This window comes from Psychrobacter urativorans, assembly GCF_904846695.1.
GTDB lineage: Bacteria > Pseudomonadota > Gammaproteobacteria > Pseudomonadales > Moraxellaceae > Psychrobacter > Psychrobacter urativorans.
Map to the genome: position 1 here is coordinate 1 of NZ_CAJHBR010000014.1, position 57671 is coordinate 57671.

A 57671-nucleotide genomic window follows, 5' to 3' on the forward strand; every position below is an offset into this window, starting at 1 on the left:
AGGTCATACCCTCATCTAAGCTTTTCAGGACTTGTTTGCGATAATCTAGGGAGTAAGTCATGGTCATTTATAGTAATAATCGTTTAGTTGACTCATTCTATAACATTTTTGAAGTCAGGTGACTATAACTCTTCTACGGGTTCTAATAAGCGAAATGGCACTTCTTTATGGTGCTTTTCTACTGCTTCTTTACCAATCCAATTGAGTGTTGGCATTTATATCCCTTTAGTCGTCTAAGATTGTTTCTATTTGATATGGTTAGTATATGTCTCAGAACATTTTAATACTATCTTTGTCTAATTGCAGGAGTACTTTAGAGTTTTGAATAATCGCAAGCGAACGCAAATTTAATCTCCCAAAACTAGAAAAAAGCAGCACCCCAAAAGAAGTACTGCCATAGTCTAAAAACCGTCTAAAAACCTAACTTTAAACTAAACCCTACCCCCGTAAATTGACCACATAACGCCCAACCGTCTTACTCGCTATAAATCGATCTAAGTATTCAGGCGTTTGCTCAAGCGTAATCTCTTCACCATAATTCTCTAAATTAGGCAGTTTCATATCGGTGGCCACGCGCTGCCAGATAGCTTTTTTATCCGCCAGTGGGATATAGACCGAATCGATACCGAGTAGGGACACTGCGCGTGTGATAAAAGGCAATACCGTCATCGAGAACTCAGCGCCGCTCGCCAAGCCGCAAGAGGTAACTGCGCCGCCAGCTTTGGTTTGCTTAAGTAAATTGGCTAGATAATCACCGCCAATCGTATCAATGGCATTGGCCCATAGCTCGCGACCAGCAGGTTTATTACCGACCTCATTGATGGTATCACGATGACGGACTTCACTCGCACCCAGCTCTTTGAGATAATCACTTTGCTCAGGCTTACCAGAGAAGGCGATAACCTCATAACCGAGCTGACTCAAAATTGCGATACTGATACTACCGACGCCGCCTGTTGCACCCGTTACCGCCACTGGACCGTCTTCAGGTTTTGCGCCCATTTTCTCTAACTTTTGGATACTTAATGCTGCGGTTAAGCCGCCAGTACCGTAAATCATCGCTTCTTTTATCGTCAATGAAGACGGACATTCGACCGCCCAGTCCGCTGGGATAGAGATCATCTGACCCAAACCCCCATCCGTATCCATGCCAAGATCATAACCGAATACCACCACCTCTTGCCCTGCTTTAAAAGTGCCAGACTTGTCACTGACCACTATGCCTGCCGCATCAATACCGGGGGTGTGCGGATAGTGCTTGGTGATTCTTTTATTGCCTGCTGCTGACATAGCATCTTTATAGTTTAGCGAAGAGTAATGCACCTCTATCAATAAGTCATTCTCAGGCAAGTCACTGACGTTGCGTTCGCGAATGCTTTTTTTAAATTCACCGTCGTCAGTTTCTTCGACTACTAAAGCTTTGAAAGTTTTATGGTTAGACATAATCATATTCCTAGTTTGCGGTGTTTTTTAGCTACTGCCAGTAACAGCTGGTTATAGAAATAAAAAAGCCCATGCAATCATGAGCTTTTTTATTCAATGGCAACAACTAAGGCTTTAACAATATTTTGCCTTTTTTATCTGATTGTATTTTTCCATCAACCGCTTTGGTAATATCTGCCAAATCAAAAACCGCTTCAACAGGCAGTTGTAGCTTACCGCCAACCGCTCTATCAATCAGCTCATCGACTAAGCGCTGCTTGTTGTCTACGCTCATCTCTTGGCTAATTTTGCTACCCCAGAAGCCTTTTAGCGTCGCCTGCTTAAAGATTATATCAGTAGGGTTGAGCATCATCGGCTTACCTGACATCGCGCCAAATACCGCAAATGTACCGCCATGACCCAGTAGTGATAATAAAGCACCGCTGTCTTCGCCACCAACGGAATCAACTGCTGCGCTGATTTTATCCTCAGCAATCATTGATTTTACTTGGTCTTTCCAGTCTTCATCTTCACTATTGATATTATTCTCTATCCCAATGGCCTGTAGCTCTGCCACCGCCTCACTACTGCGTACTATATTGATGGTTTTTACCCCACGAGCTGCCGCTAGCATAGCTAGGGATTTACCGACCGCACCATTAGCAGCGTTATGGATCAGCCACTGACCACGCTCTACTTCTAGGAACTCAAGCAGCATCAAGGCACTGAGTGGCATAGCGATCAATTGCGCCGCCATTTCATCGTTTAAGCTCTCCGGTACCGGAAATACCATGTCTTCTGAGGCCACAAAATATTCTGCCCAAGTCGCTTGCACACTAGCGGCGGCAACGCGTTGACCGACTTTTAGATTTTTAACATCGCTACCTACAGCATCGATAATGCCAACCGCCTCAGAACCACCAATAGCTGGCATTTCAGGTTTAAAGCCATATTTGCCACGAATAGTTAGTAAGTCATGATTATGGATAGAAGCCAAGATAGTCTTCACTCGTACTTCGTTAGCTTTTGGCTCTGGAGTAGGGCGATCGCCTAGACTGAGGACTTCAGTAGGTCTGCCAAAATGATCATAAGTTGCGCTACGCATAGTATATTCCTTGAGTTATTATTAAATAATTATCACGGTTTACAGTAGCAAGTCGCGCCTAACTAGCGCAATATCAGTTTAGTTAAGTATTTTGTCAGTATGGTTAATGATGGTTCAATACCCCTTAGCATAAAAACAGCGCTTTGATATCCTCAGAGCACTGTTTTTAGGGGTTTGGCCCATAGCCTAGAATCAGCCAAAGCTTATAAAATGCGCACAATTTTATTCTTACTAATCTAAGGCAATAACTTTATAATTTTTGTCCACCATATCCGTTAATAAGGGTTCGCCCTTATCGTTAACTCGGAATAACCCATACTCTGCTGCCTCAAAGGCTTTGGCCTGACCTTCTTGAAAGAAGAAGGCATTGGTTGCTAGTTGGACGCTACCACGGCGGATACGGTAATGAATAGACCGCTCATTGGCTGCTAAGTCATGCTGATTATTACCATCAGCTAAGCGCACAAAATGCCCAACGTTATGCTTATCTACTGCGACAATTACATAACCTTGCATAGGGTCATATATACGAAAATCTGACCTTGATTCATTTGGCGCAGATTCCTGTAGCTCAGAACCTTCTAATTCAGAACCTTCTAATTCAGAATCTAGGGCTGGTGTTGGCGGCTGTAAGCTCTCGTATTGTGGTCGTAGGGCATCAAAGATATCACGCTCTATAGTATAACTGAGCGCCATATAATCACCTTGCATAAAGCCGCGCGGATCGACAGGGGCCAGCTGCAACAGTATTGGTTTACCAGTAGCTAGATGGTTTTCATGTTCAATCACTTTTATAGTGATCGCGACTAATACTGCTAGCAATCCTAGTAGCGCCATGGCGATAGTCACTGAGCGTTTCTGCCACCAAGGCAACTTTGAAAGTGTTGGTTTGCGCTGATGGCTTAAAGTATCACCCTCAGCAGAGTGGGGGTTATTAATAGGCTGAGTCATGAGGGAAGCTCCTGATCATCACTACCGCTGTCTTGGTTAGCCATGGTGCCAACAGAGGTTTTAGGAGGTAGCTTAGCAGTGGTTGTACGCAAGACTGTCAAAGGTAAGTCGCTAGCAATATAACGACTCACCAGCAGCCAACGTATCAGCAATATACTGATAGCGATAAGAAGCATTGAGCCTGACTTTATTAATAAAGAGCTATCAAGCTGATAGTAATACCAAAATATATAGCTCACTAAGGCAAGCAAGCCAACCCCCAATAGCAGCCTTTGGCTATTAGCAATGCCAATAATAATCACTATGCTGGCAGACAATAGCCCTGAAACATAGACCGATATGATGCCGATGATAATGATGACGCAGACGATAATAATGTCAGGTTGTGAGGGCGATTTAAAACACAGTAGCTTCATCTGGTAGCGCTGAAGAATAAGGTGAGCGCCATATAAGCTGACCATTACCAACAGCCCTTGCGCCATATAGTAATTATAGCTAAATTTATTACTGATAAATTGGACGTTGTAGTCGCCAGCGAAAATATAGATAGAAAAGATAAGTAGCACAAAGGCAGAAGCATAGCTCAGCGCTTTACTGATATCAAAAGCCCCTGCACGCCATCGAATCGGTAGGTAACTTATTAACCAATAGCGTTGCAAATTTGCCATAATAGTGACTAGAGCTAATAGTGCTAAGCTCAGTTCAGGCAGTTGGTAAAAGCTAAGCAAATAGACTATTACGCCCAATACCGCCGCACTACTGAGCAGTCGATAAATAAAATTAGGCATAACAAGAGTCATGATGACTTGGATCAGTAAAAACAGCCAAAGGATCAGCGGTTGGATTATCTCACTGCCAAATAAGGCAAACATCAAATATAGCTGTCCTGCGCCACTCAAAGCAAAGGCCAAACTGTTCCAAAAAGTATTATCCGCAGATTTTTTATTTTTAAATAAAGTAAAAGCTATAGCACTCAGTATTATGCCGACCAGCCATTGTAGTAGTGAGCTGTCAAAGACCTCTGCTTGATACAGTATCAGGGATAAAAACCCAACCAAAAATATGCTCGATAACACCCCACTAAAGCCAAAAAATAAGTGGATAAACCAAGGCGTACTGTCATTATCATCAGCTGGGTTAGCAAGGTTATCAGCCAAAACAGTGGCATCGCTATCCCTAGGGTTACGGCTATCTACAATAGGGTTAGGCGCAATCAGGCCTAGCTGTTGCAACTGCGCAAACGTCTGATCATAGTTATTCATAGTCACCTCGCATAGTCACTTTATATTGTCACTTTACATCCTCACTTTGCATTTGTGCCAGCAGCTCAGACTGCTGACCCCTCTTATCTAAGCGGGCAAGGCGTCGTAGCCAAACTACCATCGCTGAACTCATTACAATCAATAATAGCGCTAGCAATAAAAAGCCACCAGCTTCCCAATCATCGAGCAGCAACTTGCCCGTCCAGAACATAACTACTGTAATCACAGAGCCGCATAGATAAGTCAGCATTAATAAGTCACTGCGCTGCCGATAAAAACGCCAAAGCATAAAGCCACACCAGCTTGCCCATAGCGACAAAGTAAAGAGCAACGGTAGCGTTTTGATATCGTCAAAGATAGTGATAATGGCTAGATGAGTAATGAAATAAGTGCTTAGCAAGCCCACCACATAAGTACTCCAGTGCAAACTGGACTTAGTGGGCAGCGCTGTTTGAGAAATAGCAGCTTTAGTAGCAGCGGTTGTTAATAGCGTTGGTTTATATAAGCTTAAATGAGAACTGGGTTTATTCTCTACAGTAGACAGCCATAGAATTAGGGCTACTAAATTGAAGATAGCTAGGATACTCAGCTGCAAGATATCTTGATAAATATAATCTGCAAATACAATAGCTGCCACGTCCATATAGAGTATCAGGCTGGCATTTATGAGCCCAAGCCATAACAGCCAAAGTGCAGGCAGGCGAGCAATGAGCACCCAAGGAATAATCAATAGCGCCCAATTAAAGAACAGCTGCCAAGTATCAGCGCCAGTTTGGTAAACCTGACCAAATAACGCCAATAAACTACCAGTGATGATACTAGCTATAAGCAGCAGTAATTGCCGTACGAGCTGAAATCGTTGTTTAAAACAGAGAATTATGTAGAGCGCTATAGTGACAACTAAAGCTCCTTCGACTAAAGCGAATTTGCCAGTATGGCTCATATTTTGCCAGTTATAGGCGATAAAGAATACTAGAGCTAATACTAGCGCTACTGAGCCAATAATCAATGCCGCTTTATCAAAGAACGCAAGCCAAGTGTGTTTAGGAGGATAAACTTCCAACTTTAGAGCTGCTGTATCAGCATGAGATAAGGGTAAGCTACCTTGCTTAAGCAGTTGCTCGATGCTACGCCGTGGTTGACTCATAGCGCTCTCTAAATAAAAGATTATTTAGCTTATCTTAGCTGTTTTTTATATTAATAGCATACTAAAGTTTATAAAGCCCTAGTTAATAGTGCAGTAGCATTTTGCAGTAGCGCTGATGATAATCTACCGCCAGAAGCTACAGCAATAAATACTACCAGTAGTAATAAATACTATTTGATTAATAGGGGTGCCATTGAGGTATTGAACAATACTATTAGCTCTTTTAGAGCGCTAAAAATGAGTCGACAGCGCTTTTAGGCGCTATGATTGTTACAGATAGAATTTTCTATGCTTAATTTTTCAAATTTGTACAAAAATAAATAAGTTGAAAATAAGCAATAGGCTAACTTTTTGTGAGAGTGGATAACAGCTGTTTTTTACATTATAAAAGTATGATTATTAGAAGATGATATTGGCTCAAATTTTATAGTAGACGACACTGTTTTAATTCTATTTTCTACTTTAATATCTAGTGCCTTGTCGAAAGTATTAACTTAATAGTCTTTATTTTCAATAGCTTATATAGTAATTTATTGTATTTACTATCAAGCTAATAGCATAAGGGTAAGCTTTTTCTCAAAGAGAAAGGGGCTGTGTTACGAGCGGATAAAGGGGAGCGATGACTACTTTATTAATAGAGTTGTAGATGGTTTTTATCTGTTAATTGTGCGGCGCTTATAAGCTAATTTTAGGAGTGGCTAGCACAACAATATTAAAATCTGTTGACATTTGCTTCGTTTTTTATTACTAATAGTTGTCCTATTTGTTACTAATAGTTACCTAAGATTATCTCAATTAGAATGGCTAACTTTTAATTATCAGCTTATTACTGATAGTTATAAATTAAGGCTTCAACACAGAACGGTAGCGCTGCCAGCTATACTGATGATACTTAGTTAATAAAGGCAATATACGGATATATTAAACTTAAGAGGTTGACTACAACTTAGTCGATCTGCCCCAGCCACCTGCTAGCTAGGTCATTACATGATGCAAAATCCTAACCGCCTATTCAATACTTTTTTTCTGCCTACTGCTCTTGTGCTCGCCATGTCTATGACTGGCTGTAGCGATAAGTCTGCAACTGATAATAACGCCAGTAAATCAGCTGCTGTTGATCCTAGTGTACTTGCTGATACTCAAGAGCTAGTGGTTAACAATGCTGCGGAGCCAGAATCACTGGATCCACACAAGGTATCTGGGGTTCCTGAAGCCAATATTGACCGTCAGATATTTGAAGGCTTGACTAATACTGACGCTGAAGGCAAAACCATTCCCGGCATAGCGACCAGTTGGGAGAGCGAGGATAATAAAGTATGGACGTTTAAGCTACGTGATGCTAAATGGTCGAATGGGGATCCAGTAACGGCAGAGGACTTTGCCTATAGTATGCGCCGCTTAGTCGATCCTAATACTGCCTCACCGTATGCAAGTTATTTAGTCGATGCCAAAGTAGTCGGTGCCGATCAGATCGTAGATGGCAAAGCCGCACTTGATACCCTTGGAGTAAAGGCTATCGACGATAAGACTTTGCAGATTACTTTGTCACAGCCAGTACCTTATTTCCCAGACATGCTGATCCACAATTCGGTCAAGCCGGTTCATAAAAAGACGGTTGAGGCCTTTGGTGATAAATGGACAGATCCTGCAAATATCGTAGTGAATGGTCCTTATAAGCCTAGCCAGTGGCAAGTCAATGACAAGATCGTCTTAACCCGTAACCCCTCTTATTACGACGATGCCAACACTACTATTAATAAGATCACTATGCTAGCGATTCCTTCTAGCACCACGGATGTTGCACGCTATCAGGCCGGCGAGATCGACATTACTTACAATGACGTGCCGACTGAGCAATTTGCGTCTCTCAAAGAGCAGCTCGGCGATCAGCTTAGAGTAGCGCCTTATCTTTGTACTTATTATTATGAGTTTAATACCGTTAAGCCACCGTTTAATGATCCTAAAGTGCGCCGCGCCTTAGCTTTGGCGTTGGATCGTGACACTATTGTAGATAAGGTAATCGGTCAAGGCCAGACTGCGGCGTATCAATTGACACCGCCTGCCACTAATGGTGATGTTAAAAACGCGCCAGAGTGGTCGACTTGGGATAAAGAAAAACGTATTGCTGAAGCCAAAAAACTGCTCAACGAAGCAGGCTACAGCGACAGCAAGCCGCTTAAATTCGAGCTGCTATATAATACTAACGATAACCACAAAAAGACTGCGGTGGCCGCTACGTCATTATGGAAGCAAGCACTTGGTTTCGTTGATGTGACTTTGACTAATAAAGAATGGAAGACTTATTTGGATACCCGTCGTAATGGTGATTACCAAATTGCACGTGCGGGCTGGTGTGGCGATTATAATGAGCCGTCAGCATTCTTAAATATTCTCAAATCCGATAACAGTGGTAACTATGGTAAATACAATAGCGCTAACTTTGATAGCTTAATGGCGAAAACCTTGCAAGCGGGTGTCACCCCTGAGCAGCGTGGCGGTATATACAAACAGGCCGAAGTGCAGCTTGATCAAGATATGCCTCTGTTGAACATGTACCATTATGTCAGCCCACGTTTAATTAAGCCTTATGTCGTTGGCTTCCCAAGCCAAGATATCTTAGGTAACTGGCAAGGCAAAGATCTATCCATCGCCAAACACTGATCTCTTTAGGTATAGCAGTCATATGCCGATAGTAGCTAGGGGCTATGAAGAAGATTAAACCTGATTCATAGCCCTATCAGCGACTGCGAGTTGCAGCTGTTTATAGTTTTATAGTGCAAGATAGGCCATTGGATAGCTTATAAACAGTCACTGAATATTTTTAGTATTATTTCCTATTTCTCATTAGTTTCATTCTTCATTGCCGTTTTTTTTAGGCTTGATGGATGAAATTTTTGCAGTTTAAAAAGCTCTGATTTCAGGTAGTACAAGTAAGTTGAGTCCCTTGAAGTTGACTATTTGATAGCTAACTGGGCATTGGCTTTGCTGTCGTTATTTGTCTGCCGCTAAGCTTAGGAATGAGCACTATGATCATGATAAAAGAGGCCTTATGCTAAAACTAATTTTCCGACGCATCTTAGAGGCAATCCCGACCTTATTTGTGCTGATAACCGTGTCCTTCTTTATGATGCGTTTAGCACCAGGCAGCCCTTTCACTGGTGAGCGTAATTTGCCGCCAGCGGTTATGGCTAATATTGAAGCGAAGTATCACCTCAACGATCCCATGTGGTTACAGTATATTAATTACCTAAAGCAGTTGGCAGTGGGCGATTTTGGACCATCTTTTAAGTATAAAGACCATACCGTCAATGAGCTACTGTCGCAGTCGTTTCCAGTATCTATGGAGCTAGGCTTATATGCTTTTATACTAGCATTAGTATTGGGGTTGGCCTTTGGCATTATTGCGGCACTAAAACAAAACTCTTGGCTAGACTACGTGCTCATGGCCTTTGCAATGACTGGGGTGGTGATTCCAAGCTTTGTAAAAGCGCCATTACTAGTACTTATTTTTGCCATTCTTTTGCAATGGTTACCAGCAGGGGGCTGGAATGATGGGGCGCTTCCTAATCTAGTATTACCAGTCACCGCTTTGGCGCTGGCTTACGTTGCCAGTATCGCCCGCATCATGAGGGGCTCGATGATTGAGGTGATGAACAGTCAATATATTCGCACCGCAAAATCAAAAGGCCTACCGATGCGCCAAATCGTGATGAAGCATGCATTACGACCCGCTATGCTGCCGGTTATCTCCTATTTAGGCCCAGCCTTTGTCGGTATTATCACGGGCTCTATCGTGATTGAGACTATTTTTGGTCTGCCAGGTATCGGACAGTTATTCGTCAATGGTGCGCTTAATCGAGATTATGGTGTGGTGCTTAGTTTGACTATCTTGGTGGGCGTGTTGACTATTACTTTTAACGCTATCGTCGATATTCTGTACGCGGTAATTGATCCAAAAATTCAATACTAAGTGTGATATTGGACTAGGGCATGCAACAGTATGGCTAGTACTTCATTGCCGTTTTACACATTCTATTCATTGCTATGTTAAATAAATGATTACAAGGACGACTATGAGCCTTACAGCAGATAAGCCAACCGCTCTACTAGACGAGCCGGCCAAGGAAATTAAAGGCCGCAGTCTTTTGCAAGATGCCAAGCGCCGTTTTTATCGTAATAAGGCCGCAGTCGCCAGCCTATTTATATTATTACTGATTGGGGCTTTTGTTATATTCGTGCCGATGCTAGCGCCTTTTGGCTATGCTGAGACCGACTGGAACTTTATGCAAGCTGCCCCTGCTATCGATAATAAGCATTACTTCGGTACCGATACACTCGGTCGCGACTTATTAGTGCGAACCGCGGTCGGTGGTCGTATCTCGTTATTAGTTGGGATAGCTGGCGCTACAGTGGCAGTGATTTTTGGGACCATATATGGAGCGACCTCAGGGTACTTAGGGGGCAAGGTTGACTCGGTGATGATGCGAGTATTAGAGATTCTAAGCGCCTTTCCTTTTATGTTCTTTGTGATCTTATTGGTTACCATCTTTGGACGTAACCTTATCTTAATCTTTGTGGCAATTGGGCTAGTCTCTTGGTTAGATGTTGCCCGTATCGTCCGTGGACAGACCCTTAGTTTGAAGAGTAAAGAGTTTATTGAAGCGGCGCATGTCGGCGGGGTTTCAGGCTTCAATATTATCCTGCGTCATATCGTACCTAATGTACTGGGTGTGGTAGTGGTCTATGCCTCTTTATTAGTACCAACGATGATTTTGTTTGAGTCATTTTTAAGCTTCTTAGGTCTAGGGGTGCAAGAGCCGATGACCAGTTGGGGCGCGCTGTTGCAAGAAGGCTCTAAAACTATGCAAGTAGCGCCTTGGCAGATTTTGATTCCTTCAGTTTTTTTGGTTATTACTTTATTTTGCTTTAACTTTATTGGCGATGGGCTGCGTGATGCGTTTGATCCCAAAGACCGTTAGGAGGCTGACATCATGGCAACTCACAATGTTAATAGTACACCTATAAAAATAGACTCTACTATTATTAATACAGGCGCTGATTCGGTCTTTCACCATCAGCGTAACCCTGCAGATAGTCTATTAGCCGTTAAAGATTTATCGGTTCAGTTCACTACTGAAGATGGACTAGTAACGGCCGTTAATGGCTTAAATTTCAACCTGCACCAAGGCGAGACCTTAGGTATCGTTGGTGAGTCCGGCTCAGGTAAATCGCAGACTGCGTTTGCCATTATGGGACTGCTTGCCAATAATGGTCACGCAAAAGGTTCGGTACTCTTTGAAGGCAATGAGCTGCTTGGCTTGTCACAAAAAGCACTGAATAAAATTCGCGCTGAACAAATCGCTATGATTTTTCAAGATCCAATGACTTCCTTGAATCCTTATATGAAGATAGGCAATCAGCTTGCTGAAGTATTGACCTTGCATAAAGGCATGAGCAAAAAAGAAGCGTGGGCTGAGTCAGTACGAATGTTGGATGCAGTTAAGATCCCAGAGGCCAAAAAGCGTATTAACATGTATCCGCATGAGTTCTCAGGTGGTATGCGCCAGCGAGTTATGATTGCGATGGCGCTGCTATGTCGGCCCAAGTTATTGGTTGCCGATGAGCCAACGACCGCCCTTGATGTCACAGTGCAAGCGCAGATTATGGTGCTGTTAAACGAGCTAAAACGTGATTTTGGCACGACCATTATTATGATTACCCATGATTTAGGAGTGGTCGCTGGCATTTGTGATCGAGTGCTAGTGATGTATGCAGGTCGCACGATGGCCTATGGGCAAACCGATGAGATTTTTTATACGCCCACTCACCCTTATACTATAGGGCTGCTGAAGGCTATTCCACGTTTGGATGATAAAGGGGGCAAGCTTGAGACTATTCCGGGCAGTCCACCAAACCTGTTAGACTTACCTGCCGGTTGTCCTTTTTATGAGCGCTGTGGGCATGCGATGGATATTTGCCGTGATACGCCGCCGCCGCTGGAGTTTTTACCACATGAGCGTCAGCGCGCCTGTCACTGGCAACCTGAAATCCAAATTGACGACTCAGCGACTAGCACCACTAACACTGCTTCAGGGATAGAGGGGTAAGGTATGACTATCACCACACAAGATTCAATTAGCACTAATAGCACTCATCAAATCCCGTTGCTAAAAGTAAAGGACGTACATACGACTTTTAATATTAAACAGCAAGGGGCTTACTTTTGGCAAAAGCCTGCCACTCTAAAAGCAGTCAATGGCGTATCGTTTGAGTTGTTTGCTGGCGAGACCTTAGGCGTAGTAGGAGAGTCGGGCTGTGGTAAATCAACGCTTGCTCGGACTATTATCGGCTTGATCCAAGCTGATTCTGGCAGTATTAAGTTCTATGATGAAGAGATGGTCGGTGCTTCTAAAAAGACCATGAGAATCAAGCGTAAAGACATTCAAATGATCTTTCAAGACCCGTTAGCGTCGCTTAATCCGCGCATGACGGTAGGTGATATTATCGCTGAGCCACTACGCACTTATTATCCAAAAATGAAAAAGCCTGAAGTGCAAAGTGAAGTACGCGCTATTATGAAAAAGGTTGGTCTGCTATCTAATCAGATCAACCGCTATCCGCATGAGTTTTCAGGCGGTCAGTGTCAGCGTATTGGTATTGCGCGCGCCCTGATATTGAAACCCAAAATCATCATCTGTGATGAGCCAGTTTCCGCTTTGGATGTCTCCATTCAAGCGCAGGTCATTAACTTATTACAAGAAGTACAACAAGAGATGGGGCTGGCACTGATCTTTATCGCTCACGATTTATCAGTGGTCAAGCATATTGCTGATCGTGTACTAGTCATGTATTTAGGCCATGCAGTTGAGCTCGGCGTGGACAAAGCCGTGTATGGCAACCCAACCCATCCTTATACCCAAGCGCTGATGTCGGCTGTGCCGTTACCTGATCCTATTGCTGAGCGTAATAAAACTATTCAGTTGTTAGAAGGTGATTTACCAAGTCCGATTAATCCACCGTCAGGTTGTGTTTTTCGTACCCGCTGTCCAATAGCTGATGCAGAATGTGCTCAGATTAAACCGGTGTTAGAAGGCACTTTAGAACATCGTGTGGCTTGTTTAAAGAACAAGGTTGTAGCAGCTTAATCGGTTGATCCTAGTCCCTTAAACTTAGCCACTTAAACTTAACCACTTAAGCTCAATCAGTTGAGCTCAATCGGTTGAGCTTAGTCATATGAGACCATTGAGTGCTTTGCAACAGCGAGAGTATGGCGGGTAGATTAATAGATTAGTGGTTTTGTTTTAATTATATAGGGTGTATCGACTGCAGCCTATATGATTATTCACTCATAACAATAATTAAAATCAACAATCAACAATCAACAATCAACAATCAAACATCAGCAATCAACATCAATAAATCTGTCTCACCAATATCAATACCAGCTTGATTTAGTAGCGTCGTTACTTGCCCACGATGATGAGTTTGGTGGTTAAAAAAGTGCTGAAGTAGCATCGAAAAGGGTTTGTTATACACTAAGTTTTTAGTATTAATATAAGTTAATACTTTTGCATAATCTCTTTCTAGGGTTTGTTCAATGAACTCAATGATGAGCTTATCTAGCGCTTGTCTATTATTAATAAACTCTGATTTACTAAGATATAAGGTTTGGGTAAGTGTGGTTATGGAAGGGAAGTCTGCTAAAGATTGCGAGGTTTGAGTGGAGTGACTGACATCGATATCTACAAGGTTAGCATCGGCAGTAAAACGTCTTAACCACAGTAAGTCGCCAGCCATTAGATGGTTTAGCGTCCCTAATATGGAGTGAAAAAATGCCTGGTTATCCTTCCATAGAGCATCCTCAGAAAGGTCAGCAAGACTATCATTGATCTTTTGATTCATAACGGCATTGTAATTTGCCAGTAGTGAAAAGTGTAATTTCATCACCGTTGCTTCCTAAAGTTTCTGCTTAGTATGGAACCCATTCAATAAAACTCAATCCGACTCAGGACGTGCTCCTGCACAAAGTAGGCGCAGACATAAGCGCTTGGCCAAGCAAAGACAAAGGCCAATCCCCACGACTGCAATAAGATCATAAAAAACCCATCATGAATGCCCGTTTTTACGGTAATAAGGGCCGCTGAGATAATCAGTGACATCATCATTGCCATCAGGCCAGTGAAGATTAGTCGATAATACTTACGGCGGGTACGTATTCTAAAGGTAGGGGATGCGGACATAATTGCGCTCAATTTGATATTTTGATAGTTAGTTACCATGGTTTTAATCTACTAAAGATTAAGATTATAGTGCTATTGGATACTTAGTTCACTATGACTGAGATGCATCGTATTATCTATGCAAAACTATGCCAAGAGCAAATATTAGCTAACTCACATGACTGTTATATTGCGGCTACATTGCAGCGCTTAAGCAGCGGGCTACGCAAGTTGCTGAGGGCGTAATATTAGGCTGCACTGAGATTGGACTGCTAATCAAACCAGCAGACCGCCCAATCCCCATATTTGATACTACTGCTATCCATGCGCCAGCAGTAGAATTTTTATTGAAAAGTACCAATATGGACTACGCTACTAGCGTTTAGATTTATTGAGTTGATGGATTCTATGAATTCTATGAATTCTGCGATGCAAGTTCACCACACGACGTAGAGGGGAGCGCTTCCACGAAGTGGTCGGTAAAATATCGCGACACGACGCGCTAGTGCCGGTATTAGCACGAAACGCTTCAGACCTTTGCGCCGCTTCTTCTGCAGATAGATTTTTGCCTTGGCGCCAGCCACCGTGCATATATAGTCCTAACCCCATTAGGGCAGTGGCTACCATACCTGCTGGAAACGACCACCAAAGCGCATCCGTTCCCAGTAGGGGAGAAAGCCCGAAAGCGAATCCAAGACGCACGGGGTACATTGAAATGACCATAACGATCAGCGGCCAAATCACGTAGCCGTTCGCCCGCATGGTACCGAACAGCACCTGTGCTACGCCAAAGAACAGATAGCCCCATGTCGCCACTATTTGGATATGGCGCCCGATCGGTATGGCTTTACTGTCACTGCCAAGAAAAAACCCAAGAAGGTTTTCATCAAAAATAGTCAGCAGCACAATAATAAAACCTGTCAGTACTAAGTTAAAAATAAGCCCCCAGCGGGTGATGCCCGAAATCCTATTCCATTGATTAGCACCGATGTTCTGGGCAGCCATGGCACTAGCCGCGGCACTTAACGCCATAGCGGGCATCTGCACGTAGGTCCAAAGCTGTTGGGTGGCGCTATAAGCGGCTGTCGTCTGTACACCTTCACGGTTTATCAACGACAGCATAGTCAACGCCGCTGAAGAGATGACGATCATCTGCAGGCCCATTGGCAAGCCTTTTGACACCATTGATTTCATGATGTTTCGGTTAGCGCGCAAAAAGCGAAGCTCCGGCATCTTAAGTGCCAGTATAGAGCCACGAAAGTACATGGTGATGACCATGCCAATAAGCGCTAGGGTGTTTGCGACAGCGGTGGCAAAGGCTGCGCCAAATATGCCCCATTCGGGAAAGGGGCCTAATCCCAAAATGAGCGTTGGGGTCAAAATCAGGTCAATAATGACCGATATAATGATAAACCAAAGCGGCGTCGTGGAATCGCCAGTACCACGCAATGCCATCATTATTAACGTAAACGTTAAAGTAGTAGGCATCGCAATAAAGATCATCCGCATATAAGTCAGAGCAAGATCTACAGCACTAGGAGGCGTACCCAGCAGATCAAGTAGCATCGGCGCAAATATCCAGCCGCCAGCCGCCACTATTATACTTATTGGAATAATACTACCTAGCGCTGTCCCCATGGTTCTCTTGACCATAGTATCGTCGCGGCTGCCCATTGCTTGACCAATCAAGATAGTGGATGCCATACCGAAACCAAAAACGAAGGAGATCAGTATAAACATCAATATATTGCCATTCGCCGTTGCCGCCAACGCTTCTTCACCTAAAAATCGACCTACCCAAATGGCATTGATCGATCCGTTTAACGACTGTAGGGCCGACGATCCCAGTGTTGGCAGTGCGAACAACAGCATGGTTTTAGGGATTGATCCTTTGGTAAGGTCACGCCGTTTGTCAGTGGGAGTACTAGGGTTACTCAAGGTGCATCCTTTTATGCCATTCCAGTTGTTTTCGGTTGGCTTTTCAATTTACGATAAAAACGCTTATTATAAATGACATCATTCATTCTATCTTGATTAAAAAGGTAATCAGTTCAGCGGTAGTGTTGTTTATTAATACAGAGGAATAATGTTTTGACTACGAAGTTATAAATTAAAAAGTCTAAGCAGGAGTTTACCTTTAAGATTGTCATTAAAATTCATTTGTAGGAAGATTTTTAATGCTATTAACACGTTTAGCTCTCGCCACTATCTTTAGTGTGTCAGTCGTAGGTTGTACGACTGCTCCTAATACCCTCGCTGTTTCTACTACTCAAAAGCTCGTGCAGTACGAACGTAATAAATCAGATCTTGATATAAAGACCTTTACTTTAGCCTCAGGTGATAAATTAACTTACGCTGAGAATGTCAATGTGACTGGCGAGCCTTTACTACTGATTCATGGCTTTGGCGGTAATAAAGACAACTTTACGCGCATAGCGAATCAATTAGACAGCTATCACCTTATTATTCCTGATTTACTCGGTTTTGGTAATTCTAGTAAGCCAATGGCGGCCGATTATCGCGCTGATGCTCAAGCTGAGCGTTTGCATGAGCTGTTGCAAGCCAAAGGTGTGGCTTCTAACATTCACGTCGCTGGTAACTCGATGGGCGGCGCGATCAGTGTGGCTTATGCTGCCAAGTATCCGCAAGATGTCAAGAGTCTATGGCTGATAGACAGCGCAGGGTTTTGGTCAGCAGGATTGCCAAAATCGCTTGAGGGCGCGACGCTTGAGAATAATCCGCTACTGATCACTAAGACAGAAGATATTTATGGCTTATATAATTTTGTTATGTATAAGCCGCCCTATATACCAAAGTCGGTAAAAGCGGTGTTTGCACAAGAGAGAATCGCTAATAAAGAGCTAGATGCCAAAATCCTTGAGCAAATCGTCATGGATAATGTAGAGGAGCGCGCCAAAGTCATCGCTGAGTATGATATTCCAACGTTGGTGGTTTGGGGAGATAAGGATCGGGTTATCAAGCCTGAAACGACTGAGCTCATTAAAGATATTATCCCGCAAGCAGAGGTTATCATGATGCCAAATATTGGTCATGTGCCGATGATTGAGGCGGTAAAACAGACAGCTAGTGATTATAAGAAGTTTCGGACGGGGTTAAATGAGTAGCTATTCCCGCTTTACGCTACTATCTTAGCTGCCACTGTGGCGGTGACTAATAGGCAGTCGTGCTCCTGTTGCCTCGATATCCCGCCTGCCTAAGTCCCCGCAACACAGTGTCGAGCTAAGTATATCCGCTACAATCAGGGCTAAACCGCATCCCAAGTAACCCTTTGCTGTTTTCAACAGAGTTAACTACAGATTTGTAGTTAAAAGTTTTGACTATGGATTTGTAGTTAAGTATTATGACTATAACTTTGTAGTCAACTAGGAATAGGAAGATGAGCGCAGGGAATATAGCATATGGAAAGAATTATTTTCCTAGATTAGATGACGAAAGAAAAATTTGGCGAAAAATCGTTCAGGGTGACAACCTCCTACTGCTTGCTCCAAGACGTGTTGGTAAGTCCTCGCTTCTACATCATTTAAAGGATAATCCTATAGAGGGCTATGCCCTCATATATAACTATGCTCAGACAAGCACAAGCGAAATAGAGTTTTATCAGAACTTACTGAAAGATGTTGTTGAATCAGATTTTGTTAAAAGATCTGCTAAATTATCTGCTAAATTTAAATCGTGGCTTCATAAACTTAAGTTAAATTTCTCTTTTGAGGCAAAGGGAGCCAAAGTAGAAGCTGGCATTAAAGAAGTTGAAATTAGTCATTCTGTAGAAAATGAAATAATAAGAAAAGTACTGCTTGATGGTCTAAGTGAAACTAATACAACACTAATTATTGCGATTGATGAGTTTCCTGATGCCTTGATTAATATCAATAAAATACATGGTGAGATAGCAGCGACTCAATTTTTATCAGGCATTAGGAGACTTTGCCAAAATGCTGAGCTTAACAAAAAGGTAAGATTTATTTTCACGGGTTCAATCGGTTTAGATACGGTGGTGAAAAAGCTTCAATTAAGTAATTTAATTAATGATCTAGTACATACGACTATAGAACCTTTATCAGATATAGAAGCTCAAAAGTTTATTGATTTTTACTTTGAGCAAAGCTCAAGTAGAGTCATAGACGTCTCATTAAAAAATATTATCATTGAGCAAGTAGGATGGAATATGCCTTATTATCTTGCTTTAGTATGTGAAGAAATACTTGATAATTACGATGATGATCAATCGATAGTAGCTTCTGATGTTCTTAAGTGTATTGATCAGTTGTTTGCGCATGAAGCCAAAACAAATTTTTCTCATTGGCGAGAGCGATTAAAGAGACTGGAAAAAGAAGAAAGAAACTATGCAGAAGCTCTACTAACCTTAGTCTGTGATAATGAGGAACCTTTATCTTATTCGAAAATAATGAACCTGAGTCAAAAAGAAGAGTATAGAGAGCTTGTGAATACAAACTATGTCTTGGACTGTCTTAAACATGAAGGTTATCTATTTCATATAAGACCAGATGATACTTACTGGTTTACCTCTCCATTTTTAAAGCGTTGGTGGAATCTCTATGGACGATAATAAACACAATACATCAGATAATTCAGTACTACTCTACAACACTCAGAATATAGATGCTGAAGTGCTTAAATCAGGATTCAGCATTCGTAAGAGAGAGTACGATCGCATTTGGAAAGATATTCAGAATAGTGATATGACTCATCCAGAAACTCACTATCTTATTCAAGGTGTGCGCGGAGCAGGAAAGACCACCTTATTATCTCGCCTTGCTTACGAAGTGGCAGCAGATGAAAAGCTAAGTGAATGGTTAGTACCTATTCTACTTAATGAAGAAGAGTATGGCATATTATCACTATTTACTTTTTGGTTGCGTATTGCTGAAAAGTTAGCAGAGCAGAATCCTAATCTATACGCAGATCTATTTGAGCAAATCTCTAACTTAGACGATAGTGCTGAGGCAGCATGGGATTTGATACAAAATAGTTTAGACGAGAACAAGCAGAAAATTATTGTCTTCGTTGATAATTTAGGAGAGTTATTCAAAGATTTTGACGAGATTGAACATGCACAATTAAGAAAAGTATTAAGTCTACATTCTCAGATTCGTTTGGTTGGCGGTTCCAGTCAATTGCTTGAAGCGCATTTCGATGTTTCAGAACCTTTCTATCAATTCTTTAAATTGGTTAATTTAAGACCAATTAATGAAATGGAAATGCATGAGCTATTACGCTCTTTAGCAAAGCAAACTAGTGAAGACGCCGTAAATACTATAGAAGAGGTTATTACTGAGCATCCTGAACGTATTGAAGCGGTTAGACGGCTCACTGATGGCGTACCTCGTACTATAGTATTACTTTTTCAGATTATTATAGAAGGCGCGAAAGAGAGTAGCTATGCTTATCTAGAAGAAACTATTGATAAAACTACGCCTTTGTATAAACATCGAATGGATGATTTATCACGCCAACAAAAAGCTATCGTACATGTGATAGCGATGAACTGGGATGCGATGAGTACTAAAGAAATCGCGGAACAAACTCGCTTGCCAAGTAAGACGGTATCAGCGCAGTTGGTTAAGCTACAACAGCAATGGATAGTGGATAAAATAGAAACCAATACCAAAAATCATCTGTATATTGTCAAAGAAAGGTTTTTTAATATTTGGTATCTCATGCGCTATGGTAATCAAAAGGATAAGCGTCGTGTTTTGTGGCTGACAAGGTTTTTAGAGAGTTGGTATGATTATTACGAAATAAATAGCAACTTTTTTGAGCTAATGAAATCTATTGTTTTAAAGAAAAATATTCCACTCGACTATATTAATGCTCATTTAAGTAGCAGAAATATACCTAATTCTAGCAAAGACATGATTGTTAGTCTGCTAAAAGAAGAGGATATAGAAGAAGAAAATATTATAAAAGACTATTTAAGTATTTATCAAGAAGATAATCTAACGAAAGATTTTTTTGAGCTTTATGAAAACAAAAGAATTTTTCATTATATAGATTTACTAATGTCACAGAAAAAAAGTGAAAACATAAATAGTATTGTGATGGCTGCTCGTTTAAGCAAAGAGTTCAATATAGATAGTGCATTATACAACGACCTAATAATGCGAGCTAAAATTTTATCAGAAAAAGAAGATAGGCTTGTAGAATTGGGCTTTTTACTTTTCGTAAACGAAATTAACGATAAAAAATATATAATAGAAGATATTATTTCTCACTACGGAACAGAGGATAGTATAGAAAGTGTATTTGAAAAGTCTATATTGAAATTATTGCTACTTTGGTGTAACAAATTTGAGAAAGCTAAATTAAAAGAAGCTGATTTGTCTAGTTTAAAGCATATGGGTTTAATACAAGACTATGTAATTTTACTTTTAGCTAAAGGACAAGTGGAAACAGCATATAATATTTTTTCAAATAGTGATTTCAGAAAAGAGTTCAAACCTATCTACTACGCTACTGTATCTCTATTAAAAGACGAACGACAACAAGAGTATCTACGCATGGGATCAGAGCTACAAGGCACAGTAGATGAAATACTTCAGAAAGTTGAAGAATATCGTATTAAATATGATTAAGACGAACTTAGAGCCACACTTCAGCATAACTATATTGTGGCTCTAATCCTAACCCATAGGCGGCCAACGATGAGTCTTATCGCCATCTATCCAATCTTGTACCCACGGCTCAGGTTGTTTATCCCAATCTGATCTACCTAAAGCTGCCAGCACACGCTCAGTGGCAATTACCTTACCGCCTTCTGTAACACCCGTTCGTAATAGCGCCGATGAGCAAGGTTGGCCCTTGACCCACATAGACTGCTCTACATAGATCCAACGCGCATCGAAGCCAACGATTTTGGTCTTCATAGTTACCTTTTGAAAGGCACGGATGCGCTTACGATATTGGATAGTACTGCCAGCCACTACTAAACCCCAACGCTGCTTGAGCAGCTGCTTACCAAGTCCAGTACGTACCGCAAAGTCAGTACGGCCCAGGTCATAAAGGGTCAACACTCGGCCGTTATTCATCTCTAAAAAATTATCGATATCGGTCAAACGACAGCGTAGAGTAATCTCGCTAACGTCATCGAAGCTTAGGGTATTGCCTTTTTTGACTTGTACTATAGCGTTGATGATAGTGGAGGTATAACGAATAAAAGGATACATAACAGATCTCAACAAACATAAAGGTATTAGATTTTTGGGAGTAGAGCGGTAGCAAGTAGGCGTCTATTGCCTATTACTTGCTACTTAATAGAGGCCACGCCAATATAATTAAAATAAGCACTGACGGTTTCGGGTACCCAATTGATATCGAATCTTGATTTTTTATAGAGGTGAGGGGACTTGTCTTTATCAGAGCGATAACGCAAATAACCGATATGGCCGCCGTGCGCAGTTTCGATAATAGTGACGCTGTCAGAGACATCATTTGCGGTAGCCGTAAAGCCAATAAAGGGATCGTCTTTGGCGCTGATAAGCAGTAAGGGACGAGTCACATTCCGCAAGTGAGGCAGGGCAGAGGATGAATAATAATAGTCATTATTAGAGCGATAGCCATGCCTAGGGGCGGTGAAGATATCGTCAAAGTCACTAATGCGATTGACGGCTTTTATAGAAGCTATCTCTTCTGCGCTAATTTCATTTGCTAGTGCTTTTTTGATAATAGGATTGAGCAGATAAGGCGTATAAATGCGGTGACTCAAGAAGCTATGCATAGTGATAGCCGCTGATGACATATCTACCGGAGCGGAGATTACTGCTGCACCTAAGCACAAAGCCTTATCGCCATACTCTCCCATATATTTAGCCAGCGCATTACCGCCTAGCGAGACGCCAACGGCATAGATGTTGCCATAATTTTGAGCTAAGCTCTGTAAGGTGTGATGCACTTCGGCAGTATCGCCAGCATTATAAAATACTCGACCGCTGGCAGGAATACCACCACAGCTACGAAAGTGGGCGACTACGAAATGCCAGCCTTGGGCATGCATCTGATGAGCCAATGCGCGCGCATAATGGCTGTCGCTACTGCCTTCCATACCGTGGAACAATACGATCAGAGGCGTCTGCTCAAGTATTTCACTAGTGCTGCTAGCTACTGGATGAGCATCATAAAAATCATAAGCAATATCGCTCTCAGCCAGCGAGTCTTTTTTGACAATACGTCTGTAGGTCGGCGTTTTTGGCGCAAAAAACTTAGGCAAAATGCTTTGTAGATGTGGATTAGTTAGCCAAAACGGGGGCTTGAATTCATTGTAGATAAAGTTATTCATAGAAGGGCATCGAAAATGGTGGAGTGAAAATAAGAGGGAGCGAGCTGATTACTATATGAATTTATTCAAATGGATTTATATATAAGGTTTCACGTGAAACAATAATAGCGAATCAATTAAATTTTAAAATAAACAACATCAAGGTGCTAGCGCTTTTGTTACTCACTATCATACTAATCTATGAGCAAGGTTCCAATATTTTTTGGTGAACGCCCTACTCAGCACTTGTTAAAACCTGCCCATCCATAGCAAGGCGTTGTTTAAGGGCTTCAATATCAGCCTCAGCGATGGTTACTGATAACCGTACCTCTTTACTATAATCCACCGAGTCGATAGTGCCGTTTAAGCTCTCAACTATATAACGACATTGGCCTTCAGTAGCGAACTGCGCTAGGATTTGTAGTTGCGTCATAGGCACATAGGGACAGAGTTGCATAGCATCGACTGCCGCTTGTGCAGAGCCAGCATAGGCTCGCGTCAGTCCGCCTGCGCCTAACTTGATACCACCGAAATAGCGCACCACAATGACAATAATATTACCAATAGACTTATGCTGTAGAACATTGAGTATCGGTCGCCCAGCAGTACCACTCGGTTCGCCATCATCATCGAAGCCAGCACTAGTAGTATTATCAGGATCACCAATAATATAAGCCCAGCAGTGATGACGCGCATCAGCATATTGCTCACGCAGCTGTTCCACGTGAAACATAGCTTGCTCACGTGAAGTCACTGGATAAGCATAAGTGATGAATTCAGATTTTTTGATTTCAAGGCGAGCAGTAACCGCGCTTTGTAAGGTTTGATAACTCATAGTTCAATAACTTAGTGTTTTATAACTAGTAATCTTTTAGGTGATATACCTAGGTTTAGGTTGAATATGCTAAACTTGTTTTATTATCGCTGTTGCCAATATTCGGCGCGGGATCAATTTATTCTCCACTATAACAAAACATTATGATATCCAAGGTAGCAAATAGCATGCGTTTAGATAAATTTATTAGTAAAGCCACTGAGCTGTCACGCAAAGAATCAAAAAGAATCTTGCACGCCGGCGAAGTCACTGTCAATGACCAAGTCATCAAAGATGTCGGCTTGCATGTCGATATTGTCAATGACGAAATCATGTGGGCCAATGAGCCACTATCAGTAGCTACTGGCAATCGCTACATTCTATTGCATAAGCCTGAAGGCTTTGAATGTACCCTAAAAGTGAAAGATCATCCTATCGTGACTGAGTTGATTGCAGTGCCAGAAAGCGGCAGCTTGCGCATGGCTGGTCGTCTAGATGTGGATACTACTGGGGCGTTGCTAATTAGTGATGACGGTAAATGGTTACACCGTGTCACTAGTCCAAAACGTGAACATGCCAAGGTCTATGAGCTTACGTTAGCCGATGCTATGGACAGTGAAGCGCAAGCGAATGCAGTAGCTGAGGTTGCCGAAGGTATCTTACTAGAGGGTGATCATGAAGAGACTAAGCCAGCTGTACTTGAATTCATCGATGAGACTCATGCCCGTCTGACGTTAGAGCAAGGTAAGTATCATCAAGTCAAACGCATGATGGGCTACTTTGGCAACAGAGTAGTGGCGCTACATCGCTCTAGTGTCGGTCATATCACTTTAGACGGTCTAGAAAAAGGCGATAGTCGCTTTTTGACAGCAGAAGAAGTTGCTAAATTTTAATAAGTTTTACTAGATTTCTCTAAAACTAACGGCAGCCGTTCTCTAATGATGTGAACGAGCTGCCGTTATTGTTTGTCAGTCACTATTAGCTAGGAACGATTAGCCAAAGATTATTAAACATAAACTACTATTAGTTGTACATCATCAGCCGTTAGTTATCCTAAATTCTTAGCATCTGTTACTTGTCTCTTAAGCTCAAGTAGCATATTTGCAAACTAAGCCATCTATCCTAGGCTCAGCCCTTATAAAAATAAACTACTGTGCTACAGTCTTATCATCTATTTATTCTACTTTTTTATATACTATTTATAGCTGTTAATAGTTGACGCTTATCTCAATGCTGATTAAAAAAGTTGTTATTTATTAAAATTTGATAGGACCTTTTCTGTGAAACTACCTGCATTCAAATCCCTCGCCATTGTTAGCGCTATACTATTATCAACTAGTGCTTGTGCTCAACCCACACCGACTAGCAGCAGTAGCCAAAACTTGCAAACTGCGTCTAAGGTAATTACTAGTGTGAGCAGTACTGTTGATGCGCATTTGCGTAAAGTACTGACTGAAGTCGGTATCAAAACCCAGATTATGGCTATCACTCCCTCAAAGTTACCGAATATGTATCAAATCGATTTAGTAGGGCAGCCCCCACTGCACCTTACTGCTGATGGCAAATACGTGATCCAAGGCGAGCTACAAAAAAATCCTAGCAAGCGTCTGGTTAATACTATCCCTGTGCGTAGCAATAGTACCCAAACAGGTAAGCCTATTAGCGCTGCTACTAAAAATTCTATGCTGGCTAATATGAGTGCGCTGAAGAATATGAGTGCCAAGACGCCATTCTTCTACACCGCAGTACCTGGTGTGATTTGGGGTGCAACGCTAGAGGGTGTGCCGTTTTTAATATCGGATGATGGACAATATGTGACTGATGGTGAGATATCGGTGATAGATAAAGGTCAGTTCACTGGCTTAGATGATAATTTTGAAAAGTTAAAAAACCAGTCGGTGTTTAGCAGCTTAGATCAAGCGCAACTGATTACTTATCCAGCTACTAGCGCTGAAAAAGCCGTAATCTACGTAGCCACTGATGTCAATTGTCCGTACTGCCGTTTGCTCCACAAGCAGATGCAGAGTCTCAATAAAAAAGGGGTGACGGTAAAAACTATTGGCTATCCTATCTATGAGCAGTCGCCTAAGCAAATGCGTGGAATTTGGTGTCAGGCAGATGATAGCAGTCGCCGCATTGCCTTAGATAAAGCTATGTTAACCGGAAAAATGACCCCAGCACCAGCCAGCTGTAGTACTGATTATGTCAGCCCTAATCGTGAAAAAGCTGCTGGCTTAGCTGTGATCGCGACCCCAGCTATCTATCGTGATGATGGGGTATTATTCCAAGCTAGCTTTGAGAGTCCGGAGTTCTTAGAATTCTTGGGTGTAGACTGATCAGCTGATCTTCTAGCTACCTCAATAAGCGACAGCGCCGCATAAACCTTTATTTATGCGGCGCTGTTTTTATAGTGTTGCTAATACCAATGAATAGCTGTTAACCAGCATTAATCAATTAGCAGTGATGAATAGGTTTTTACCAGCAATTTACGGCAATACTACATTAACGATTTTCCAATTAATAAAGCCTTCACGTTGCATCTCAATGGTGAGTGGATAACCTTTGACTTGACCACTAATAGTAAAACAATTGATACCACAATAGCTTAAGCTTGGCTTATTACTATCTTCGCCTTGCGCCACTTGTTGCTCAAGCTCGTCCGCTTGCTTTTCCATGATCTGCTGCATTTGATTCTTAACTACAGCATCAACATCACCACGTTGGATAATCAAATCACGAATTAGGTTCTTTAAATCAACCTGATTACTAGCAATGGCCCAAGCAGCGGCAAGCTCCTTAGTAGCAGTATTGGCTTGGCCCTGAGTATTAATAAGTTTTTCTATATTTTCTGCGTTGATAGCCCCGTCTACTGCTTGAGTAATAAAGGTATTACCAGCTTGAGTAAGAGGCTCGCCACCCAGCTCTGCAACTAGCGGATAATAAGTCATAGTATTAGCAAACTTGCTAGTCAACTGCGTTTGCATACTAGGGCGCAGTTGCTCATAATCAATCGCCGCAGCGATAGTGGCACCGTCTTTAGCATCGTAAGCTTTTTTTAATTGATAAGCGCTATAGTAAGGTGATCCCGCATATACAGCTACAACGATGACTATCAGTAACATAATCAATGCAATCAGCTTTTTCATAAATAGTGCTCTCTTATACAGGTGTCTATAGTTTTTTGTGCAGCAATAGGGCGATAAATATTAGCACGACTAGAGGTGTTACAGCTACGAATAGCTGAGGTGAGCTGGCAATTATAAAGATGCCTGTCATGTTAATTATCACAATGCCTTTCATGTCAACTATCACGATGCCCATCATGTTGACTGTCAGGAACTATTGTTTTTTAAGTTTGATACAGTTAAGCCTGAATAAAAACAGTATCCTGACAAAAATGTTTTCTACATCGATGAGAATAGTAAAGATATACCTCGCTCACTTAGGCCTATCTTTAGGAGGTTTTTGATAGATTTGAATGGCTACTAATGAGGTTATAGCGGTTTAATATAAAAATTCATCAGCCGAGCGCTTGATAAATCAGTGCAGCATCTCCATTAAGAGCGCAAACTTTTATTAATTGATTTGATTAATCATTATCCCATCAATCAGCTATCAGCATTCATAAAACAAACCCTATTTTATACTGTAATTAAAGTATCAACAGTTATAGCCTCTATAACTACGTTTCATGTGAAACATTAGTGAGCATAGTGCTGTATAAATAGGGACGTTGATGACATGACTGAGGTTATGGTCAATAAATAGGCCAGTCGGTGGCTCGATAATGACAAGAGGAGAACCCATGAGTAAGCGCGATTTTTATGAGGTATTAGGCGTCAGCAAGACTGCAGACAGTAAAGAGATCAAACGCTCTTATCGTAAACTGGCGATGAAATATCATCCAGATCGCAACTCTGATGACCCTGATGCAGAAGAAAAATTTAAAGAAGCCTCTATGGCTTATGAAGTCCTGAGTGATAGCGATAAGCGCTCAGCATATGATCGTATGGGCCATGCTGCTTTTGAAAACGGTATGGGTGGTGGCGGATTTGGCGGTGCAGGTGCCGGCAACTTCCAAGACATCTTTGGTGATATCTTTGGGAACTTTGGCGATATCTTTGGCCAATCTCGTGGCGGCGGCGGTAGTCGTTCACGCCGAGGTTCGGACTTGCGCTATGTGCTTGAGCTGACTCTTGAAGAAGCGGTACGTGGCTGCAAAAAAGAAGTTAGCTTTACGGCACCAGCGCCTTGTGGCACTTGTGATGGTAAAGGCGCTAAAAATGCCTCAGATGTAGTCACTTGCCAAACTTGTCATGGCCAAGGTCAAGTCCGTATGCAACAGGGCTTTTTTGCGGTACAGCAAGCTTGCCCTCAGTGTGGCGGCTCTGGTAAACAAATCAAAAACCCATGCCCTGACTGTCATGGTAATGGTGTTAAAGACAAGTCTCGCAATCTAGAAGTTTCTATTCCAGCAGGCGTAGATGATGGTGATCGCGTCCGTCTAGCAGGCGAAGGCGAAGCAGGCGGTGCAGGAGTACAAAACGGTGATCTATACGTTGAAGTACGGGTTAAGCCGCACAATGTATTCACTCGCCAAGGCGCCGATCTATATATGGATGTGCCAGTGAGTATCACTGATGCCGCACTTGGCAAAGAAGTCGAAATTCCTACCTTAGATGGCAAAGTAAATATCAAAATCGCTGAAGGTACTCAAAGTGGCAAATTGCTGCGGGTTCGTGGCAAAGGCGTAACGCCAGTGCGTACGACTATGAAAGGCGACTTGATCTGCCGAGTAATCATTGAGACCCCAGTTAATCTAAATCGCGAGCAAAAAGATTTACTGCGTCAGTTCCAAGATACTTTAGATGGCGATAGTCATCATAAGCAGTCACCGCACAAGAAGTCTTTCTTTAAAAAGATTGGTGACTTGTTCGACTAGCCAGCAGACTGCAAAAAGCTCTTATCTTAAGCCCCATGGTTTCACGTGAAACTATGGGGCTTTCTGTTTTCACTGAGATAAAAACAGACGACTGATAGGCTTATAAGCCAAGTTCTTCTAATAAGCATTTTTGCTAAAGGCAGTAAAATCAATTCATGCTATGATATTCAGCAATATTATCAACAATAATTATTTTCCAAAATTAGAATTTAAGGAATAAAAATGAGTAAAAAATTAAATAAAAGAATGGCTGGCGAGCTCATAAATATCGGTGTTATCGGAGCTGGGGGCCGTATGGGTCGCATGTTGATTGAGGCAGTACAAGACAATCCGCACACCACTCTTAGCGCTGCTATAGAACGCCAAGGCTCAAGTCTGGTTGGTGCTGATGCTGGTGAAGTGGCATCGATAGGTCGCATTGAAGTAAAAATTGTTGATGACTTAGTCGCTGTCATTAATGACATTGACGTGTTGATTGATTTTAGCTTGCCGGAAGCTACCGAGCAAAATATGCAGATTTGTGCTGAGCATAAAGTCGCTATGGTGATTGGTACTACTGGCTTTAACGAGCAGCAAGAGCAAGTATTGACCGAGGCTAGTAAGCATATCGCTATTGTTTATGCTGGTAACTATTCTACTGGCGTTAACTTATCGCTAAAGCTACTAGGATTAGCCGCTAAAGCGTTTGGTACTAATGCTGATGTAGAAATCATCGAAGCCCATCACAAGCATAAGATTGATGCGCCATCCGGTACAGCATATATGATGGCCGAAGCTGTGGCTGAAGCACGTGGTCAGGATTTAAAAGAAGTGGCGGTGTACGGACGAGAAGGGCAGACAGGCGCACGCAAACCAGGAACTATTGGTATCCATGCTATTCGTGGTGGCGAAATCATCGGCGATCATACGGTGATGTTTATCGCTGATGGCGAAGTGGTGGAAATCACTCACCGAGCACGAGCACGCATGACTTTTGCTGCTGGTGCTGTTCGGGCTACTACTTGGATCGTTCAACAAAAAGCCGGTCAATATAACATGCAAGATGTGTTGGGTCTTAATGACTAGTGCTTGACTTAATACTGCTAAATTTTTCAAATAAAAAAGCGCGATGCTATTAAGAACAGCACCGCGCTTTTTATCGACCACGATTTATCAGAGATTAATCAACGTAGACTACTTCTAATGGCGGAAAGCCATTAAACTCAATAGAAGAATAAGAGTTAGTATAAGCACCAGTAGTAAGCCAGTAGATCTTATCGCCAATCTCTAGCTCTTGCGGCAATTGATAGCCAGTTTCTTCATACATAATATCAGCAGAATCACAAGTTGGACCTGCTAATACCACAGTGCCTACATTAGTAGAAGTTTCCATTTTAGGCGTATAGAGCGGATATTTGATCGCTTCGCCTAAAGTCTCAATCAAGCCTTGGAACAGACCGACATCGGTATAGACCCAACGCACCAAATCGGTATGTGACTTGCGAGATATCAGTACCACATCACTCACTAATACCCCTGAACCGCCCACTAATGAGCGACCAGGCTCAAGAATGATTTCTGGCATATCTTGCTCATTATAATCATCAGTCAGATAGCGCTTTACTTCTTGCGCATAAACTTGGATCGGATTGACTTCACTTAGATAGTTAGCAGGAAAACCGCCACCCAGATTAATCATCTGTAGCTTGATGCCTTCTTCGTTGCTCATCCAGTCAAACATATATTTAACTTTAGCAAGCGCATCATCCCATGCGGCGACGTCTTTTTGCTGACTGCCGACATGGAAAGAAATACCATAAGGTACTAAACCAAGATCACGTGCTTGAATCAGTAAATCAATTGCCATATCAGGGTGACAGCCGAATTTACGTGATAGTGGCCATTCAGCAGTATCTGAACCTTGTACTAGAATACGTACGAATACCTTGGAGCCTGGGGCATATTCAGCGATGTTTTTTAGGTCAGCCTCAGAGTCAGTGGCATACAAGCGTACCCCTTTTTCATAGGAGTATTTGACATCTTTAGCTTTTTTGATAGTGTTGCCATAAGAAATTCGGCTGGCATCAACATCACAATTAAGTACCCGATCCAGCTCATAAACAGAAGCACAGTCAAAGTTCGAGCCTAAATCAGCAAGTAGATTAATCACTTCAACCGCAGGGCTAGCTTTCATCGCATAATGAATCTTAGCTTTCGGAAATAGCCCAACCATCTCATTGTATTGAGTTTTGATACGGCTTAAATCAACCACCAAAAACGGAGTTTCACGGCCTTGAGCAGCTTTAGTGAATTTTTGCCAACTGGCAGGGTCAAAATATTGGTCAATTTTGATCATATAGCAAGACCTTTAATAAAAGATGAAATTACGCAGATAGTCAATGAAGTGCATGGCTGGCCAGCGCTATTTTTTGACAACCCTAAGCCGCATTAGGCACCAGACGTAAGCCTTAAATACAGCTGCTAGACTCATTGTCAGAAACAAACGCTAATTTTACTAAAGATAAATAACCTTACAGGTCGTTAGACATTGCTAGGCTGTGCCTGATTTTCTAACTGCTTTTCACGAATCTTAAGTACTTTACGCACTTTGTCACGGGCACGATTCTGCTTAAGATTAGACAAGTAATCAACAAAGATAACCCCATTTAGGTGATCCATTTCATGTTGAATACAAACTGCTAGCAGGCCTTCAGCTTCTATATCTACAGCTTGACCGTTTTCATCCAAAGCTTCGATACGTACTTTAATAGGACGCTCAACCTTATCGTAAACATCAGGCACAGATAGACAGCCTTCTTCGTATGGCTGCTTTTCTTCTACTAAAGGGGTCACTTTTGGATTGATAAACACCATTGGAGTGTCTTTGTTTTCAGACAAATCCATGACGATCAGTTGAATATGCTGATCAACTTGTGATGCTGCAAGACCAATGCCTTCAGCGTCATACATAGTCTCAATCATATCAGTGATTAAGGTTTTTATTTTATCATTGACTTCTTTGACCGGCTTAGCAAGAGTGCGTAGGCGTGGGTCAGGATAGTTTAAGATCGGGAGTAATGCCATACGGCTCACCTCAAAAATACGGACAGACGGGAATACTAATAAAACGGGGGGTTTATTATAAAGTAAATGGGGACAAAAGTAATATTTATCAACATCTGCTAGCAGTAACTGATGATATAGGTCTAATTAGCTAACACAAGTTGCTAAAAGCAAAAAGGACCTTATAGAGATAAGGTCCTTTTATTAAACGAATAACTATTTAATTAAGACTAATTACTGAGAGCTTAATATTTTTAATTAATGGTATATCGTAGTCAAAACTAATACAACAGCAGCCAATTATATACGGCGTCTGTTCATAATCATCTCATACAAGAATAACAATAGAATTGCACCGATTACTGAGAAGATCAGACCTGTGAAGCCACCATCAGCATTGATACCGATAAGGCTGGCAACAAAACCACCTAGCATTGCACCAACGATACCTAAAATGATGGTCATAATCCAACCCATAGCGTCGTTACCAGGTTTAATGGCACGTGCTAATAGACCGGCAACTAACCCTACAATAATCATCCAAATAAAGCTCATTATTATTCTCCTAATATTTAATATTATTAACTAAAAATTCAATTAATTTTCTATTACTTTTAGTGTGGTTTACTTTAAGACTAAGTTTCTAAATAAGTTTATAAATTTGATAAAGCTATTGTAAACACTCGGCAAGATCAATAGTAAGTGCAAAATGTTACCTGTGTAGGGGCTATGTGAGAAAAACTAAGTATTTGCTATTTTTCAAGTAAAGTACGTAAATGGCGAGTAACAGAAGCAGTAAAAAGGTTAATAGGGGTAAGGATTGTATTTTGCTATAAGTCAGCACTAGTATCATAAGCCGATTGCAAAACAGCGCCATCCTTATAAAAGAATGACGCTGTTGGTAGTGGTCAAATATTTACAACTACTGCTATTTCAGTAGCAATCTTATAAGAAATTAGCCGCTAATCCTTCACTAGTAAGTCTCAAGCTATTGAATTTAGGCAGATGGTGACTGTAACGCGGTTAATAGACGCTGATGAATCCCTTCAAAACCACCGTTCGACATAATGACGATAGCATCATTTGCCTGCGCATGAGTGCAAAGGTATTCAATAATGGCTTCTACGCTGCTTAGGACTTGTTGCTTAGGTTGGCGACAATCTGTATTTTCACTGATACTTTCATCGACGTTATTAGCAGTAGTATTTAAGTTAGCTTGCTCGATAACCTCTCTAAGCCCCCATTCAAGACCAGCCGGTTCATACCATAAAGTGTGATCTGCAAGCACTGCTGACTGCGCTAAGCTATCCTGATGAATACCCATTTTCATAGTATTACTACGCGGCTCAATGATGGCCCAAACTCGTCTGCCGGTCAGCTTCTTTTTAGCACCATCTAAAGTAGTATTAATAGCCGTTGGGTGATGAGCGAAATCATCAAACACTAAAATATCGTTAACTTCACCAATCAGCTCCATACGACGCTTAATACCAGCGAAGGCCGACAAAGCAGCACAAGCAGTAGTAATATCGACACCGACATTATAAGCGGCGGCTATCGCTACTAAAGCATTATTAACATTATGAATACCACTCATTGACCAGTCGACGCTAGCAGATAGTTGAGCATCGCTACTAGTATCAGAGCGGTTATTGCTATTGCTGCTGCTGCTACTGGAGTTTTGATTAAAGCTAACTTTAAACTGACTGCCATCTTCGTTGATCAGCTCTGCTTGCCAATCGATATTTTCAGCTTCTTTAAGGTTTTCACCTTGCTTATACTGATTAGCGCTGGCCTGTTGTTCGGTTATCGCCGTACGCCAAACAGGCGTCCAAACGCCTTTAGCTAGAGTATCTTCTAAACTAGCCGTCTGCGCTGGCATGATGATTCTACCAGTACTAGGAATCATACGTAGCATATGATGGAACTGGGTTTGAATAGCATTTAAATCAGCGAAAATATCAGCATGATCAAATTCTAGGTTGTTTAAGATAACGGTACGTGGACGATAATGAACGAATTTAGAACGCTTATCAAAGAACGCACAATCATATTCATCGGCTTCAATGACAAAGTAGCCGTCAAACGCTGACTGAGTATCGGCCGTCTCTAAAGACTCTGCTCCTAAGTAGCTACTATGAGCGAATACTTGTTGTAAATGCTCATCAGTAGTATTGACTAGAGGCACGCCACCGATCAAGAACCCAGCATCTATACCTGCATAATGGAGTATCCACGCTAGCATCGTCGTCGTCGTGGTCTTACCGTGAGTACCAGCGACTGCTATCACATGACGCGACTGCAATACTTGCTCAGACAAAAACTGTGGGCCTGAAGTGTAGCGCAGACCTGTATCTAACATATACTCAATCACATCCATGCCGCGTTTCATTGCATTACCCACTACTACTAAATCTGGGGCTGGTTGTAAATGTTGCACCAAGTAGCCTTCGTTAATGATCACACCAGCACGTTCAAGCTGGGTGGACATAGGAGGATAGACATTGGCATCTGAGCCAGTCACTGTATGACCAAGGCCACGTGCTAGTAGGGCCAATGACCCCATAAAAGTGCCACAAATACCAAGAATATGAATATGCATTGATGTACCGCGCTAAATGAAATGGATGTATGGGATAAGGGTATAGCAATGAGATTGTAGTACGATAAAATATTTTAGGGCGTGTTGAATAGTCACTAGTACACACTGCTCTAATCGACACGGCAACACCGCCGAGTTATTGTAACTCATTAATAACTTCTCTAATAGCTAGCCAATAAAAAACGCCTAGTAACAAAGCGTCAGTAAGGCGTTAATGAGAATAGAGTTTTTTTGAACCCTAGCAGCAAAACCAGTAAAAATTATTATAAAACATAATTTAAATAAAAGTGCTAACTAGCGAGCGCTTAAGGTAGCTTATTATTTACGCGATAAAGTATAATCAGGATCAGGTTGCTTATCAGCATCTAATAGCACTAGATGATTATCTTGAATAACATAATTCTCAACGTTCTCTTCATCATAGACCACAGTAATCATATTATCATCTTGGCGATAGATACCAGACTCAACCACCGGTGGCCTGATCTGCTGAGGACTTCTATAAAAGCTGGTCTTTTGCATAGTTCCATCTGCACGCAGATTAAGCGTTAAACTAATCCCTTCACAATTTCTACAAGATAACATCCCCATGTAATCACCGATTAATACCGCTTGCAAGGCACTGTCAGCGCGTTTTTCTGAAATCATCGGCGCGCTTCTTTTTACAGGTTTTCTATCATTGCTAGCGGCATCTAAAAGCGAAGTACCTTCGTGGTCATCAGTTTGGCTAGTAGATATTGGGGCTTGAGTGGTTATTTCTGCAGTAATTTCCTGATTGGCCTTAGCCGCTATTTTGTCTTCTGCAGCAGCCGTAGAGGTCGATTGACTATCGCAGCCAAACAGCACTACACAAAAAGATAGAGATAACGCTAGGCGACCAAAGCTCTTATTAATAGGAGCAAGCCTAGTCGTGACCCTTTGAGAACAATAATAATGTTTCATTATCACACCAGTAGTAGGCAATTAGCAGTCCATACTTTGCAGTTATTAGCTGAGTATTACCGCATAATTCTAGTAATCAACATCACTATATCGAGTTAAAATCGCTCAAATTCATATCACTTTATAATTACAAAGTAGATGAACAACAGACGTTTTTATTTAAGCATTTTAGACAATAATAAATCATTATAAGGTAACAAATACCACTGCGGTTTCTGTGTTGTTTTTGTTGTCTCTATTGCCGCTCAATCTTGCTATGTAATCTAATTTGGCTAAGCAAAAATACTCGCTAAGCAAAAATATTCGCCAGCGAGCTCTAACGTAGCTGCTAATTGGATGGATAGTTGTCTTTAACAGAGGTTTAGATAGAAAGCTTATGAATAAGTGCCCATTAACGAGCGCTTATTGATGAATGGTTAGTTATTGCTATCAATAACAGCTAACGCCATAACTATTACTAACGAGGTTTAATAATGCGCCAAAAAATCAGTATATGAGCGATTAACAAAAAGCTGAATAAAATTAAAGACAGTTCAGGAATACTCAGCCCTAAGAACGACCAGTCAACTAAAGCACACTCGCCAGAACCAGCTAGAACCTCATTAAGCACTTGCTTCATAGGCAAAGTATCAAGCCAGTAATCAAGACCAGGACCACAAGAGGGCACTTGATCAGGTGGCAGATGTTGTAGCCAAACATGACGCCCCGCTATCATTGTTGCCCACACAATACCCGCTAAACTTCCCAGCCATAATAGCAATCTAATCGCTTTAGACTTAGGATTAAATAGGGCGGCAATCAATGCAAAACCACCCATTACCATCAGACCAATACGCTGAAAAATACACAGCGGACAAGGGGTCAGACCTAAGTGACTTTGTAAAAAAAACAGCGCAAAGCTCATGCTTACTATCGTCATTAACACTAAAAATACTTGCAAACTGCGATAAGTGGTCAGACGATGCATTTAGTCAATACTCTTATAAAATAAAGTGGGTTTTGAGCTTTAAGTATTAGTAGGTTAACTAGTATTAATAGTCTAGTCATTACTAATAATCTAGCAACTATTCATAGTCTAGCGATACTGCTGCAAAAATTCCATAAAGTCTTCGCTCTCAGAGGACTCAAGCTCAGCTTGTTGCAGTACTGATTTTTCGGCTAGGACTTCGTACTTAGCTTGGGTATGCGGGCTAAGCGTTTGCTGCAATAGAGAGTCACGATGCTGATTGGCTAAAGTAAAGCCTAGTTGCCATAGGCTACCTAAGCGTTTGCTATCAGCATTCACTTGTGCGGAGATAGTCGACTCAGAATTACCAGCTTTGCCTTGCATTAGGGCTACAGCAGCACGGTAATCGTTACCACCATAATGAGCATCAAGTAATGCTGCTAGCGGTTGCATATTAGTTAAATGCGTCAACATCCAACTTTGTAGTAACTGCTCTGAGCCATTATTTAGCACATGCAAACCTTCAAGACGACCTTCATTGACCACTCGTTCAAGGTTGATTGCTAGCTCTTCTTCCTCTGCAGGCATAAGATCAGGAGAGTCATTTAGTAAGCAATACAGGGCCATTACTTCTAAGAAACATGCACTCGAGAGGCGAATACCGACATCACTATAAGGATCTAAATCGATTGCCCGGAACTCAACATACGCAATGCCACGACGTTCTAGTGCTTCAGTAGGCGTCTCGCCGCGATCAGTGATTTGTTTGGGGCGAATAGGACTGTAGTATTCATTCTCTATTTGTAGAATATGATCATTGATCTGAATAGGATTACCATCAGCATCATTTAAGCCCAATTTTTTAAAGCTATCATGCGGAGTTTGAATGGCACGGCGTAAGCCTTCGACATACTCAGGTAAATGGTTATAACGAATATCTAGATGTTCCTGCACACTATTGGTATAGCCAAGCTTGCCCATACGTAAGCTAGTAGCCGTGGGCTTATAGTAAGTGGAGTCATTGAGCAATTCTAAATCGTGTTCGCGGCCAGCAATAAAACACGGACAGACGCTAGGGCTAGCACCTAATAAGTATAACAATAAGCTAGTTAGACGCTTAAAATTGCGAATTAGGCCTAAATACTTATCGTTTTTGAACTCTAAAAATGACTGAGAGGGTTGTTCCTGAGTGTGTTCTTGCCAGTATTTAAACAGCCCATCACCAAAAGATAAATTGTAATGCAGGCCAGCAATAGTCTGCATGCGGCGACCATAACGAATACCTAGTCCGCTGCGATACAAAGTCTTTAGCTTGCCAGTATTCGAGCTACCGTAGTCTGCTAACGGGATATCTTCATCGTTAGAGGACAGCATGCAAGGCATAGATAACGGCCACATCAGCTCACCTTCAGGTAGCGCTTGATAGACCAAAACGTGGAGCTGACGTAACATCGCTAAAGTATCTTTTGGCGTATCTTTGGGGTCAGTAATTAGCTCAAGTAAACTTTCTGAGTAATCAGTAGTAATGAATGGGTGAGTTAATTTTGAGCCAAGTTTGGCTGGGTGAGGAGTCTGTGCCAAATAACCATCAGGCCTAACTCGTAACCCTTCTTTCTCGATACCACGCAGCATACCTACTAAGTGCTCGCTATCGAACCAATCAGGGATTTTGAAATCAACAAAAGTACTTGCGAAATTACTCATAGTATTCATCTATTGTTATAGGTTATATCAGCGTAAAGGCTAATAAAAAGTTACTCAAAAAGAGGAGTTATTAAGGTGAAATAATGCAGTCAGTTTAGCCCAAAGCACAACTAAACACTATGCGAAATTACAAATCCAGTAAGCTTTAGTTATGCTATGTTGACTGTATTTATATCATAAATAATGGTTATTCAATCAGCCAATAGCCGAGGTATATAAGCCAGTAGCTAGCAATTAAAAGCTATGCTAATAAGAGTTATAAAAAAAGCATCTACTTGCTAAGCAAATACCTAAAATAGATGCTAAAAGTAGATGCTTAAAGGTTATAGCAACTAGGCTGATTATTTATCACAGTATATGACCAGTTTCTCAAAGCTAATCAGTAATCATCGCTCTATATAGAGAATGAAGAGCCACAGCCACAAGTAGTAGTAGCATTAGGGTTTTGCACTACAAATCGTGCCCCCTCTAAGCCTTCGGTATAATCTACCGTGGAGCCTTGTAAATACTGATAGCTTAGCGAGTCCACCACTAAAGTCACGTCACCATTATCAAAATTAGCGTCGTCTTCATTAACATCATTGGCAAAGTTAAAGCCATATGAGAAGCCCGAACAGCCACCACCGGTAACATAGACTCGTAGCATCAGGTCAGCATCGCCTTCTTCTTCACGCAAACGACGCACTTTTTGGGCAGCACTATTGGTCAAGCTTAATATGGTCGGATCGATAGGCTGATTTGAGCTTGGGTCGTACTGGCTGATTGTTTCGGTCATGATTACCTCAGTAGCTACCGTAAAAGACGCTTAGGAAACTATAGTATGTATTTAGCCATTATCAATAAATAACAGCTATTGGTACCTAGTAGATCCTAACGGCGCAAATAATTCGGTTAGATAGTATTTGATGGAGCAATAAAATTTAGTAAAGCAGATCTAATCAATAATATATTGCTATTAATAAACTCTTATTAGGCATATTGAACACTCGACTAGGGTACTTAGACCTTTTTAGTACAGAGTGTTTCTAAGATGCTGATTCTACAATAGCTGCAAGTTAGAACTCTCTATGCGAGTCTTCTAAGGGCACCTTTAATAAAGTTGCGGCAACAAATAGTCCTGCCCCTATTTTTATCTGATAATAGCTGGCTAAAGCATCTGCCTTATCTATAATTTTTATTTAGACTACAGCACAGCTTTGATAAATCAATAGCTATTAGTAGTGCCTTGCTATGATTATTCAACATCGCCTAGTATATCATAATTGGGGCTGTGGTTAATTTGTCAAGTCTATTAGACATAGTTAATAGTGGTTAATAACGGTTACGAGTAGCTAGAGCTAACAATGATTGCTAATCACTAGATCTAATAACGGTCGTTAATAGGCAGTATTAGCAACCAATTATCAGTCATTAGCGTTGAAAACCGTCTAGTTCGCCTTCATTAATGGCTTAAAATTGAAATAGTTGTTTAATTGTTTGCCTATAGGGCGGGCGTTTGAAATAATAGTCAGTAATTATCTGATTTTATGTCTTTTACCTTTAAGAGCTGCTTAGTAAAGAGGCTCTTAAACCTGCTTTTACCTTTAGTAACTGCTTTTTCTAATACCCTTGAGATAAAAACCCCTATGATCGAATTTAAAGACGTTAGTGTTCGCCGTGATGGCCGTGAATTATTTTCAGGTGCCAGTTTTCAGCTGCACCCCAATCACAAAATTGGTTTAACCGGCAATAACGGTACTGGCAAATCAACCTTGTTTGCCTTATTACTAACGCAGATGGGCACTGGCGATACAGAAGTGACGCTTGATAAGGGTGAAGTTAGTATTCCTGATAGCTGGCATGTGGCACATATGGCGCAGGAAGTAGGCGCTAGTAGCCAAACCGCGATCGATTACGTACTAGGTGGTGATGAGCAGTGGTATACGCTCAACGAAGCTTTGAGTGACTTGAGTAGTGTTAGTGATGATCAAATTGGGGTGTTGCATCAGCAGTTTGATGAGATTGATGGCTATCGCACTCCTACTAAAGCGGCACAAATTATGGCGGGGCTTGGCTTTAATACGGCTCAGCATGATTTGCCAGTAGAAGGCTTCTCTGGGGGCTGGCGTATGCGCTTAAACCTAGCGAAAACCCTAATGAGTCGTGCTGACTTGATGTTACTCGATGAGCCAACTAACCATTTGGACTTAGATGCGATTTTATGGCTTGAGACTTGGATCAATTCGTTTACCGGTTTGGTCATCGTAATCTCACATGATCAGGCATTCTTGGATGCTACAGTTGGTCACATCCTGCATGTAGAACAACAGCAGATCACTCTGTATACCGGTAACTATCAGCAGTTTATTCGTACTCGTCATGAGCGTATGGCGCAGCAGCAGCAAGCCTTTGAGAAGCAAGAAGCGACTAAAGCACATTTGGATGACTTTATTCGCCGTTTCCGTGCCAAAGCTAGTAAAGCCAAACAAGCACAGAGCCGTATTAAGCAGCTGGAGCGTATGGCTGAGCTATCACCTATGATGGCCGATAACCCATTCTCTTTTCAATTCTACGAGCCTGCTCACATGAGTTCGCCGTTGATTGAATTAAGCAAAGCAGACATTGGCTATAGCACAACGCCACTATTGTATAACGCTAATGTGCAAGTGACTCCTGATACTCGTCTGGGCTTGCTGGGGATGAACGGTGCTGGTAAGTCAACATTGATTAAAGCTTTGGTTGGTGAGTTAGGGGTGTTGACAGGGACGTATCAAGTTTCTGATACTCTAAAGCTCGGCTACTTCAATCAGCATCAAATGGATGCTCTAGATGCTGAAGCTACGCCTATAGAAATGTTACGCCGTCTGGCTGGCAAGACCTCTGATGCCCAATTGCGCTCATTCTTAGGCAGCTTTGATTTTCGCGGTGAACGTATTGACACCCCTAGCAAGCTATTCTCAGGAGGTGAACGCGCCCGTCTAACTTTGGCATTGATTGTCTGGCAACGTCCTAACGTCCTAGTTCTCGATGAGCCAACCAACCATTTAGATTTACAAATGCGTCAGGCACTAACGGTAGCTTTGCAAGGTTTTCAAGGGGCAGTAGTATTAGTCTCGCATGATCGTGAGCTAATCGCTAATGTCTGCGATGAGTTATATCTAGTGCATGACGGTCAGATCGATGAATTTGATGGCGATATCAGCGACTACGGCAAGTGGCTGTCTGAAAAGCGCAAGCAAGAGAACTCTTCAGATAAAGGCGCTAATAAAAAAGGCAAAAACAAAAAAGCTAACAAAAAATTCATCGATAAAGATAGTGTTTCACGTGAAACAGATAATGAATCGGGCAATGGCAACCCTGATAAATCTAAATCGTCTAAAAAAAAATTCGCGAATTCTAAATTAGCTGAAAATACCGCAGTTTCGTCGTTGACTAAAGAGGAGCAGCGCAAATTGGCTGCTGATCAGCGCAAACTTACTGCCCCTATTCGTCGTAATATTGAGGATACTGAAAAGTCGCTAGCTAAGATTGAGCAAAAGCTGGTTAATTTGGAGACGCAACTGGCTAATACTGAGCTGTATGAAGAAGGTCGCAAAGCAGATTTATTAAAATTGCTTGATGAGCAGACAGCATTGCAACAGCAGCATAGTGATCATGAAGAGAGCTTACTAATGGCGATGACTACTCTTGAAGAAATGGAAGCTGAATTTGAGTAAGGGTTTTTTGCTTAATAAATAAAAAGGGGGAGAGCGTCAGCTCTCCCCCTTTTCTACGTTATTGCCTACGGTATTTACCATCACCGTAAGATAGTATCTTCATACTAGTCGTACAAAGCTCGCAGTTTATTTTACCAGCAGCCGCTTTAGACAAATCGAGAATTCGTCCCCGAGCATAAGGGCCTCTATCAGTGATTTTTACTATCACGCTCTGCTTCGTCTTGTTATTAGTTACTTGTACCTTCGTACCAAACGGCAGCGTTTTGTGCGCAGCCGTTAAAGAGTTCATATTGAAGATACTACCACTAGCTGTGCGTTTACCATGGAACTTTTTACCGTAATAACTAGTATTAGCGGCAAAAACAGTAGTCGTTAACAACAGTGATAAAGTAATAACTAGAGACTTGATTAAATAAGACATTTAATACCTTTTTACAATTAACGAAATAGACAGATGTTCTTGCCTACAATATTCACACTCCCTATGAGCCTGAATAATATAACTATTTTACTAGAAAAAGCCTGCTATATCCTTACGAGTTTGTAAAATGCATTTAAAGATAAATATTTTATAAAAATAGTTTTGAGATATAAGGTATTTGCTAATATTATTTCTCTATAAATAGAGGATTGGCAATTGAATTAGCTATTTATAGAGAGTTTTTTAGTCATGCTGATTGTAAAATTAGATAGAGTGCCAAATATAATTACTATTATTTATATAGCGGCCATACTTAAAATTAATTTTTAGCGTTTAATTTTTATCAACATAAACTAAGGGTGCATTGCGGTATGCTATAGATATAAACATAGCCCATGCCAAACATGAGAGTCATCACCCTAAAAACGCTCAACTCAAAACTATCGACATAAGCATAAAAATAAAAGGAAAATCATCATGGCAGAAAAGAATTATTATGAGATCTTAGGGGTCAAAAAAGATGCTACAGATGCTGATATTAAGAAAAGATATCGCAAGCTAGTGCGTGAGTACCACCCTGATGTCAGCAAAGATCCAGATGCTGATAGTAAGATTGCGGTTATTAATAACGCTTATGAAACCATCCGAGATAAAGATAAGCGGGCTGAATATGACGCCATGCTAAATAATCCATTTGCAGGCCAAGGCGGTGGATTCGGTGGTCAGTCAGGTGCTGGACAACCGGGCGGTTTCCGTTGGGACGATATGAAAGGTCAGTTCGGTGAAGGGCAAGCTTTTGGCGAAGGCAGCTTTCGCTTTGATGATATCTTTTCAGCGTTTGGTCATGGTGCGCGTGGTCAAACAGGGGGGCAGCAGCGCGGCGGCTTTGATCAGTTCGGTGCGGGCTTTGGTAGCCAAGATAGCAAAGGCCAAGACCAACATGCGGAGATCAATGTTGACTTGGCTTCAGTTTATAATGGTGACGACTATAGTATTAAACTAAATGTGCCAGTACGCCAACCTGATGGCAGCGTAAATTACGATAACAAAACCCTAAAGATTAAAATACCTAAAGGCATTACTGATGGTAAGCAAATCCGTTTAGGCGGGCAAGGGGCCGCAGGTAGTGGAAAAGGCAAAAACGGTGATTTATTCTTAAAGGTAAAAATCACTCATGCGGATAATATTCGCTTAGAAGGCGCTAATGTCTATCAAACGGTCAATATTACTCCGTGGGAAGCTGCGCTTGGTGAAAAGATAAACCTCACTACTCCGAGCGGAACTCTAGGTGTCACTATCCCTAGCAACAGCAAGTCAGGTAGCAATCTGCGCCTAAAAGGCAAAGGTATTCCTGCTAAACAAGCTGGTGATCTATTTTTAACCTTGAATATTGTTAATCCAGAAGTCAGTAGCGATGCTGATAAACAGGCTTATGAGCAGTTAAAACAAGCCTTTTCTGAGACTAGCATCAGCCGTTAGAAGTCGCTGGCAGTGACTATAACGAGCATACAATAAAATTAGTGCAAAACGTTAATATCAAAAGCAACGAGGATAATAATATGAAACACTCGCCTGAATTAACCGACATTATTATGAGCTTTGATGAGCTAGTATCTGCTTGTGGTCAAGAGCCACAGTGGGTAGTCGCTCTAATCGAAGAAAGCATCATTGAATATGACATTCCTGAAAGTCAGCAGTTTAGCGGTTATCAGCTCAGTACTGTGCGCCGTGCTTCACGACTTAGTCGCGACTTTGAAGCTAGCGTACCAGCGATTGGTTTGATACTAGAGCTGTTAGAGGAAGTCGAGCAGCTGCGTCAGTATAAGCGCCAATGGAATAACGATACGACGATGATTGAAATAGAAGTGACTAGTTTAAAGTAAGCCAGCGGCTAAGCTTGCCCTAGGTTTATTATTTTTACCCAAAGCAAAAGGGCCTTATTGGCCCTTTCTTATTTTATAAATAACGGCTTTGAATAGCTATGAAACTCAAGCTAGCTATGCAATTACAGCAAAACTACCCTGCCTGTATGACTACTTAGCTCGAAAGCCATTCACTCTAGCGCTCCATACTATGCACAAGCCTATCAAGGCGAGAGCAAGCACTGCCCAAGGGAAGGATACGGCGCCAATATGTTGCAATAGTAAGGCCCCAGCGATACCACCACCAGCAACTGCTAAATTAAATATAGTCACAAACATAGACTGTGCCACATCTGCATTCTTACCCGCTGCGCCTGCTAGTGCGGTTTGTAGCATTATCGGTGCGCCGCCAAAAGTAATGCCCCATAGCGCTATACCTATTAGTACGATTGCCGCCGAGCCGCCAGAGAAGCCTAATATTAGTGCAGCTACTGCAAACCCGCTCAGACCTATCAATGCCATAGCACGTAGCCAGTGATCGACCAGCAATCCAGTGAGCCAAATACCCAGCATGGCAGTGATGCCAAATAGCAATAGAACAGCGTCAACTCTCTGTTCTAGCCCGACTGAAGCCAAGAAAGGCTCGATGTAAGTGTAGAGTAGATTATGGGCCGATATCCATACAAACACCGTAACTAATACAGGACGGATACCTGGCATCAAAAAAATCTGCTTAATAGGCAAGCGCTGTTTAACCGATTGACCAGCAAAGTCTGGTATCGCTAAGCGTATCCACAATAATAATAACAAGGTGAGCGCTGACATGATCCAGAACACACCACGCCAGTCAAATAACATACCCAACCAAGTGCCTAATGGAATGCCGAGGGCTAGTGCAATAGGTTGACCTACACCAGTAATGGCTAAGGCACGGCCACGCATATCACTTGCCACCATACGTAATACGTAACCGGGTAATAGACCCCATATCACCCCAGCTGCCATACCTGCAGCGAAGCGGGCCACTATGATAATGATATAGTTGCTAGATAACGTAGTGACAATATTAAATATTAATAAAGCACCAACAGCCAACATAAACAGCCGTCTGCGGTTCCAGCTGCGAGTAGCAGCGATAACCGGAATAGCCGCTAGCACTGAGCCCAAGGCATAGAAAGTTATCAGCTGACCCGCTAGCGCTTTAGACACGCCTAACGACTCACTTATTTGTGGTAGTAGGCCTGCTGGCATAGTTTCGGTCATGATAGCGAGGAAGCCTGCCAAAGTGAAAGCCAGTAGCTTCCATATAGGTAAGCCTGAGACTACAGGGTCGGGTAGAGTATGATCGTTGATACTCATATAATCAGCCCTCCTATCGCTACGGCAGTTATATGAGTAATTGGAGTAGTACGAGTAATATAAGATATAGCTAAGGTGAAGCTGGCAATGTTCATTTTTCTAGTAATGCTCATGTTAACTTCTTTTAATAATAGGTAAAACCCCTTTCCACAACTGGTTAGGGTAGCAAGACATTATGGTCTCTTATAAATAAGCGCTATAAGTAAGTGCTATTAACAGGCTTAGAAAATCTAAGATGTAGAGCTAAGCAGCTGCAGTATAACTGCGTTTTTACCACTCACCCATTCTGCCATGTACCGTTTTGTTAAGTGTAAAACCCTTACTGCATATGATGTTTTTTATTTATAACAACAGTATTAAGCTGGACGATAGAAAGCGTTGTACAAAATTTAGATAAAAAAAAGAGCATCAAATGCTCTTTTATTATTACCATAACTTTCGCAATCTAGTTACTATCTTTTAACAGGGATCAGCGCGCATATTTTGGATCAGCAGCAGCAGTAAATAACACGTCTGTTGATGAGTTCAATGCGGTCTCAGCTGAGTCTTGTACTACGCCGATGATAAAGCCTATAGCAACCACTTGGATGGCAATATCATTTGGGATACTAAATAAGCTAGCAGCAAGCGGAATTAGAAGTAGCGAACCACCGGGCACACCAGAGGCACCACAAGCACTAATCGTTGCCACTAAGCTTAATAATAAAGCGGAGGCAAAGCTAACTTCAATACCTAAAGTATGAGCCGCTGCTAGGGTGAGCACATTAATAGTAATCGCTGCACCGGCCATATTAATAGTGGCACCAAGTGGAATCGTCACCGAATAAGTTTCTTCGTGCAGGCCTAGCTTATGAGCAAGGTTCATGTTTACAGGGATATTAGCCGCAGAGCTGCGAGTAAAGAAGGCCGTAATTCCAGACTCACTTAAGCAAGTAAACACCAAGGGGTAAGGGTTTTTGCCCGTTTTTACGAATACGATAATGGGGTTGACCACTAAAGCTATAAATAGCATACAACCAATCATTACTAGTAAAATTCGCCCATAACCAGCTAATGCAGCAAAGCCAGTTTCTGCTACAGTATTAGCGACTAAGCCTAAGATACCGAAAGGTGCTAGAGCAATGACCCATTTTACAACTTGTGAAATAGCTTCAGAGAAATCAACCACTGCCGTACGGGTGGTTTCGCTGGCCTGACGTAAGGCAAAGCCTATAATGATTGCCCAAGCTAAGATGCCGATGTAGTTGGCATTGGCGATGGCATTAACAGGATTGGCTACGAGGCTAAGTAATAAGTTGCCTAACACTTCCTTTAGGTTGGCTGGTGGAATTTGCTCAACAGCATCCCCACTGATAAACACCAATTCTGTGGGGAATAAGAAGCTTGCACCTACAGCGATTAGAGCTGCCAAAAAAGTGCCGAAAAGATACATCACTAGCACTGGTTTGACGTAGACTTCGCTCTCACTGCGATGCTGACAGATAGCTGCCATCACTAAGATAAATACCAATATCGGTGCAACTGCTTTTAGCGCACCCACGAACAGTGTACCTAATATTCCTAAGGCAATACCAGCACTAGGTGCCAACCAACCAATTAAAACACCTAATATTAAGCCAATAACAATTAGTGGTACTAGCCCTATTCGCTGGTACATCGCAATCAATGAACGCATTTTTACCCCTATAACTCAGTTAATAACAGACATTAGTAATAAGCGGAAGATATTAGCATTTTTTATGATATTAGCCTAACGTTAGACTCCATGACTATAACAATAGGAAAGTAGAAAAATAAAGAAATCAATTCTGTGACTGATAAAGGCTGATCGACTGCATTGCGTAAGTTAGGTTTAAGCGATAAAAATTTCTAATCACTATCGCCGCTTTAACTAAAAACAATTATTTGATCGTTTAATATTTGGGTAAATAAAAGCGCTAGCGAGGTTTTATTCAGCCATAAAAAAACGCCATGACTGGCGTTTTATAATTAACATTAAAAATAAAAGCTAAAAATCAAACTTTAAAGTGAGTAAGCTCATAGCCCAACTGTTGATAGCGCTTATACTTTTCTCGACCTTGTTGCATGCTGGTAGTATCAGGTTTGATAATCTCCAAAATACGAGTCGGTAAAGTGTTGCTAGTAGTGCTCATAAAGTCGTTCACCGCACGAGTAGTCGTATTAAGGACAATGCCCTTAAACTGACTCGGCAAGTAATCGCCTAAGAGCACTGGCGCCAGCAAATCATCAGTAGCAGGTGCAGTAGCGCTAGCTACTAATAACTGATGCGGAATAAAGCTAACGGCTTGTTGCGACCATAACGCCTCATCAAGCTCATTAAGCAAAGAATCGTTATCGATTAGTAACAATAAGGACTGATTGCTTTTATTCAGCGCTGTTTGGACCAGCTGACTGATAAAGCCTAAAAAATCTTCTGCCTTATGGTCGCTCAGGACATAAAAGCTAACCGGTAGCTTATTGCCATTAGTCGCATTATTTACAGTAGTTTGATGGGTCGACATAAACCGTTATGCCATATCCGCAGCGTTCTTTAGATACTGCATAAATAGTGGCACTGGACGCCCAGTAGCTGCTTTTTGTGCACCAGAAATCCAAGCAGTACCAGCGATGTCTAAATGCGCCCATGCTTGACCTTCTTCAATGAAACGCAATAAGAAGCAAGCAGCTGTTGTTGCCCCAGCACTTTTGCCACCGATGTTTTGCACATCAGCGATAGGCGAGTCAATTAGCGACTGATAAGCGTCATCCATCGGCATATGCCAGACCAAATCACCAGACTGATTGCTAGCGTTTTCTAATGCAAACAGCACATCTTCATCGTTACTGAATACGGCTGAACGCACATGACCAAGCGCCACTACACAAGCCCCAGTCAAAGTGGCCACATCGATAATAGCTTTTGGCTGATAGCGTTGTACATAGCATAAAGTATCCGCTAGTACTAAACGGCCTTCAGCGTCAGTATTAAGGATTTCGACTGTTTTGCCATTCATGGCTGTGACGATATCACCAGGACGGGTGGCATCACCTGAAGGCATGTTCTCAGCACAAGCTAGGGCGCCGACAACGTTGATAGGCAGACGAGATTCACACAAGGCTTTTAGAGTACCTAATACTGCAGCAGAACCGCCCATATCGAATTTCATCTCATCCATAGCCGCACCTGGCTTGATGGAGATACCACCTGAGTCAAATGTGACGCCTTTACCGACTAGAACGATCGGGGCATCATCGTTGACCACTTGGCTATCTTGGCTGGCAGCTTTATTAGCTTTTTTGCCAGCGCCTTTAAGTGGTAGCTTATCAGCAATAGCTTTGAGGCTACCGCTAACTTTTGCGGCACTGTTAGGAGTAGCTTTTGCACTGAATTTTGACTTGCCTTGATACTCCATGATGACCAGCTGGCCCTCTTTAGTAGAGCCTCGTGACACTGACAAAAAGCAGCCCATACCTAAGGCTTCCATCTCAGCTTCACCTAATACCGTCACCTTTAACACATCAGAATGCTCTTTGGCTAAGGCTTGTGCTTGCTCTGCCATATAAGCTGGGAAACAAATATTACCCGGCTCATTAGCCAAATCACGAGTCAAAGTTTGACCGGCGAATACGGCTTGTGCAAAGTCTAGCGCAGGCTGCAAATTAGCATCAGCCAATAGATAGATATCGGTTAATACGGGCATTGCTTTTTCTGACTTGTACTTATCAAAACGGTAAGTAGCAGCTAATAGATTAAGAGCAAATTGACCGAACTCACTATCTTGTAAGCTATCAGCCAAAGCCACAGTAATAGAAGTTACTCGCTTTTGCGTGCTTTGATAGATAGTGTTAGCGATTTTTTGTAGCGCCGCGTTGTCAAGCTTATCAACATTACCTACGCCTACTAATAGCAACTGTAATGGGTTTTGTTTAGTGGTTTTTTTATCACCAGCTAAAGCATAATCAGCGACTGTTTCACAAGCTTTACCAGTGAAATGAGACACTTCGATCAGTTGCTCAATACGTTGTTGATAGTCACTTAGCGCAGATTGGGCTAAGATATTTTTCTTATCGTCAACTAATACTACTAAGCAAGCTGAGTCTTTATCATTGGCTTCTTTTTTTAGTATTTTTTGGGTATGAGTTTTTGGTAAATAATCAGTTAGTTTAATATTCATCTATTATTGTCCTTATTAGAATGTTTGGTTTTTATACTAATTAAGCAATTACGGCAGTGTAGCATATCAAAACAGCAGTGCGCAGTCAGCAAGGGTTAGGTAATAATTTTAAGCATCTCTGTTGCACACTGCGACCATTATAGTGAGTCAAACCCTAGCTATTAACTAAATCATCAGTCGCTAATAACTCTGCAAATCGGTCATGTAGCGCCGCCATGGCGGTATCGTGGACAATATTGGCAGCGATGGTTTTTCCTGTAACATTAGGCAAGTCACGAGTAGCACAAGCATCATGACAAACAAAACTTTCAAAACCTAAGTCAAAAGCGGCTCTTACACTAGAGCTAATGCACATATGACTCATAAAGCCGGCAAAGATAAGCTGTTGCTTACCCGTAGCTTTAATAAGGCTCTGTAGCGCAGTATCATAAAAAGCATTAGGGTGCTGCTTAGTAATAGTTTTTTCGCTATCTAGTGGCTGCAAACTATCAACAATAGCTACGTTAGCTGATAAGGGGTCAAAGACATTGCCATTAGCTGCGCCGTGATGGGCAATATGAAAAACAGGCACAGCACGCTCTCTAGCTTTGTCTAGTAGCAAACGTGCATTAGCAGTAGCGACAGCGCCTAGCTCCCCTAGAGGCATAGCACCGTCAACATATTCATTCTGAAAATCGATCAATACTACAGCACAGTTTGACCAGTCTAGTTTATTAAACTGACCGCCAGCCAATTCGAGTAGGGTGGCAGGGGCGAGGTTAGACATAAGGTTCTCCAGCAGTTGATAAGGGTTATGAAGCTAAATTCTAACAACTATTTATCAGCTTATCAGAGCTAGATACTAAGCATACACAAACCTTTTAAATGAACTACAGTACAAGCATTAGTAATGTTATCGAACATCTTTTAGCGTCATATTTTTATAAAAATATGCTAGCATTAGCAGTCGCCGCTATCACTTATAATGGAAACGGTTTAATTTATACAAAATTTATTCTTGCTAGCTCTAAAATAGGTATCCATAACACTCAATATCTATCCTATTGCATATAGGTATGCTTTCTTATAATGGCATGATTGGTGCTATCCGTTTATATTTTCTGAGCCTAAATCTGTGTTTATTCCTATTATTGATAGATAAGCAATTCACCGTACCACTGCCCACTATTAAGAGTAACTATTGTGATATTACGCCGCTACATGACTAATCAGGTTGCCTCAACCACCGCTTTAGTATTGGGGTTTTTGATAGTGATGATGCTGGGTGGACGTTTGATACGTTATTTCGGTATTGCTGCTGAAGGTCGCTTAGATATCAGTTTGTTATTTAGCATTATTGGCTATAATCTACCTTATTTCTTAGAGCTTATCCTACCCTTAGCCTTTTTTATCGCTTTGATGTTAGTATTCGGCCGACTCTATGTTGATCAAGAGATGGCGGTTATCAATGGTAGTGGTGTCTCACGTGGTAAATTAGCACGCTTGATAACCCCACTTATTTTGGCATTATTTGTTGTCGAAGCTGGCTTATCCGTAGTAGGTAAGCCTTGGGGCGTGCGCTCCTCTGAGAGTGTCTGGCAGCAGCAAGCATTGACTAGTGCCTTTGACTTGGTCCGCCCTAAAGAGTTTATCAGCAGCGGTAACTATCATCTGTATGTAGGCAGTCTTAGCGATGATAAAAAACAGTTGCAAGATGTGGTGCTAATTCAAAGTAAAGACGATGCTGAAACTAGTGGCAAAACGGCTATAGATGATAGTGCTCAGTTGGCAGATTCGCTTACTACTGAGGGGTCAGCGCAAGCGGCTGTCAGAGCGGTTAACAGCAACCAAGCTATCAGCAAGGATACGATCACCCTCGCCAAACGTGCTGAACAAGTTGATAATGGGGCTGGCGGCATTACCCAATTGGACTTGTTCCAAGGGCGACGTTACGAAGTAGGTGCTGGCAGTCTCAAGTATAACCAAATTGGTTTTGATCGTTATCGCATTACTTTGACTGAGTCATCAAAAGAAATAGTCACTGAAAAAAACATTGAGACTCAAACATTGCGCCCGTTATGGCAAGCAGCAACAGGTAGTGCGCAGGTTAACAGTACTAGCGCTATGTACGCTGCACAAGGCGAGTTGGGCTATCGATTTGCCCTACCTTGGCTGATGATCATTGCCCCGATGCTAGCAGTACCTCTAGCGCAAGTACGGCCGCGACAAGGGCGCTGGCTACGCTTATTTCCCGCAGTACTATTGTTTGTCAGCTGTGCTCTAGGTATCATCTCGCTAAAGAATCCGGTGAGTCAGGGTACTATCACTGTATGGTCTTATGCGTGGCTGATAGTAGGATTTATAGCACTAGCGCTGTATATGAATTGGGGTAGTCGTATTCAACACCGATTGCGGGTTCGCCGAGAAGACAGTGATTCGATATCCAATAATCCTAATCAACAGGCCAATAGTAGTAATGGCTCAAATAGAGGGCAGTACTAATGCGCTCTTTGTTTAGCAACAGCGCCGCTGACGCGAATAAGTCTAACGGCTCGTCTAGTAATCTAAAAGTGCTAAGTCGTTACGTCAAGCTCAATGCCTTATTAGCCATCATTGCCGCTATCATAGGATTGTGGGCACTACAAATAGTCTTCTCCTATTTATCTGAGCTGGACTCACTAGATGACAGCTATACGATGGCGGAGGCGCTCAAGTATATTCTGTATCGCTCGCCTTATTTCTTAGAACAGTTTATCCCGACTGGAGCGCTGCTAGGAGCCGTAGTAGGTTTAGGACTGCTAGCTAATAAAAGTGAGCTGGTGGTGATGCGCGCCTCAGGCGTCAGCGTCTATCGTATCGTTAGTTGGGTATTGCAGCCTGCCTTATTATTTGTGCTGTTAGCCTTAATGATCAATCAGTTTATATTGCCTACTAGTAATCAGTTGGCACACGAGATTAACAACACAGATCGCGATGTGTCGATTACTACGGTGCGTGGCTATTGGACAGTGCAGCCTCGATTTGCCACTAGTGACAGCAGCAGCGAAGACCGTAATTCGGACACTACAGACGCTCAGCCAGATGGCAGCGATATTCTATATATTGACTATGCTGATGCAAAAGGTAACATCGGTGAGGTCAAGCGTTGGCATCTAGATAATAATGGCAACCTACAAACTGCTATTCGTGCTGAAGATGGCAAATATATTGGTCGTAAGCCTATCGATTCGAACAGCGACTCTGCTAAGAAATACAATTATGAGTGGCAGCTGAATAATATGACTAAGCTGAATATCAGCCAAGGATTTGAGGCTAGTCAAGCTAAGTCACCTTCAGATACTCTAAGCTTGCCTTTTGCCCCAGAGTCGGTTTATTTACTGACTCGTGAGGCTGAAGATTTATCATTGACTCAGCTATATGAGCATAAGCAATTTATGCGTGGGCAAGGGCAGCGCTCATTAAATCATGAGTTAGCATTTTGGCAAAAGCTGCTATCACCGTTATCTATCTTATCTTTAGTGATTGTCGCTTGCTCATTTGTATTCGGTTCGCTACGTACTCATAGCTTAGGCTTGCGGATTGTTGTGGCCTTATTATTTGGCTTATTATTTAGCTACCTGCAAGACTTAGTAGGCTTTGTGTCTTTGGCTACTGGTTTCTCACCACTATTAATGGTGCTGTCACCGATCATCGCTAGTGCCTTGTTAGGGCTTTATTTGCTTAAACGCCAGATGTAGAGAGTTAGGTTGCACTAGAGCTAGACATAGAAAAGCACGCTAAGACTGAATTGTTTTAGCGTGCTTTTTTCACTTAGCATTATTCTTTTACTATTTTATGGTTAGCAATTAGTCTTTGGTCGCCATAGTAATAGTATAAGTTTTGCCTTGCTTAATCTTTTCGCTATTCCCAAATACTTCTGTGAATGAACGCTTCATAAATTGACGCAAGCCATTGATAGTTACTACATAAAAACGGCCGCCTTTACGCATGCGTGCATGGGCATCGAGAAAATACAGATAATGCTGCTCTTTGCCTACTTTGGCCGGCAAGTTCGACATCACTAAGCTGAAGTTTTTATCTTTAGCCACATGATTAAAACCATTAGATAAATGTACATCGACGTTGTCTAAACCATTTTTCTCACAGTTAAGACGAGCGTATTCTACCGCCATAAAGTCTTTATCGATTAGCGTATGCTGACCATTCGGACACTCGCGCGCTGCTGCCATGCCTAGTACGCCATAACCACAGCCTAGATCTATCGAGTCATCATCGGCTTCAAAATCAATATAATCCAGCAGCATTAAGCTACCATCATCAATCTTTTGCGGTGAAAAAATACCCCAAGTAGTGGCAAAGTCAAAAGGCTTACCCAATACGTCTTGGCGAAAGTTAATATCTTCGCGCCAGTGTTTGGCTTTTTCTAACAGTTCAGCAGGAGGTCTATGGCTCATGATTTTCTCAGATATTGGCTATAAAAAAGGAGGCGTGCTGAGCTCATTATCGTTAATAAACAACCAGCTCACAAGTTATGACCGCTATTGTAACGATAAAAAGGCAATTTTGCAGCTACGTATTGAGAGAATTGCGTGGATAGAAGTTAATCTCGTCTAGCAGTGAGGTGAGTTAAACGCTGGCAGTATGCTTAGTTATAAGTTATGTAGCAGCTAATCGCGCCTTTTGCTTATATCTGCACCCCTAGGCAGGGCGGTCACTAGTGGCTGATGGCATTCCTGTATTCTCGATACTACCCTCAGCCAAGGGTCCGCAACCTGCCTAGAGGCACAGGATACCGCTGCAGTCACGGCTAAAACGCTCTTTAAGGCAGCGGTTATTTTATTTGCTTAAGCTTTGAATCTATAACTAAATATTCTGTTAGTGCTATAACCACGCTACCTACTGCATATCAAGTTAATTTTGCTGTGGGCTGCTAAAACTTAATATATTCAGGCGGTACATTAGAAGTCAGCCAAACCTTATTGTCAGCTTGAAAAAAAACTAAGCCAGCTCGATACATCGCCAAGCTATCGATAGTGAGAACGATAGGTTTGCCATATCTAAGTCCTGTGGCTTTAGCAGTATCATCATTTTCAGTTAAATGTACATGTTGTCTAGCGCCAGCGATTAACCCTTGTTGTTTGATAGCATCAATATTTCTTATCGCTGTACCGTGCAATAAAATAGCAGGTGGCTGTTGCTCTTGAAAGCTGATATGTACTGTCCTTAACGAGTGGCCTTGTGCTGCTCTGATGCTAATGTTGTTTTCAGATAAGGTAAATCTTTTTTTATCGCTCGATTCAACGACTTGTAAAATTTGTTCACGAGAAAGCTGCTGACCAGCAGCATTAGCTAGGGTAATAAGCTGGTCAATATTAGCCCAGCCTTCAGTATCAAGCGTTAGATTAATAGACTGTGGCTCATGACGTAGGATATAGCTTAGGAATTTACTGATTTTATTAGTTTCTGCGCTCATAGTAGCTTATCTCGATTAACAGTTATTAGCTTTAGAGTAGTTATAGATACTATCTTTCCAGATTATAATCAATAGCGAAATACAGTGCTATAACTACGCTACCTACTGCATATCAAGTTAATTTTGCTGTAGGCTGGGTTTTTAACCCAGCAAGATGTACGGATCGAACTTAAAGTCTGGATTAAAGCAGAATTTCCGCTCAGTGTAGTATGGGGTGATTTTTTTAGCTTAATTATTAATTCGCTGGGTTAAAAACCCAGCCTACGCGCTAATTCAATTCTCGGTAAGCCTCGCACCCGCGCTCTTCTTGATTCTCACAAGCTTTACCAAATCACTTTATAGCCTTGGTCTTATCCTGGTCTAAACCCTTGCCATCATAGTACATTTTACCAAGCCTAAATTGCGCAATTCCTTCTTGCATACCAGCTGCTTCTGTATACCATTCAAACGCCTTCTTATAATTCTGCTTAACACCTCGACCCTCTTCATACATAGACCCGACAGTATATTGCGAAAATGTATTGCCTTGCTCGGCTGCCTTTTCGTACCATTGAAATGCTTTTTTGTCGTCTTTAAGCACACCTTTTCCTTCATCATAAATTATACCAAGAGCTTTTTGAGAATTAAGGTCGCCTTGCTCAGCAGCTTTTCGATACCATTCAACTGCTTGATTGAAATCTTGAGAAACGCCTAAACCGCTAGCGTACATCCAACCAACAAAATATTGAGAATTTTCATTACCTTGATAACCTGCTCTCTTGAACCATATAAGTGCATTGGTATAACTTTGAGTGACACCTTCACCAAAATAATAAGCTAAACCGACGCTTTTTTGTGCATCACTAAAACCTTGGTTAGCTGCGCTCTGATACCATTTAAATGCTTTAGCCTTATCCTTAGATACACCTATACCTTTATCATATGCTTCTGCAAGTTTGTACTGAGCCTCTACAAGCCCCTGATTAGCTGCTTTCTCAAACCACTCAAATGCCTTTTTATCATCCCTAGGAATACCTTCATTATCAAAATCGTCTCCAACATAGTTGTCTAACCCTTCAAGCCTGTTAGCCATTCTAATCATATCTCGTCTATTACCCTGACCTTCATAATACATAGTTGCAAGACCAAGTTGAGCATAAGCATTACCTTGCTTTGCTTTGCTAAAGATTCAACTGTTTGAAAGTATGTTGCCATAGAAGGAAGTGCAACTCCCAATGAGAACACTATGACTACAATTCTGTAAAAGGAAATATTTTTTAAAATTTTCATTATAGTTTCTCGTCCTTAGAAGCATTATTATGATGAAATATTTAATAAAATAAGAACCTTAACCACGTGGATGATGTTCAGCATGAAGCCTTTGCAATCTAGCAGTCGCCACATGAGTATAAATTTGGGTAGTCGATAAATCACTATGCCCTAGTAATAACTGTACGCTACGCAGATCTGCACCATGATTGAGTAGATGGGTGGCAAAGGCGTGGCGTAAAGTATGCGGAGACAAATCTTTATCGATACTGGCAATTTTGGCGTACTTCTTAATCAAATACCAAAAGTTTTGCCGGGTCATATAGCCCCCTTGCGCCGTCAAAAACACTGCTTGGCAATTACCTGCTTTTAAATGAGCGATTAGGTCGCTACGACCATGAGTTAAATAATCCTCAAGGGCATCAGCGGCATATTCACCTAACGGTACTAAACGGGTTTTATTACCTTTACCAGTGATTTGTAGCCAGCCGGCATTTAAGTTGACTTGTTCTATTGATAAATTGACCAGTTCGCTGACTCGTAGACCACAAGCATAGAGCACCTCTAACATAGCCTTATCGCGCAGTCCCAGTGAAGTGCTGCTATCAGGCGCAGCTAGTAAGTTGTCGACATTAGCTTCCGACAAGTCTTTGGGTAGGGGACGGCCAATCTTCGGGGTTTTTATACGCTCGCAGGGATTATCTTCACGTAAGTTACTAGCGATCATCCATAGATAGAACTGACGTAGGCTGGAGAGCATACGGGCTTGAGTGCGTGGGGTTTTGCCCTCGACGGCCAGCACAGATAAGCAATGCAGCACGTCATCAGACAGCCAGCGAGTCAGGGCGCTATGACTAGTTTGTTCACAAGAGCGCAGATCACGGACATAAGCATTACGGGTGCGTGTCGCTAAACCACGCGCCAGCATCGCTTGACGAAATTCAGTGATATAAGTCGGTTCATCATCTACGGCTAGCGCTTTTGGTTGGCGCTGCTGTACAGCGCGATCACGGCTCATAAGACAATACTCAGTGGGTGTAAAGACAAAATAGCATAGCTAAGGGCTTTAGAAGATTATCACTTAGCTATACTAATAACACTAATGATGCATCGATGCTCAGCATGTTAATAGAGAATCGATAGCGTATTTATCCTACTTTAGGAAAATTTTGTTAGATAGTATTTGCTAGATAGTATTTATGTTTTTTATAGTTTGTCACTGAGACTCTACGCAGGTTGCAAGCACCATAGTGAAGTAACTTCGCTACTGCGTGCAGCAAATAATGGATCAGTGTCGTCTTGACTACGGCCATGCTTAGGACGAGTATCGAGACGATACTTCACTGCTAAACCGGCAGCTACAAACCAGCCTAATAACTCATCACGTGTTCGCAATTGCAAATGCTCCGCTAAGTCCGACAGAATCAGCCACACCTCTCCTTGCGCAGCTAAGTGCTGTTTTGCACCCTGCAAAAACCCACGCAACATCGCACTATTAGCATCATAGACTGCATATTCTAATGGTGAGCTTGGCTTAGCGGGTAACCAAGGGGGATTACAGACAATCAGATTGGCCAAAGGTGCCGCAGTAGGGAACAAATCTGCTTGTTGCAATTGCACATTAGATAATCCTAAGCGCGTAAAGTTGTCACTGGCACAAGCCATAGCGCGCGGATTTAAGTCCGTCGCAATCACTTGCTTTAATCCGCGCTGCGCTAAGATAATAGCTAGTAAGCCTGTGCCGCTACCAATGTCAAAGGCCACATCACAACTAGCTGGCAGTGGGGCGTCGAGTAATAGCTGCACATACTCATGACGGGTTGGAGCAAAGACCCCATAATGCGGAAAAATCGATAAGTCCAAGCCCTTAATTGGGACTCCTTTGGCCCGCCACTGTGCTGCCCCTAAAGCACCTTGCAGGTCACGAAACGATAATAAGCAAGGTTCATCTAGCTCACCAAAAGCAGCGGTACAAGCAGCTGTCATATCAGGGGCCCGACGTAGCTGGCTGCTATAACCTGGAGCAAGCTCTAATAGCAAACGGCTTAATATTCGTGAGCGCTGGGCT

General features: G+C 41.9%; 48 protein-coding genes (1 of these 48 running past the window's edge). 17 read left to right on the forward strand and 31 right to left on the reverse strand.

The genetic code is table 11. The features are described 5' to 3' along the window. Nucleotides 1–438: 438 nt before the first annotated feature. From JMY09_RS09750 to JMY09_RS09770, 5 genes are all read right to left on the reverse strand, one after another. Entirely contained in the window at nt 439–1443 is a 1005-nt protein-coding gene (locus tag JMY09_RS09750) for a YhdH/YhfP family quinone oxidoreductase (protein ID WP_201623402.1), read from the reverse strand. 106 nt (nt 1444–1549) lie between these two features. Further along, the gene (locus JMY09_RS09755; RefSeq protein WP_201623403.1) at nt 1550–2527 is read right to left on the reverse strand and encodes a zinc-binding dehydrogenase; all 978 of its coding nucleotides are present in this window, start codon (nt 2525–2527) and stop codon (nt 1550–1552) included. A gap of 231 nt (nt 2528–2758) precedes the next feature. Next, entirely contained in the window at nt 2759–3478 is a 720-nt protein-coding gene (locus JMY09_RS09760) for a GDYXXLXY domain-containing protein (RefSeq protein ID WP_201623404.1), read from the reverse strand. Beyond that, entirely contained in the window at nt 3475–4740 is a 1266-nt protein-coding gene (locus tag JMY09_RS09765; RefSeq protein ID WP_201623405.1) for a DUF4401 domain-containing protein, read from the reverse strand. The genes JMY09_RS09760 and JMY09_RS09765 overlap by 4 nt, the downstream gene beginning before the upstream one ends. 28 nt (nt 4741–4768) lie before the next feature. Then, a complete protein-coding gene (locus JMY09_RS09770; RefSeq protein WP_201623406.1) occupies nt 4769–5887 on the reverse strand; it encodes a DUF2157 domain-containing protein in 1119 nt (372 codons plus the stop codon). Between the two features lie 987 nt (nt 5888–6874). On the opposite strand from JMY09_RS09770, the gene JMY09_RS09775 reads away from it, so the two are divergent. The 5 genes from JMY09_RS09775 to oppF all read left to right on the forward strand — a co-directional run bounded on the left by JMY09_RS09775 (nt 6875) and on the right by oppF (nt 13032). Further along, nucleotides 6875–8548: an ABC transporter substrate-binding protein gene (locus JMY09_RS09775; protein ID WP_201623407.1), complete on the forward strand. Its 1674-nt coding sequence runs from the start codon at nt 6875–6877 to the stop codon at nt 8546–8548. 388 nt (nt 8549–8936) lie between these two features. Beyond that, complete coding sequence (gene oppB, locus JMY09_RS09780) at nt 8937–9857, forward strand: oligopeptide ABC transporter permease OppB (protein WP_201623408.1); 921 nt, start codon at nt 8937–8939, stop codon at nt 9855–9857. A 103-nt stretch (nt 9858–9960) separates the two neighbouring features. Then, nucleotides 9961–10866, forward strand: a complete 906-nt coding sequence (gene oppC / locus JMY09_RS09785) for an oligopeptide ABC transporter permease OppC (RefSeq protein WP_201623409.1) — start codon at nt 9961–9963, stop codon at nt 10864–10866. Nucleotides 10867–10878: 12 nt separating this feature from the next. Beyond that, nucleotides 10879–11994, forward strand: coding sequence for an oligopeptide ABC transporter ATP-binding protein OppD (gene oppD, locus JMY09_RS09790; RefSeq protein WP_201623410.1), 1116 nt, complete (start codon nt 10879–10881; stop codon nt 11992–11994). A 3-nt stretch (nt 11995–11997) separates the two neighbouring features. After that, nucleotides 11998–13032: a murein tripeptide/oligopeptide ABC transporter ATP binding protein OppF gene (gene oppF / locus JMY09_RS09795; protein WP_201623411.1), complete on the forward strand. Its 1035-nt coding sequence runs from the start codon at nt 11998–12000 to the stop codon at nt 13030–13032. A 247-nt stretch (nt 13033–13279) separates the two neighbouring features. Here the strand turns inward: oppF and JMY09_RS09800 are convergent, their stop codons facing one another. From JMY09_RS09800 to JMY09_RS09815, 3 genes are all read right to left on the reverse strand, one after another. Further along, nucleotides 13280–13831: a DinB family protein gene (locus tag JMY09_RS09800; protein ID WP_201623468.1), complete on the reverse strand. Its 552-nt coding sequence runs from the start codon at nt 13829–13831 to the stop codon at nt 13280–13282. Between the two features lie 41 nt (nt 13832–13872). After that, a complete protein-coding gene (locus JMY09_RS09805) occupies nt 13873–14127 on the reverse strand; it encodes a DUF2798 domain-containing protein (RefSeq protein WP_201623412.1) in 255 nt (84 codons plus the stop codon). A gap of 354 nt (nt 14128–14481) precedes the next feature. Beyond that, nucleotides 14482–16044, reverse strand: coding sequence for an MATE family efflux transporter (locus JMY09_RS09815; protein WP_227677269.1), 1563 nt, complete (start codon nt 16042–16044; stop codon nt 14482–14484). A 239-nt stretch (nt 16045–16283) separates the two neighbouring features. Here JMY09_RS09815 and JMY09_RS09820 point away from each other — a divergent pair, with 239 nt between their 5' ends. From JMY09_RS09820 to JMY09_RS09830, 3 genes are all read left to right on the forward strand, one after another. Continuing rightward, on the forward strand, nt 16284–17231 hold the full coding sequence (locus tag JMY09_RS09820) for an alpha/beta hydrolase (RefSeq protein WP_201623413.1): 948 nt from the start codon (nt 16284–16286) through the stop codon (nt 17229–17231). 272 nt (nt 17232–17503) lie between these two features. After that, a complete protein-coding gene (locus tag JMY09_RS09825; RefSeq protein WP_201623414.1) occupies nt 17504–18694 on the forward strand; it encodes an ATP-binding protein in 1191 nt (396 codons plus the stop codon). After that, a complete protein-coding gene (locus JMY09_RS09830; protein ID WP_201623415.1) occupies nt 18684–20720 on the forward strand; it encodes a MarR family transcriptional regulator in 2037 nt (678 codons plus the stop codon). Before JMY09_RS09825 ends, JMY09_RS09830 begins: the two co-directional genes overlap by 11 nt. A 48-nt stretch (nt 20721–20768) precedes the next feature. Here JMY09_RS09830 and JMY09_RS09835 read toward each other — a convergent pair whose 3' ends face one another. The 3 genes from JMY09_RS09835 to JMY09_RS09845 form a co-directional block, all read right to left on the reverse strand. Further along, complete coding sequence (locus JMY09_RS09835; RefSeq protein WP_201623416.1) at nt 20769–21311, reverse strand: acyl-CoA thioesterase; 543 nt, start codon at nt 21309–21311, stop codon at nt 20769–20771. 80 nt (nt 21312–21391) lie between these two features. Beyond that, nucleotides 21392–22420: a YheT family hydrolase gene (locus JMY09_RS09840; RefSeq protein WP_201623417.1), complete on the reverse strand. Its 1029-nt coding sequence runs from the start codon at nt 22418–22420 to the stop codon at nt 21392–21394. A gap of 214 nt (nt 22421–22634) precedes the next feature. Further along, nucleotides 22635–23234, reverse strand: coding sequence for a YigZ family protein (locus JMY09_RS09845; RefSeq protein WP_201623418.1), 600 nt, complete (start codon nt 23232–23234; stop codon nt 22635–22637). A 167-nt stretch (nt 23235–23401) separates the two neighbouring features. On the opposite strand from JMY09_RS09845, the gene JMY09_RS09850 reads away from it, so the two are divergent. Next, nucleotides 23402–24106 carry a pseudouridine synthase gene (locus JMY09_RS09850; RefSeq protein WP_201623419.1) on the forward strand — a complete coding sequence of 235 codons (705 nt, stop codon included), beginning with the start codon at nt 23402–23404 and terminating at the stop codon, nt 24104–24106. Nucleotides 24107–24493: 387 nt separating this feature from the next. Beyond that, nucleotides 24494–25549: a disulfide isomerase DsbC N-terminal domain-containing protein gene (locus JMY09_RS09855; protein WP_201623420.1), complete on the forward strand. Its 1056-nt coding sequence runs from the start codon at nt 24494–24496 to the stop codon at nt 25547–25549. A gap of 150 nt (nt 25550–25699) precedes the next feature. Here JMY09_RS09855 and JMY09_RS09860 read toward each other — a convergent pair whose 3' ends face one another. Beyond that, nucleotides 25700–26359, reverse strand: a complete 660-nt coding sequence (locus JMY09_RS09860) for a DUF2939 domain-containing protein (protein ID WP_201623421.1) — start codon at nt 26357–26359, stop codon at nt 25700–25702. Nucleotides 26360–27018: 659 nt separating this feature from the next. Between JMY09_RS09860 and dnaJ the strand changes: the two genes are divergently transcribed. Then, nucleotides 27019–28155, forward strand: coding sequence for a molecular chaperone DnaJ (gene dnaJ, locus JMY09_RS09865; RefSeq protein ID WP_201623422.1), 1137 nt, complete (start codon nt 27019–27021; stop codon nt 28153–28155). A 222-nt stretch (nt 28156–28377) separates the two neighbouring features. Further along, nucleotides 28378–29220, forward strand: coding sequence for a 4-hydroxy-tetrahydrodipicolinate reductase (gene dapB / locus JMY09_RS09870; RefSeq protein WP_201623423.1), 843 nt, complete (start codon nt 28378–28380; stop codon nt 29218–29220). 94 nt (nt 29221–29314) lie between these two features. On the opposite strand, the gene JMY09_RS09875 is transcribed toward dapB, so the two are convergent. From JMY09_RS09875 to erpA, 8 genes are all read right to left on the reverse strand, one after another. Further along, nucleotides 29315–30490 carry a type III PLP-dependent enzyme gene (locus JMY09_RS09875; protein ID WP_201623424.1) on the reverse strand — a complete coding sequence of 392 codons (1176 nt, stop codon included), beginning with the start codon at nt 30488–30490 and terminating at the stop codon, nt 29315–29317. 185 nt (nt 30491–30675) lie between these two features. Next, nucleotides 30676–31218: a peptide deformylase gene (gene def, locus JMY09_RS09880; RefSeq protein WP_201623425.1), complete on the reverse strand. Its 543-nt coding sequence runs from the start codon at nt 31216–31218 to the stop codon at nt 30676–30678. A gap of 279 nt (nt 31219–31497) precedes the next feature. Next, nucleotides 31498–31752, reverse strand: coding sequence for a GlsB/YeaQ/YmgE family stress response membrane protein (locus tag JMY09_RS09885; protein WP_201623426.1), 255 nt, complete (start codon nt 31750–31752; stop codon nt 31498–31500). Nucleotides 31753–32194: 442 nt separating this feature from the next. Then, nucleotides 32195–33799: a UDP-N-acetylmuramate:L-alanyl-gamma-D-glutamyl-meso-diaminopimelate ligase gene (gene mpl / locus JMY09_RS09890; protein ID WP_201623427.1), complete on the reverse strand. Its 1605-nt coding sequence runs from the start codon at nt 33797–33799 to the stop codon at nt 32195–32197. A 318-nt stretch (nt 33800–34117) separates the two neighbouring features. Next, entirely contained in the window at nt 34118–34741 is a 624-nt protein-coding gene (locus tag JMY09_RS14550; protein ID WP_227677270.1) for a copper resistance protein NlpE N-terminal domain-containing protein, read from the reverse strand. Nucleotides 34742–35198: 457 nt separating this feature from the next. Beyond that, nucleotides 35199–35708, reverse strand: coding sequence for a disulfide bond formation protein B (locus tag JMY09_RS09900; protein ID WP_201623428.1), 510 nt, complete (start codon nt 35706–35708; stop codon nt 35199–35201). A 108-nt stretch (nt 35709–35816) separates the two neighbouring features. Then, nucleotides 35817–37391, reverse strand: coding sequence for a glutamate--cysteine ligase (gene gshA / locus JMY09_RS09905; protein WP_227677271.1), 1575 nt, complete (start codon nt 37389–37391; stop codon nt 35817–35819). Nucleotides 37392–37785: 394 nt separating this feature from the next. Then, a complete protein-coding gene (erpA, locus tag JMY09_RS09910; RefSeq protein ID WP_227677272.1) occupies nt 37786–38166 on the reverse strand; it encodes an iron-sulfur cluster insertion protein ErpA in 381 nt (126 codons plus the stop codon). A gap of 850 nt (nt 38167–39016) precedes the next feature. Here erpA and abc-f point away from each other — a divergent pair. Further along, on the forward strand, nt 39017–41086 hold the full coding sequence (gene abc-f / locus JMY09_RS09915; protein ID WP_201623430.1) for a ribosomal protection-like ABC-F family protein: 2070 nt from the start codon (nt 39017–39019) through the stop codon (nt 41084–41086). 58 nt (nt 41087–41144) lie between these two features. Here the strand turns inward: abc-f and JMY09_RS09920 are convergent, their stop codons facing one another. Next, entirely contained in the window at nt 41145–41507 is a 363-nt protein-coding gene (locus tag JMY09_RS09920; RefSeq protein ID WP_201623431.1) for a septal ring lytic transglycosylase RlpA family protein, read from the reverse strand. A 477-nt stretch (nt 41508–41984) separates the two neighbouring features. Here JMY09_RS09920 and JMY09_RS09925 point away from each other — a divergent pair, with 477 nt between their 5' ends. Then, nucleotides 41985–42986: a DnaJ C-terminal domain-containing protein gene (locus JMY09_RS09925; RefSeq protein WP_201623432.1), complete on the forward strand. Its 1002-nt coding sequence runs from the start codon at nt 41985–41987 to the stop codon at nt 42984–42986. A gap of 80 nt (nt 42987–43066) precedes the next feature. Continuing rightward, the gene (locus JMY09_RS09930) at nt 43067–43390 is read left to right on the forward strand and encodes a chaperone modulator CbpM (protein ID WP_201623433.1); all 324 of its coding nucleotides are present in this window, start codon (nt 43067–43069) and stop codon (nt 43388–43390) included. A 150-nt stretch (nt 43391–43540) separates the two neighbouring features. On the opposite strand, the gene JMY09_RS09935 is transcribed toward JMY09_RS09930, so the two are convergent. The 5 genes from JMY09_RS09935 to JMY09_RS09955 all read right to left on the reverse strand — a co-directional run bounded on the left by JMY09_RS09935 (nt 43541) and on the right by JMY09_RS09955 (nt 49669). Further along, complete coding sequence (locus JMY09_RS09935; RefSeq protein WP_201623434.1) at nt 43541–44728, reverse strand: MFS transporter; 1188 nt, start codon at nt 44726–44728, stop codon at nt 43541–43543. Between the two features lie 469 nt (nt 44729–45197). Further along, complete coding sequence (gene sstT / locus JMY09_RS09940; protein WP_201623435.1) at nt 45198–46403, reverse strand: serine/threonine transporter SstT; 1206 nt, start codon at nt 46401–46403, stop codon at nt 45198–45200. 340 nt (nt 46404–46743) lie between these two features. Next, nucleotides 46744–47250: a DNA polymerase III subunit chi gene (locus JMY09_RS09945; protein ID WP_201623436.1), complete on the reverse strand. Its 507-nt coding sequence runs from the start codon at nt 47248–47250 to the stop codon at nt 46744–46746. 6 nt (nt 47251–47256) lie between these two features. Next, nucleotides 47257–48903, reverse strand: coding sequence for a leucyl aminopeptidase (locus JMY09_RS09950; RefSeq protein WP_201623437.1), 1647 nt, complete (start codon nt 48901–48903; stop codon nt 47257–47259). Nucleotides 48904–49057: 154 nt separating this feature from the next. Next, entirely contained in the window at nt 49058–49669 is a 612-nt protein-coding gene (locus JMY09_RS09955; RefSeq protein WP_201623438.1) for a cysteine hydrolase family protein, read from the reverse strand. Between the two features lie 434 nt (nt 49670–50103). On the opposite strand from JMY09_RS09955, the gene JMY09_RS09960 reads away from it, so the two are divergent. Continuing rightward, complete coding sequence (locus JMY09_RS09960; RefSeq protein ID WP_201623439.1) at nt 50104–51384, forward strand: LPS export ABC transporter permease LptF; 1281 nt, start codon at nt 50104–50106, stop codon at nt 51382–51384. After that, the gene (lptG, locus tag JMY09_RS09965) at nt 51384–52619 is read left to right on the forward strand and encodes an LPS export ABC transporter permease LptG (protein WP_201623440.1); all 1236 of its coding nucleotides are present in this window, start codon (nt 51384–51386) and stop codon (nt 52617–52619) included. Before JMY09_RS09960 ends, lptG begins: the two co-directional genes overlap by 1 nt. Nucleotides 52620–52727: 108 nt before the next feature. On the opposite strand, the gene JMY09_RS09970 is transcribed toward lptG, so the two are convergent. The 5 genes from JMY09_RS09970 to JMY09_RS09990 all read right to left on the reverse strand — a co-directional run. Next, nucleotides 52728–53336, reverse strand: coding sequence for a class I SAM-dependent methyltransferase (locus JMY09_RS09970; protein ID WP_201623441.1), 609 nt, complete (start codon nt 53334–53336; stop codon nt 52728–52730). Between the two features lie 476 nt (nt 53337–53812). Further along, nucleotides 53813–54355, reverse strand: a complete 543-nt coding sequence (locus tag JMY09_RS09975; RefSeq protein ID WP_201623442.1) for an RNA 2'-phosphotransferase — start codon at nt 54353–54355, stop codon at nt 53813–53815. A 331-nt stretch (nt 54356–54686) separates the two neighbouring features. Beyond that, nucleotides 54687–55469 carry a tetratricopeptide repeat protein gene (locus tag JMY09_RS09980; RefSeq protein ID WP_201623443.1) on the reverse strand — a complete coding sequence of 261 codons (783 nt, stop codon included), beginning with the start codon at nt 55467–55469 and terminating at the stop codon, nt 54687–54689. A 213-nt stretch (nt 55470–55682) separates the two neighbouring features. Further along, nucleotides 55683–56621: a site-specific tyrosine recombinase XerD gene (gene xerD, locus JMY09_RS09985; protein WP_201623444.1), complete on the reverse strand. Its 939-nt coding sequence runs from the start codon at nt 56619–56621 to the stop codon at nt 55683–55685. A gap of 209 nt (nt 56622–56830) precedes the next feature. Next, nucleotides 56831–57671, reverse strand: the 3' portion of a protein-coding gene (locus JMY09_RS09990) for a methyltransferase (RefSeq protein ID WP_201623445.1). Its footprint extends 368 nt past the window's final position; 841 of the gene's 1209 nt are visible here — the last part of the coding sequence; its start codon lies beyond the right edge, outside the window; it ends in the stop codon at nt 56831–56833.

Excerpts from the sequence above, each read along its gene's own strand:
- def (WP_201623425.1), bottom strand. The coding sequence starts at position 31,218 with ATGGCATTACTCCCGATCTTAAACTATCCTGACCCACGCCTACGCACT.
- JMY09_RS09935 (WP_201623434.1), bottom strand. The coding sequence starts at position 44,728 with ATGAGTATCAACGATCATACTCTACCCGACCCTGTAGTCTCAGGCTTA.
- JMY09_RS09885 (WP_201623426.1), bottom strand. The coding sequence starts at position 31,752 with ATGAGCTTTATTTGGATGATTATTGTAGGGTTAGTTGCCGGTCTATTA.
- JMY09_RS09945 (WP_201623436.1), bottom strand. The coding sequence starts at position 47,250 with ATGTCGACCCATCAAACTACTGTAAATAATGCGACTAATGGCAATAAG.
- JMY09_RS09820 (WP_201623413.1), top strand. The coding sequence starts at position 16,284 with ATGCTATTAACACGTTTAGCTCTCGCCACTATCTTTAGTGTGTCAGTC.
- JMY09_RS09975 (WP_201623442.1), bottom strand. The coding sequence starts at position 54,355 with ATGAGCGCAGAAACTAATAAAATCAGTAAATTCCTAAGCTATATCCTA.
- JMY09_RS09875 (WP_201623424.1), bottom strand. The coding sequence starts at position 30,490 with ATGATCAAAATTGACCAATATTTTGACCCTGCCAGTTGGCAAAAATTC.
- JMY09_RS09860 (WP_201623421.1), bottom strand. The coding sequence starts at position 26,359 with ATGAAAAAGCTGATTGCATTGATTATGTTACTGATAGTCATCGTTGTA.
- JMY09_RS09770 (WP_201623406.1), bottom strand. The coding sequence starts at position 5,887 with ATGAGTCAACCACGGCGTAGCATCGAGCAACTGCTTAAGCAAGGTAGC.
- JMY09_RS09845 (WP_201623418.1), bottom strand. The coding sequence starts at position 23,234 with ATGAGTTATCAAACCTTACAAAGCGCGGTTACTGCTCGCCTTGAAATC.
- JMY09_RS14550 (WP_227677270.1), bottom strand. The coding sequence starts at position 34,741 with ATGAAACATTATTATTGTTCTCAAAGGGTCACGACTAGGCTTGCTCCT.
- JMY09_RS09825 (WP_201623414.1), top strand. The coding sequence starts at position 17,504 with ATGAGCGCAGGGAATATAGCATATGGAAAGAATTATTTTCCTAGATTA.
- JMY09_RS09980 (WP_201623443.1), bottom strand. The coding sequence starts at position 55,469 with ATGTATTATGAAGGTCAGGGTAATAGACGAGATATGATTAGAATGGCT.
- JMY09_RS09840 (WP_201623417.1), bottom strand. The coding sequence starts at position 22,420 with ATGAATAACTTTATCTACAATGAATTCAAGCCCCCGTTTTGGCTAACT.
- abc-f (WP_201623430.1), top strand. The coding sequence starts at position 39,017 with ATGATCGAATTTAAAGACGTTAGTGTTCGCCGTGATGGCCGTGAATTA.
- JMY09_RS09925 (WP_201623432.1), top strand. The coding sequence starts at position 41,985 with ATGGCAGAAAAGAATTATTATGAGATCTTAGGGGTCAAAAAAGATGCT.
- oppB (WP_201623408.1), top strand. The coding sequence starts at position 8,937 with ATGCTAAAACTAATTTTCCGACGCATCTTAGAGGCAATCCCGACCTTA.
- JMY09_RS09970 (WP_201623441.1), bottom strand. The coding sequence starts at position 53,336 with ATGAGCCATAGACCTCCTGCTGAACTGTTAGAAAAAGCCAAACACTGG.
- JMY09_RS09765 (WP_201623405.1), bottom strand. The coding sequence starts at position 4,740 with ATGAATAACTATGATCAGACGTTTGCGCAGTTGCAACAGCTAGGCCTG.
- oppC (WP_201623409.1), top strand. The coding sequence starts at position 9,961 with ATGAGCCTTACAGCAGATAAGCCAACCGCTCTACTAGACGAGCCGGCC.
- JMY09_RS09760 (WP_201623404.1), bottom strand. The coding sequence starts at position 3,478 with ATGACTCAGCCTATTAATAACCCCCACTCTGCTGAGGGTGATACTTTA.
- JMY09_RS09830 (WP_201623415.1), top strand. The coding sequence starts at position 18,684 with ATGGACGATAATAAACACAATACATCAGATAATTCAGTACTACTCTAC.
- JMY09_RS09955 (WP_201623438.1), bottom strand. The coding sequence starts at position 49,669 with ATGTCTAACCTCGCCCCTGCCACCCTACTCGAATTGGCTGGCGGTCAG.
- JMY09_RS09755 (WP_201623403.1), bottom strand. The coding sequence starts at position 2,527 with ATGCGTAGCGCAACTTATGATCATTTTGGCAGACCTACTGAAGTCCTC.
- sstT (WP_201623435.1), bottom strand. The coding sequence starts at position 46,403 with ATGCGTTCATTGATTGCGATGTACCAGCGAATAGGGCTAGTACCACTA.
- JMY09_RS09850 (WP_201623419.1), top strand. The coding sequence starts at position 23,402 with ATGCGTTTAGATAAATTTATTAGTAAAGCCACTGAGCTGTCACGCAAA.
- JMY09_RS09900 (WP_201623428.1), bottom strand. The coding sequence starts at position 35,708 with ATGCATCGTCTGACCACTTATCGCAGTTTGCAAGTATTTTTAGTGTTA.
- JMY09_RS09930 (WP_201623433.1), top strand. The coding sequence starts at position 43,067 with ATGAAACACTCGCCTGAATTAACCGACATTATTATGAGCTTTGATGAG.
- JMY09_RS09805 (WP_201623412.1), bottom strand. The coding sequence starts at position 14,127 with ATGTCCGCATCCCCTACCTTTAGAATACGTACCCGCCGTAAGTATTAT.
- JMY09_RS09800 (WP_201623468.1), bottom strand. The coding sequence starts at position 13,831 with ATGAAATTACACTTTTCACTACTGGCAAATTACAATGCCGTTATGAAT.
- dapB (WP_201623423.1), top strand. The coding sequence starts at position 28,378 with ATGAGTAAAAAATTAAATAAAAGAATGGCTGGCGAGCTCATAAATATC.
- oppF (WP_201623411.1), top strand. The coding sequence starts at position 11,998 with ATGACTATCACCACACAAGATTCAATTAGCACTAATAGCACTCATCAA.
- JMY09_RS09835 (WP_201623416.1), bottom strand. The coding sequence starts at position 21,311 with ATGTATCCTTTTATTCGTTATACCTCCACTATCATCAACGCTATAGTA.
- JMY09_RS09950 (WP_201623437.1), bottom strand. The coding sequence starts at position 48,903 with ATGAATATTAAACTAACTGATTATTTACCAAAAACTCATACCCAAAAA.
- gshA (WP_227677271.1), bottom strand. The coding sequence starts at position 37,391 with ATGAGTAATTTCGCAAGTACTTTTGTTGATTTCAAAATCCCTGATTGG.
- lptG (WP_201623440.1), top strand. The coding sequence starts at position 51,384 with ATGCGCTCTTTGTTTAGCAACAGCGCCGCTGACGCGAATAAGTCTAAC.
- JMY09_RS09960 (WP_201623439.1), top strand. The coding sequence starts at position 50,104 with ATGACTAATCAGGTTGCCTCAACCACCGCTTTAGTATTGGGGTTTTTG.
- erpA (WP_227677272.1), bottom strand. The coding sequence starts at position 38,166 with ATGACCGAAACAATCAGCCAGTACGACCCAAGCTCAAATCAGCCTATC.
- JMY09_RS09920 (WP_201623431.1), bottom strand. The coding sequence starts at position 41,507 with ATGTCTTATTTAATCAAGTCTCTAGTTATTACTTTATCACTGTTGTTA.
- JMY09_RS09775 (WP_201623407.1), top strand. The coding sequence starts at position 6,875 with ATGATGCAAAATCCTAACCGCCTATTCAATACTTTTTTTCTGCCTACT.
- mpl (WP_201623427.1), bottom strand. The coding sequence starts at position 33,799 with ATGCATATTCATATTCTTGGTATTTGTGGCACTTTTATGGGGTCATTG.
- dnaJ (WP_201623422.1), top strand. The coding sequence starts at position 27,019 with ATGAGTAAGCGCGATTTTTATGAGGTATTAGGCGTCAGCAAGACTGCA.
- JMY09_RS09750 (WP_201623402.1), bottom strand. The coding sequence starts at position 1,443 with ATGTCTAACCATAAAACTTTCAAAGCTTTAGTAGTCGAAGAAACTGAC.
- xerD (WP_201623444.1), bottom strand. The coding sequence starts at position 56,621 with ATGAGCCGTGATCGCGCTGTACAGCAGCGCCAACCAAAAGCGCTAGCC.
- oppD (WP_201623410.1), top strand. The coding sequence starts at position 10,879 with ATGGCAACTCACAATGTTAATAGTACACCTATAAAAATAGACTCTACT.